The sequence below is a fragment of the Pseudomonas sp. NY15354 genome (assembly GCF_048068075.1).
Lineage (GTDB): Bacteria > Pseudomonadota > Gammaproteobacteria > Pseudomonadales > Pseudomonadaceae > Aquipseudomonas > Aquipseudomonas guariconensis_C.
In genome coordinates this window covers 57,672-113,397 of record NZ_JBLUPV010000012.1, presented here as the reverse complement: position 1 = coordinate 113,397, position 55,726 = coordinate 57,672, and the positions used below count along the sequence as shown (strand labels likewise).

The 55,726-nt window shown below is 63.3% G+C and carries 51 protein-coding genes (2 of these 51 only partly in view); 14 read left to right on the top strand and 37 right to left on the bottom strand.

Annotated elements, in window-relative coordinates; all coding sequences use genetic code 11:
* A protein-coding gene (locus tag ACNFCH_RS14080; protein WP_416742999.1) for an NRDE family protein crosses the window boundary here: on the top strand, positions 1–715 show its 3' portion. It extends 32 nt beyond the left edge of the window; only the last 715 of its 747 coding nucleotides appear in the window; its start codon lies beyond the left edge, outside the window; it ends in the stop codon at positions 713–715.
* Between the two features lie 150 nt (positions 716–865).
* On the opposite strand, the gene ptsP is transcribed toward ACNFCH_RS14080, so the two are convergent.
* The 4 genes from ptsP to ilvA all read right to left on the bottom strand — a co-directional run bounded on the left by ptsP (position 866) and on the right by ilvA (position 5,900).
* Positions 866–3,145, bottom strand: coding sequence for a phosphoenolpyruvate--protein phosphotransferase (gene ptsP / locus ACNFCH_RS14075; RefSeq protein ID WP_196162364.1), 2,280 nt, complete (start codon positions 3,143–3,145; stop codon positions 866–868).
* Positions 3,146–3,167: 22 nt separating this feature from the next.
* Positions 3,168–3,647, bottom strand: coding sequence for an RNA pyrophosphohydrolase (locus ACNFCH_RS14070; RefSeq protein WP_028688498.1), 480 nt, complete (start codon positions 3,645–3,647; stop codon positions 3,168–3,170).
* A gap of 274 nt (positions 3,648–3,921) precedes the next feature.
* A complete protein-coding gene (locus ACNFCH_RS14065; RefSeq protein WP_337156910.1) occupies positions 3,922–4,347 on the bottom strand; it encodes a DUF2269 family protein in 426 nt (141 codons plus the stop codon).
* A gap of 38 nt (positions 4,348–4,385) precedes the next feature.
* Complete coding sequence (gene ilvA, locus ACNFCH_RS14060) at positions 4,386–5,900, bottom strand: threonine ammonia-lyase, biosynthetic (RefSeq protein WP_337156911.1); 1,515 nt, start codon at positions 5,898–5,900, stop codon at positions 4,386–4,388.
* Positions 5,901–6,041: 141 nt separating this feature from the next.
* Between ilvA and rpiA the strand changes: the two genes are divergently transcribed.
* Positions 6,042–6,716 carry a ribose-5-phosphate isomerase RpiA gene (gene rpiA, locus ACNFCH_RS14055; RefSeq protein WP_070092020.1) on the top strand — a complete coding sequence of 225 codons (675 nt, stop codon included), beginning with the start codon at positions 6,042–6,044 and terminating at the stop codon, positions 6,714–6,716.
* 135 nt (positions 6,717–6,851) lie between these two features.
* Here rpiA and ACNFCH_RS14050 read toward each other — a convergent pair whose 3' ends face one another.
* The 4 genes from ACNFCH_RS14050 to ACNFCH_RS14035 form a co-directional block, all read right to left on the bottom strand.
* Positions 6,852–7,757 carry an SdiA-regulated domain-containing protein gene (locus tag ACNFCH_RS14050; RefSeq protein WP_416742998.1) on the bottom strand — a complete coding sequence of 302 codons (906 nt, stop codon included), beginning with the start codon at positions 7,755–7,757 and terminating at the stop codon, positions 6,852–6,854.
* A 65-nt stretch (positions 7,758–7,822) separates the two neighbouring features.
* Entirely contained in the window at positions 7,823–8,746 is a 924-nt protein-coding gene (locus tag ACNFCH_RS14045) for an SdiA-regulated domain-containing protein (protein WP_337156913.1), read from the bottom strand.
* Between the two features lie 147 nt (positions 8,747–8,893).
* Positions 8,894–9,559 carry a fumarylacetoacetate hydrolase family protein gene (locus ACNFCH_RS14040; protein WP_337156914.1) on the bottom strand — a complete coding sequence of 222 codons (666 nt, stop codon included), beginning with the start codon at positions 9,557–9,559 and terminating at the stop codon, positions 8,894–8,896.
* 26 nt (positions 9,560–9,585) lie between these two features.
* The gene (locus ACNFCH_RS14035) at positions 9,586–10,983 is read right to left on the bottom strand and encodes an FAD-binding oxidoreductase (protein ID WP_416742997.1); all 1,398 of its coding nucleotides are present in this window, start codon (positions 10,981–10,983) and stop codon (positions 9,586–9,588) included.
* A gap of 170 nt (positions 10,984–11,153) precedes the next feature.
* Between ACNFCH_RS14035 and serA the strand changes: the two genes are divergently transcribed.
* The gene (gene serA / locus ACNFCH_RS14030) at positions 11,154–12,383 is read left to right on the top strand and encodes a phosphoglycerate dehydrogenase (protein WP_099593937.1); all 1,230 of its coding nucleotides are present in this window, start codon (positions 11,154–11,156) and stop codon (positions 12,381–12,383) included.
* A 147-nt stretch (positions 12,384–12,530) separates the two neighbouring features.
* On the opposite strand, the gene ACNFCH_RS14025 is transcribed toward serA, so the two are convergent.
* Positions 12,531–13,007, bottom strand: coding sequence for a DUF4399 domain-containing protein (locus ACNFCH_RS14025; RefSeq protein WP_416742996.1), 477 nt, complete (start codon positions 13,005–13,007; stop codon positions 12,531–12,533).
* Positions 13,008–13,232: 225 nt separating this feature from the next.
* Here ACNFCH_RS14025 and ACNFCH_RS14020 point away from each other — a divergent pair, with 225 nt between their 5' ends.
* Entirely contained in the window at positions 13,233–13,712 is a 480-nt protein-coding gene (locus ACNFCH_RS14020) for a transporter substrate-binding domain-containing protein (RefSeq protein WP_416742995.1), read from the top strand.
* 119 nt (positions 13,713–13,831) lie between these two features.
* On the opposite strand, the gene ACNFCH_RS14015 is transcribed toward ACNFCH_RS14020, so the two are convergent.
* Entirely contained in the window at positions 13,832–14,338 is a 507-nt protein-coding gene (locus tag ACNFCH_RS14015; RefSeq protein WP_337156917.1) for a DUF523 domain-containing protein, read from the bottom strand.
* Positions 14,325–14,948, bottom strand: a complete 624-nt coding sequence (locus tag ACNFCH_RS14010; RefSeq protein ID WP_416742994.1) for a 2OG-Fe(II) oxygenase — start codon at positions 14,946–14,948, stop codon at positions 14,325–14,327. The genes ACNFCH_RS14015 and ACNFCH_RS14010 overlap by 14 nt, the downstream gene beginning before the upstream one ends.
* A gap of 121 nt (positions 14,949–15,069) precedes the next feature.
* On the opposite strand from ACNFCH_RS14010, the gene ACNFCH_RS14005 reads away from it, so the two are divergent.
* A complete protein-coding gene (locus ACNFCH_RS14005; protein WP_196162352.1) occupies positions 15,070–15,822 on the top strand; it encodes a DUF2059 domain-containing protein in 753 nt (250 codons plus the stop codon).
* Here the strand turns inward: ACNFCH_RS14005 and ACNFCH_RS14000 are convergent, their stop codons facing one another.
* A complete protein-coding gene (locus ACNFCH_RS14000; RefSeq protein ID WP_337156919.1) occupies positions 15,823–16,752 on the bottom strand; it encodes an alpha/beta hydrolase in 930 nt (309 codons plus the stop codon). It lies immediately after the preceding gene.
* Positions 16,753–16,892: 140 nt separating this feature from the next.
* Here ACNFCH_RS14000 and ACNFCH_RS13995 point away from each other — a divergent pair, with 140 nt between their 5' ends.
* The gene (locus tag ACNFCH_RS13995; protein WP_337156920.1) at positions 16,893–17,456 is read left to right on the top strand and encodes a DUF6436 domain-containing protein; all 564 of its coding nucleotides are present in this window, start codon (positions 16,893–16,895) and stop codon (positions 17,454–17,456) included.
* Here ACNFCH_RS13995 and ACNFCH_RS13990 read toward each other — a convergent pair.
* On the bottom strand, positions 17,435–18,001 hold the full coding sequence (locus ACNFCH_RS13990) for a sugar O-acetyltransferase (RefSeq protein WP_416742993.1): 567 nt from the start codon (positions 17,999–18,001) through the stop codon (positions 17,435–17,437). The genes ACNFCH_RS13995 and ACNFCH_RS13990 overlap by 22 nt on opposite strands.
* An 87-nt stretch (positions 18,002–18,088) precedes the next feature.
* On the opposite strand from ACNFCH_RS13990, the gene ACNFCH_RS13985 reads away from it, so the two are divergent.
* Both ACNFCH_RS13985 and ACNFCH_RS13980 read left to right on the top strand, forming a co-directional pair.
* Positions 18,089–20,452: a penicillin acylase family protein gene (locus ACNFCH_RS13985; protein ID WP_416742992.1), complete on the top strand. Its 2,364-nt coding sequence runs from the start codon at positions 18,089–18,091 to the stop codon at positions 20,450–20,452.
* Positions 20,453–20,480: 28 nt separating this feature from the next.
* Entirely contained in the window at positions 20,481–21,299 is an 819-nt protein-coding gene (locus ACNFCH_RS13980; RefSeq protein WP_337156923.1) for an alpha/beta fold hydrolase, read from the top strand.
* Positions 21,300–21,639: 340 nt separating this feature from the next.
* On the opposite strand, the gene ACNFCH_RS13975 is transcribed toward ACNFCH_RS13980, so the two are convergent.
* From ACNFCH_RS13975 to ACNFCH_RS13910, 14 genes are all read right to left on the bottom strand, one after another.
* Positions 21,640–22,425 carry a MetQ/NlpA family ABC transporter substrate-binding protein gene (locus ACNFCH_RS13975; protein WP_337156924.1) on the bottom strand — a complete coding sequence of 262 codons (786 nt, stop codon included), beginning with the start codon at positions 22,423–22,425 and terminating at the stop codon, positions 21,640–21,642.
* A gap of 353 nt (positions 22,426–22,778) precedes the next feature.
* Positions 22,779–23,714: a sigma 54-interacting transcriptional regulator gene (locus tag ACNFCH_RS13970; protein ID WP_416742991.1), complete on the bottom strand. Its 936-nt coding sequence runs from the start codon at positions 23,712–23,714 to the stop codon at positions 22,779–22,781.
* 63 nt (positions 23,715–23,777) lie between these two features.
* Positions 23,778–24,359 carry an alpha/beta hydrolase gene (locus ACNFCH_RS13965; protein ID WP_337156926.1) on the bottom strand — a complete coding sequence of 194 codons (582 nt, stop codon included), beginning with the start codon at positions 24,357–24,359 and terminating at the stop codon, positions 23,778–23,780.
* A 242-nt stretch (positions 24,360–24,601) separates the two neighbouring features.
* The gene (locus ACNFCH_RS13960) at positions 24,602–25,003 is read right to left on the bottom strand and encodes an ExbD/TolR family protein (protein WP_028688526.1); all 402 of its coding nucleotides are present in this window, start codon (positions 25,001–25,003) and stop codon (positions 24,602–24,604) included.
* A gap of 1 nt (position 25,004) precedes the next feature.
* Entirely contained in the window at positions 25,005–25,727 is a 723-nt protein-coding gene (locus tag ACNFCH_RS13955; protein ID WP_196170674.1) for a MotA/TolQ/ExbB proton channel family protein, read from the bottom strand.
* Positions 25,728–25,762: 35 nt separating this feature from the next.
* Positions 25,763–26,560 (bottom strand): energy transducer TonB, encoded by a 798-nt coding sequence (locus tag ACNFCH_RS13950; RefSeq protein WP_416742990.1) that lies wholly within the window; start codon positions 26,558–26,560, stop codon positions 25,763–25,765.
* A 368-nt stretch (positions 26,561–26,928) separates the two neighbouring features.
* A complete protein-coding gene (locus tag ACNFCH_RS13945; RefSeq protein WP_070092044.1) occupies positions 26,929–27,918 on the bottom strand; it encodes a sulfate/molybdate ABC transporter ATP-binding protein in 990 nt (329 codons plus the stop codon).
* A 3-nt stretch (positions 27,919–27,921) separates the two neighbouring features.
* Positions 27,922–28,794, bottom strand: coding sequence for a sulfate ABC transporter permease subunit CysW (gene cysW, locus ACNFCH_RS13940; protein WP_416742989.1), 873 nt, complete (start codon positions 28,792–28,794; stop codon positions 27,922–27,924).
* Positions 28,795–28,807: 13 nt separating this feature from the next.
* The gene (cysT, locus tag ACNFCH_RS13935; RefSeq protein ID WP_070092046.1) at positions 28,808–29,626 is read right to left on the bottom strand and encodes a sulfate ABC transporter permease subunit CysT; all 819 of its coding nucleotides are present in this window, start codon (positions 29,624–29,626) and stop codon (positions 28,808–28,810) included.
* Positions 29,627–29,902: 276 nt separating this feature from the next.
* The gene (locus tag ACNFCH_RS13930) at positions 29,903–30,910 is read right to left on the bottom strand and encodes a sulfate ABC transporter substrate-binding protein (RefSeq protein WP_337156928.1); all 1,008 of its coding nucleotides are present in this window, start codon (positions 30,908–30,910) and stop codon (positions 29,903–29,905) included.
* A gap of 48 nt (positions 30,911–30,958) precedes the next feature.
* Positions 30,959–31,141 (bottom strand): sulfur starvation response protein OscA, encoded by a 183-nt coding sequence (gene oscA / locus ACNFCH_RS13925; RefSeq protein ID WP_043211521.1) that lies wholly within the window; start codon positions 31,139–31,141, stop codon positions 30,959–30,961.
* Between the two features lie 239 nt (positions 31,142–31,380).
* Positions 31,381–34,434, bottom strand: a complete 3,054-nt coding sequence (locus tag ACNFCH_RS13920) for an efflux RND transporter permease subunit (RefSeq protein WP_416742988.1) — start codon at positions 34,432–34,434, stop codon at positions 31,381–31,383.
* The gene (locus ACNFCH_RS13915) at positions 34,431–35,498 is read right to left on the bottom strand and encodes an efflux RND transporter periplasmic adaptor subunit (protein WP_337156930.1); all 1,068 of its coding nucleotides are present in this window, start codon (positions 35,496–35,498) and stop codon (positions 34,431–34,433) included. The genes ACNFCH_RS13920 and ACNFCH_RS13915 overlap by 4 nt, the downstream gene beginning before the upstream one ends.
* The gene (locus ACNFCH_RS13910; protein ID WP_337156931.1) at positions 35,495–36,583 is read right to left on the bottom strand and encodes an efflux RND transporter periplasmic adaptor subunit; all 1,089 of its coding nucleotides are present in this window, start codon (positions 36,581–36,583) and stop codon (positions 35,495–35,497) included. Before ACNFCH_RS13910 ends, ACNFCH_RS13915 begins: the two co-directional genes overlap by 4 nt.
* Before the next feature lie 147 nt (positions 36,584–36,730).
* Between ACNFCH_RS13910 and ACNFCH_RS13905 the strand changes: the two genes are divergently transcribed.
* Positions 36,731–37,891, top strand: a complete 1,161-nt coding sequence (locus ACNFCH_RS13905; protein WP_416742987.1) for an AAA family ATPase — start codon at positions 36,731–36,733, stop codon at positions 37,889–37,891.
* Between the two features lie 117 nt (positions 37,892–38,008).
* Here ACNFCH_RS13905 and ACNFCH_RS13900 read toward each other — a convergent pair whose 3' ends face one another.
* The 7 genes from ACNFCH_RS13900 to ACNFCH_RS13870 form a co-directional block, all read right to left on the bottom strand.
* Entirely contained in the window at positions 38,009–38,905 is an 897-nt protein-coding gene (locus ACNFCH_RS13900; protein WP_337156933.1) for an ABC transporter permease subunit, read from the bottom strand.
* A complete protein-coding gene (locus ACNFCH_RS13895; protein ID WP_196162333.1) occupies positions 38,902–39,822 on the bottom strand; it encodes an ABC transporter permease subunit in 921 nt (306 codons plus the stop codon). Before ACNFCH_RS13895 ends, ACNFCH_RS13900 begins: the two co-directional genes overlap by 4 nt.
* Positions 39,819–40,961, bottom strand: a complete 1,143-nt coding sequence (gene potA, locus ACNFCH_RS13890) for a polyamine ABC transporter ATP-binding protein (RefSeq protein WP_416742986.1) — start codon at positions 40,959–40,961, stop codon at positions 39,819–39,821. The genes ACNFCH_RS13895 and potA overlap by 4 nt, the downstream gene beginning before the upstream one ends.
* A gap of 70 nt (positions 40,962–41,031) precedes the next feature.
* The gene (locus ACNFCH_RS13885) at positions 41,032–42,126 is read right to left on the bottom strand and encodes a polyamine ABC transporter substrate-binding protein (protein WP_196162331.1); all 1,095 of its coding nucleotides are present in this window, start codon (positions 42,124–42,126) and stop codon (positions 41,032–41,034) included.
* A gap of 160 nt (positions 42,127–42,286) precedes the next feature.
* A complete protein-coding gene (locus tag ACNFCH_RS13880) occupies positions 42,287–43,384 on the bottom strand; it encodes a polyamine ABC transporter substrate-binding protein (RefSeq protein ID WP_070093645.1) in 1,098 nt (365 codons plus the stop codon).
* A gap of 169 nt (positions 43,385–43,553) precedes the next feature.
* The gene (locus tag ACNFCH_RS13875) at positions 43,554–44,915 is read right to left on the bottom strand and encodes an aspartate aminotransferase family protein (protein WP_337156935.1); all 1,362 of its coding nucleotides are present in this window, start codon (positions 44,913–44,915) and stop codon (positions 43,554–43,556) included.
* A gap of 48 nt (positions 44,916–44,963) precedes the next feature.
* Positions 44,964–46,322 carry a glutamine synthetase family protein gene (locus tag ACNFCH_RS13870; RefSeq protein WP_043211541.1) on the bottom strand — a complete coding sequence of 453 codons (1,359 nt, stop codon included), beginning with the start codon at positions 46,320–46,322 and terminating at the stop codon, positions 44,964–44,966.
* 667 nt (positions 46,323–46,989) lie between these two features.
* Here ACNFCH_RS13870 and ACNFCH_RS13865 point away from each other — a divergent pair.
* Entirely contained in the window at positions 46,990–48,366 is a 1,377-nt protein-coding gene (locus ACNFCH_RS13865; RefSeq protein ID WP_070093647.1) for a glutamine synthetase family protein, read from the top strand.
* Between the two features lie 151 nt (positions 48,367–48,517).
* Here ACNFCH_RS13865 and argA read toward each other — a convergent pair whose 3' ends face one another.
* Together argA and argE are read right to left on the bottom strand one after the other, a co-directional pair.
* Positions 48,518–49,816 carry an amino-acid N-acetyltransferase gene (gene argA / locus ACNFCH_RS13860; protein WP_337156936.1) on the bottom strand — a complete coding sequence of 433 codons (1,299 nt, stop codon included), beginning with the start codon at positions 49,814–49,816 and terminating at the stop codon, positions 48,518–48,520.
* Between the two features lie 126 nt (positions 49,817–49,942).
* Positions 49,943–51,085, bottom strand: coding sequence for an acetylornithine deacetylase (gene argE, locus ACNFCH_RS13855; protein ID WP_337156937.1), 1,143 nt, complete (start codon positions 51,083–51,085; stop codon positions 49,943–49,945).
* Between the two features lie 122 nt (positions 51,086–51,207).
* Here argE and ACNFCH_RS13850 point away from each other — a divergent pair, with 122 nt between their 5' ends.
* The gene (locus ACNFCH_RS13850; RefSeq protein WP_337156938.1) at positions 51,208–52,575 is read left to right on the top strand and encodes an inorganic triphosphatase; all 1,368 of its coding nucleotides are present in this window, start codon (positions 51,208–51,210) and stop codon (positions 52,573–52,575) included.
* Positions 52,576–52,674: 99 nt separating this feature from the next.
* Here the strand turns inward: ACNFCH_RS13850 and ACNFCH_RS13845 are convergent, their stop codons facing one another.
* Positions 52,675–53,145: an Lrp/AsnC family transcriptional regulator gene (locus ACNFCH_RS13845; RefSeq protein ID WP_196162325.1), complete on the bottom strand. Its 471-nt coding sequence runs from the start codon at positions 53,143–53,145 to the stop codon at positions 52,675–52,677.
* A 126-nt stretch (positions 53,146–53,271) separates the two neighbouring features.
* Here ACNFCH_RS13845 and ACNFCH_RS13840 point away from each other — a divergent pair, with 126 nt between their 5' ends.
* The 3 genes from ACNFCH_RS13840 to ACNFCH_RS13830 form a co-directional block, all read left to right on the top strand.
* A complete protein-coding gene (locus ACNFCH_RS13840; RefSeq protein ID WP_337156939.1) occupies positions 53,272–53,598 on the top strand; it encodes a hypothetical protein in 327 nt (108 codons plus the stop codon).
* A gap of 128 nt (positions 53,599–53,726) precedes the next feature.
* Complete coding sequence (locus ACNFCH_RS13835) at positions 53,727–55,409, top strand: GspE/PulE family protein (protein ID WP_416742985.1); 1,683 nt, start codon at positions 53,727–53,729, stop codon at positions 55,407–55,409.
* Positions 55,410–55,501: 92 nt separating this feature from the next.
* Positions 55,502–55,726, top strand: the 5' portion of a protein-coding gene (locus ACNFCH_RS13830) for a DUF2388 domain-containing protein (protein WP_337156941.1). It continues 90 nt past the right edge of the window; 225 of the gene's 315 nt are visible here — the first part of the coding sequence; its start codon is at positions 55,502–55,504; its stop codon lies off the right edge, out of view.

The following is a 55,726-nucleotide window of genomic DNA, read 5'->3' as shown; positions in this document are numbered from 1 at the left end:
GCACACCCTGCCGTTGATCGTCGCGGCCAACCGTGACGAGTTCTACGCCCGCCCGACCCAGGCCCTGGCCGCCTGGGAGGACGCCCCGGGCGTGCATGCCGGCCGCGACCTGGAGGCTGGCGGTACCTGGCTGGGCATCGGCCCTCAGGGCCGCTTTGCGGCGCTGACCAACATTCGTGATCCGCAGCAGCCACTTGGGCCACGTTCGCGCGGCGAGCTGGTGGCGGCGTACCTGCGCGGGAACCTGGGCGTGGAGGCCTACCTGGACCAGGTCGCCAGTCGCAGCAGCCAGTACTCGGGCTTCAATCTACTGGTAGGCGATGCCGGGCAGTTGGGTTACCTGCATGCACGCCAGGCCTCACCGCGCCTGCTGGAGCCTGGGGTGTACGGGCTGTCCAATGCCGGCCTGGATACGCCATGGCCCAAGCTGGTCAAGGCGCGCACCGGGCTGCAGGGCATGCTCGAGGCGCCAGACCCTCGGCGCTTGCTGGGGTTGCTGGCCGATGGCGAGCCGGCGCTCGAAAGCGATCTGCCCGAAACAGGCGTTGGATTGGCGACCGAGAAGCTGCTGTCGAGCGTATTTATTGCCAGCCAGAACTATGGAACACGGGCGAGTACGGTATTGATGGTCGATGACCAAGGGCGGCGGCGCATCATCGAGCGCAGCTTCGGGCCCTTTGGCGGGCACTTGGGAGAGGTTGAACAGCTGGTCTGACAAATGTATTGGCTTCTTCGCGGGTAAACCCGCTCCCACAAGTTGGACTGCCCCCAAGAAGTTGGACACCAATCCAACCCCCTGGGGGCAGTCCAAGTCCGCCGAGGTTCTTGTGGGAGCGGGTTTACCCGCGAAGAGGTCGATGCGATTTCAGAGGGTCTTGTTCGCCCCAGGCCCGATCATCCGCGCCAGCCCCAGGTTCTTCAGGGCCAACTGCAGCGAGCTGTGGATAACCTGCGGGTTGTCATGGCTCATGGCATCGACCAGCAACTCCTTGGCCTTGCTCATGTTGATCTGGCGAAGCATCCACTTCACCTTGGGCAGGTTGGTAGCGTTCATCGACAGGCTGTCGAAGCCCATGGCCATCAACAGCACGGCGGCAGCCGGGTCGCCGGCCATCTCACCGCAGATGCTCACCGGCTTGCCTTCCTCGTGAGCGACGCTGACCACGGTCTGCAAGGCCTGCAGCACCGCCGGGTGCAGGTAGTCGTAGAGGTCGGCGACGCGCGGGTTGTTGCGATCGACCGCCAATAGATACTGGGTCAGGTCGTTGGAGCCGACCGACAGGAAGTCCACCTGCCGGGCAAGCTCGCGGGTCTGGTACACCGCGGCGGGGATCTCGACCATCACGCCGACCGGCGGCATCGGCACGTCGGTGCCTTCGTCCCGTACCTCGCCCCAGGCGCGGTGGATCAGGTGCAACGCCTCTTCCAGCTCATGGATGCCGGAGATCATCGGCAGCAGGATACGCAGGTTGTTCAGGCCTTCGCTCGCCTTGAGCATGGCGCGGGTCTGCACCAGGAAGATTTCCGGGTGGTCGAGGGTCACGCGGATACCACGCCAGCCAAGGAAGGGGTTTTCTTCCTTGATCGGGAAATACGAAAGCGCCTTGTCGCCGCCGATATCGAGGCTGCGCATGGTCACCGGCAGCGGATGGAACGCCTGCAACTGCTCGCGGTAGATCGTCAGCTGTTCCTTTTCGCTGGGGAAACGCTGGTTGATCATGAAGGGCACTTCGGTGCGGTACAGGCCCACCCCTTCGGCGCCGCGCTGCTGGGCACGGGCGACGTCGGCCAGCAGCCCCGTGTTGACCCACAACGGCATGCGATGGCCATCCGGTGTCACGCACGGCAGCTCGCGCAGGGCATCCAGCCCCTGGGCCAGTTGGCGCTCCTCCTCGACCACGTCGCTGTACTGCTTGCGCAGCACCTCGCCCGGGTTGGTGAACACCTCGCCCTTGTAGCCATCGACGATCAGTTCGATGCCGTCGACCTTCGAGTACGGCAGGTCGACCAGGCCCATGACCGTCGGGATGCCCATGGCCCGGGCCAGGATCGCCACGTGGGAGTTGCCCGAGCCGAGCACCGACACCAGGCCGACCAGCTTGCCCTCGGGGACTTCGCCGAGCATCGCCGGGGTCAGCTCCTCGCTGACCAGGATGGTGTTGTCCGGGTAGACCAGCGTCTGCGAACGCGCCTCCTGGAGATAGGCCAGCAGACGTCGCCCCAGATCCTTGACGTCCGAGGCCCGCTCACGCAGGTAGTCGTCGTCCATCAGCTCGAAGCGGCTGACATGCTCGCCCACCACTTGGCGCAAGGCGCCTTGGGCCCATTGGCCGGTCTTGATGACTTCCGCCACCTCGCCGCCCAGGGCCGCGTCCTCGAGCATCATCAGGTAGACGTCGAACAGCGCGCGCTCTTCCGGGCGCAGTTGGGTGGCAAGCTTGGCCGACAGCTTGCGCATGTCGGCGCGCACGCCCTCCAGGGCGTTGTTGAATAACTTGAGTTCGGTGTCGATGTCTTCGACGGTCTTGTCCGGGACCACTTCCAGGTCGGCCGGCGGCAGCATCACCACGGCCTTGCCGACGGCAGCGCCCGGCGAACCCGGCACACCGACGAAGCGCGCCTCCTGGATGCCCTTGCCCTGGCGGCCCAAGCCACGGATGGAGCCCGTGGCCTCGGCATGGGCGATAACGCCCGCGAGCTGGGCGCTCATGGTGACCAGGAAGGCTTCTTCACCTTCGTCGAACTGACGGCGCTCCTTCTGCTGGATGACCAACACCCCGACCACGCGGCGGTGGTGGATGATCGGCGCACCGAGGAAAGAGGCGAAGCGCTCCTCGCCGGTCTCGGCGAAGTAGCGATAACGGGGGTGGGCGGCGGCGTCTTCGAGGTTCAGCGGCTCTTCCCGGGTACCGACAAGGCCGACCAGGCCTTCGTTGGGGGCCATGCTGACCTTGCCGATGGAGCGCTTGTTCAAACCCTCGGTGGCCATGAGCACGAAGCGGTTGGTATCCGGGTCGAGCAGGTAGACCGAGCAGACCTGGCTGCCCATGGCTTCCTTGACGCGCAAGACAATGATCCCCAACGCCGTCTTGAGATCTTTGGCGGAGTTCACTTCCTGGACGATCTTGCGCAGCGTATTGAGCATGGCTCGGGGTCGGACTCCGTCGTCAGTCGCGCGTCAACAGGCGCGGGGCTAGCTCTTTCAAGGCGCGGCGATAGACCTCGCGCTTGAATGTCACCACCTGGCCCAAGGGATACCAGTAGCTGACCCAACGCCAGCCGTCGAATTCGGGCTTGCCGGTCAGATCCATACGCACCCGCTGCTCATTGCTCACAAGGCGCAGCAGGAACCACTTCTGTTTCTGGCCAATGCACAGGGGCTGGCTGTGGGTGCGCACCAGGCGCTGGGGTAAACGATAACGCAACCAGCCACGGGTGCAGGCAAGAATTTCCACATCCTGGCGTTCCAGGCCTACTTCTTCGTTCAGCTCGCGGTACAGGGCATCTTCCGGCGTCTCGTCAGGGTTGATGCCACCCTGGGGGAACTGCCAGGCATCCTGGTTGATCCGCCGAGCCCATAGCACCTGCCCGGCATCATTCGTGAGAATGATCCCGACATTGGGGCGAAAACCATCCGGGTCGATCACGGCAGCAACCTCGCAAACGCATGTCAACGCATTGTTCCACAAAGCTCACAAGCGCAGCAACGCGCCCGCCAAGCTTATGTGCGGCGAGGTGAAAACTCTGTGTTCTGCGAGGTCTTGCCAGAGCCCGGCTCATGAACACTGCCTAGGGCCTGGTAACGATATACAGGGGTTTCGTGAAGGGTTGGTGACGGGGCATCGGGGGCTGCTGCACAGCCCATCGCAGGCCTCCACAGCTGGCGAGGCCTGCAATGGGCCGTGAAACGCCCCCTGAGGGTCAGATCGGCTTGGCGCCCATCAGCCCGGCGATGGAGAGGAAGCAAACACCGCTGATCAACGCCAACGCCAGGGTAAAGCGCAGCCCCGTGGGCTCGGCCTTGCGCAGCCGGTTCAGGCGTACCAGCAACCACCAGGCACTGAACGCGCCCACGGTGTAGATGACGCTGGAGGCCAGCACCCAGGTCTGCCCCAGGGGCCAACCGATCAGGTGCACCAACCACCAACCGGTGAACGGCATGCTCACCAGGCACACCCCCATCAACAACCAGACGAACACCAAAGGCCGACGCAGCAACTTGCCGTAAGCCTCGGCATCGCCACGACGGCGGGCAACGATGGTCCAGATCGCCAGGCCCAGCGCGCCCAGCAACAACAACACGGTGGCGCCGATGTGCAGGGCCTTGAGGATGGTCAGGTATTCCATGTCTTCACGTCCTTGAGCGATAGGCCAAGCGTAGTCGCTTAGCCCAGGAACAGCTTGTATGCCGGATTGTCGGTCTCGTCCCAATACGGGTAGCCGATCTTGGCCAGCGCCGCCGGCACCAGGTGGCGCTCATCGTCGGGTACCTGCAGGCCTGCGACCACTCGGCCATCGGCTGCGCCATGGTTGCGGTAGTGGAACATGGAGATGTTCCAGCGACCACCCAGCTTGTTGAGGAAATTGAACAGCGCCCCCGGACGTTCGGGGAACTCGAAGCGCAGTACCATTTCGTCACTGGCGCCCGCCGAGTGGCCACCGACCATGTGGCGGATATGCAGCTTGGCCAGTTCGTTGTCGGTCAGGTCGGTGACCGGGAAGCCTTGCTCAGTCAACTGCTGCACCAGCACCGCCCGCGGGTCGGTTTCGGGGTGGGTCTGCACGCCCACGAAGATGTGCGCTTCCTTGTCGGCGTGGTAACGGTAGTTGAACTCAGTGATCTGGCGCTTGCCGATGGCCTCGCAGAACGCCTTGAAGCTGCCCGGACGCTCCGGAATGGTCACGGCGATGATCGCCTCGCGCTTCTCGCCCAGCTCGGCGCGCTCGGCCACGTGGCGCAAGCGGTCGAAGTTGACGTTGGCGCCCGAGTCGATAGCCACCAGGGTCTGGCCGGTCACGCCATACAGCTCGACGTACTTCTTGATGCCCGCCACACCCAATGCACCGGCAGGCTCGGTGATCGAGCGGGTATCGTCGTAGATATCCTTGATTGCCGCGCAGATCTCGTCGGTGCTGACCGTCACCACCTCGTCCACATGATGGCGGCAGATATCGAACGTGTGCTGACCGATCTGCGCCACCGCCACGCCGTCGGCGAACAGGCCTACCTGCGGCAACACCACGCGCTCGCCCGCGGCCATGGCGGCCTGCAGGCAGTTGGAGTCGTCCGGCTCGACACCGATCACCTTGATCTCGGGACGCAGGTACTTCACGTAGGCCGCGATGCCGGCGATCAGGCCACCGCCGCCGACGGGCACGAAGATCGCGTCCAGGCGCCCCGGGTGCTGGCGCAGGATCTCCATGGCCACGGTGCCTTGACCGGCAATGGTGTGGGGGTCGTCATAGGGGTGGATGTAGACGAAGCCCTTCTCGTCGACCAGCTTGAGCGAATAGGCCAGCGCCTCGGGGAAGGAGTCGCCATGCAGTACCACCTTGCCGCCGCGCGAGCGCACGCCTTCGACCTTGATCTCCGGGGTGGTCTTGGGCATCACGATGGTTGCCTTGATGCCCAGCTCGCGCGCCGCCAGGGCCACACCCTGGGCATGGTTGCCGGCCGAAGCGGTGACCACGCCACGGGCCAGCTCTTGCGGGCTCAATTGCGCCAGCTTGTTGTACGCCCCGCGGATCTTGAAGGAGAACACCGGCTGCAGGTCCTCACGCTTGAGCAGGACCTGGTTGCCCAGCCGCTTGCTCAACTGGCCAGCGCTCTGCAGCGGGGTTTCGACCGCGACGTCGTAGACGCGCGAGGTGAGGATCTTCTTGACGTACTGTTCGAGCATCGGGAAAGCATCACTGGCCGCGGGACAAGGCCTGGGAGTCTACCGCAGCGCTACGTCGGGCGACCACAGCGAAACCGAGGTTTTGCCGGCGCTTGCGTCTATAATACCTGGCTTTGAAATCCCGCCCCTCTCGGAGCCCGCATGACCCAGGACCAACTCAAACAGGCCGTCGCCCAGGCCGCTGTCGACTTCATTCTGCCCAAGCTGGATGAGAAAAGCGTCGTCGGCGTCGGCACCGGTTCGACCGCCAACTTCTTCATCGATGCCCTGGCCAAGCACAAGACCGCCTTCGACGGCGCCGTCGCCAGCTCCGAAGCCACTGCCGAACGCCTGCGCTCCCACGGCATCCCGGTGTACGAACTCAACAGCGTCAGCGAGCTGGAGTTTTACGTGGACGGCGCCGACGAGAGCGACGCGCACCTGAACCTGATCAAGGGCGGTGGCGCGGCCCTGACCCGCGAGAAGATCGTCGCGGCGGTCGCCAAGACCTTCATCTGCATCGCCGATGCCAGCAAGCTGGTACCGGTGCTGGGCGCCTTCCCGCTGCCGGTCGAAGTGATCCCCATGGCCCGCAGCCACGTGGCACGCCAGTTGGTCAAGCTCGGTGGCGACCCGGTGTACCGCGAAGGTGTGGTGACCGACAACGGCAACGTCATTCTCGATGTGCACAACCTGCAGATCACCGACCCAGTCGGCCTGGAAAGCCAGATCAACGCCATCGTCGGTGTGGTCACCAACGGCCTGTTCGCGGCGCGCCCGGCGGACCTGCTGCTGCTCGGCACCGCCGAAGGCGTCAAGACGCTCAAGGCCGAGTAATCCTTCTGGGGCTGCTTTGCAGCCCCTCGCAGGCTGCGCGAACGGTACAGACTCCCTGCGTGGGAGCCACCGAAAGGCCGCGAAAAGGGGCGCAACGCGCCCCATCGCAGGCTTCGGGCTACTCGCGACCGGCCTTCAATCCGTTGCTTGCTTGAAGACGTAGAACAGGTTCGGCTCACTGACCAGGTAGATGGTCCCCTCCTCGTCCATGGCCAGGCCCTCGGCCTGCGGCACACTGCGTTTGAGCCCCTGGAAGCCTTTGTTCAACGACAACGTGCTCAGCGGCCGACCCTCCACATCCAGCTCCACCACCAATCTGGACTCATCCGACAACGCCAGCAGATGCCCCGTACGCTCATCGAACTGCAGGCTCGACAAATCGCGCACGAACAGCCGCGAATCACGCTTGCGGTCCTGCACCACATGCACCGCGTAGGGCTTTCCTGGCTTGTCGTGGGGGAAGCCATGGATCTCGTAGATCATCATCGGGTCACGCTCCTTGGCCACGAACAGGCGCTTGCCTGCCGAGTCGTAGGCCAGGCCTTCGAAGCCTTTGTTGCCATTGCGGCCGATGGCCAAGGTGAGCTGCTCGGCATCGTTGGCATCGAGAAACAGCGTGTCGTCGTCCAGGTGCACGCGGATCAGCCGCTGCTCACGCTCGTCGGTGATCACATAACTGTTAGTGCCCACGTATTCGACCGCCTCGGGATCTCCGAAGCCAGTCAGGGGAATACGGCGCAGGATGCGCCCCTCGAGCGAGAGTTCGATGAGCTCGGAGCGTTTGTTGGTGACCGTGAAGAGGGTCTTGCGGTCAGGGTCGAACGTCAGCGCCGAAATATCGTCATCCAACCCTTCGATAAGCTGGGCTTCGAGCGTCACGCGGTAGCGATCCAGCGCTATCCCTTGTTCGGCAGGCTGCCACCAGGCCTTAAGGTTGAACCAGCCACGCTCGAACAGGCGAAACTCATGTGCCGCCAATCCACCCACCAACAGCGCAAGGCACAGCACCAGGAAAAGAAACAGGCGTGAACGACGACGCATGAGGATAGACCCGAGCAGAAAGACACGAATCTAATCATGGTCGACTGAAATAAAGCTTAATGCCCTCAGTTCTTTCTGAATCGATAGAAAAGATCTGGCTCACTCACCATGTACAGGTTGCCCTGATCATCCGTCGCCACGCCTTCGGCACGCGGAATGGTGTGCTTCAAGCCATTGAAACCGCCGAGCAGAGTCATGAAGCTGACCTGCTCGCCCTTTTCGTTCAGCTCCAGCAGTAGGTTGGAGTCGGCCGACAAGACCAGCAAGTGACCGGTGCGGGGGTCGACCCACAAGGCTGAAAGGTTGCGCACGTCGAGCTGGTCGCTGGGCACGACCTGCTTTTCGCCCTTGAGCGGGCCTTTGCCATCGGTATTCCAGGCATACAACTTGGGCGGGCGCTCCTCGCCCAACAGCAGGCGCTGGCGCAACGGGTCCCAGGCGATCGCCTCGAAGCCCTTGTTGCTGTTCGCTGACTTGCCCAGGTCGTGGTGCGGATGATCGGCGTAGGTCAGGCTGGTGGTATTGGCATCCAAGGTCACCACGGTCATGTCATGCTTGCGCTCGTCGACGATCGCAATCTGGCCGTTGGCCAACACCGCAACACCTTCGGGGTTGTCCCAGCCCTCCAATGGGATCTTGCGCAACACATCGCCCTCGAGGTTCAGCTCGACCAGGAACGGGTTGTTGCCCATGACCGCGAACAAGGTGCGGGTAAACGGATTGAACGCCAGGTCCGACGGCTCGTCGTCCGACATGCCCGGCAATACCTTGGCATCGATGTCCGCCACGTAATCGGGCAGCCAGACGCTTTCACCACGCTCGGCCTTGCTCTCGAAGCGCTCCTTGACCCACAGCACGGCCCGATCATCCCAGTGCATGATCACCGCCAGGATATAACCCAACACCGCGACCAATCCTACCCATACCTGCCAGCGCCGGAAGACACCGCGCTTGCGAGGAGGGACGGGCGCACTGGTGGTAAATGCCATGAAGGGGCTTCCTGGGGTAATTGCCGAGTTCTCCATCACATCGGCGAATGAGGGTTATCCGGGGCATTATCCGGATGGTTTGTGAAAAAAACGGCAAATAATGGGGTGGATACGATGACAGCCAGGGGGGCTGTCATCGTCGACCGATCAAAGCACGCGGCTTTCGAAACGGCTTGCGCCGGAAAGTTCCAGTACCAGCTCATCGCCCACATTCAGCGGGCCGACGCCAGCGGGCGTGCCGGTGAGAATCACATCGCCCGGCAGCAGGGAGAAGTGGGCTGCGATGTGCTGGATGATCGGCACGATGGGGTTGAGCATCATGGCGCTGTTGCCGTCCTGGCGCACTTCGCCATTGATCGACAGGCGAATGCCGATATCGGTCAGATCCTCGATGCTGTCGGCGACCACGAATGGCGGCAGCACGCAGGCGCCGTCGAAGCTCTTGGCCAGCTCCCATGGCAGGCCCTTCTCCTTGAGCTTGGCCTGCACGTCGCGCAAGGTCAGATCCAAGGCCGGCGCAAAGCCGGAAATGGCATCGCGCACTTCTTCTGCGCTGGGGTGGGTCGACAGTGGCTTGCCCACCAGCACGGCGATCTCCGCTTCATAATGCACCGCACCACGCTCGGTCGGGATCTTGAAACCACCCTCCAGGGGCACCACGCAACTGCCCGGCTTGATGAACAGCAAGGGTTCGCTGGGGATCGGGTTGTCCAATTCCTTGGCATGTTCGGCGTAGTTACGGCCTATGCAGACCACCTTGCCCAGGGGGAAGTGGATGCGCGTGCCGTCTAGGTACTGGTGCTGGTAACTCATGGCCGACTCCTCTGGATACTGCGTGCTTATTCAGGAGCGAAGATCTTACCCGGATTCATGATGCCGTTCGGGTCGAACACTGCCTTTATCGCCTTCATGCAGGCGATTTCCTCTGGCGAGCGGCTGTAGCCCAGGTAGTCGCGCTTGGTCATGCCTACGCCATGCTCGGCGGAAATCGAGCCGTTGTAGCGCTGGACGATCTCGAACACCCATTTATTGACCTTGGCGCAGGTCGCGAAGAATGCGTCCTTGGCCATGTCGTCGGGCTTGAGGATGTTCAGGTGCAGGTTGCCATCGCCGATATGCCCGTACCAGACCACTTCGAAGTCCGGGTAGTGCTGGCCGACGATGGCGTCGATGTCACGCAGGAACGCCGGCACCTTGGAAACGGTGACGGAGATGTCGTTCTTGTAGGGCGTCCAGTGGGAAATGGTCTCGGAGATGTACTCGCGCAGCTTCCACAGGTTCTTGAGCTGGGTCTCGCTCTGGCTCATCACCCCGTCGAGCACCCAGCCTTGCTCGACACAGTGCTCGAAGGTGGCCAGCGCATCGTTGGCCACGTCCTCGGTGCTGGCCTCGAACTCCAGTAGGGCATAGAACGGGCAATCGGTCTCGAACGGTGGGGGCACGTCGCCACGGCCCATGACCTTGGCCAGGGCCTTGTCGGAGAAGAACTCGAACGCCGTGAGATCGAGCCGCCCCTGGAAGGCGTGCAGCACCGGCATGATCGAGTCGAAGTCCGGGGTGCCCAGCACCATGGCGGTCAGGTTGCGCGGTGTGCGATCCAGGCGCATCGTGGCCTCGACCACGAAGCCCAGGGTGCCTTCGGCGCCGATGAACAACTGGCGCAAGTCATAGCCGGTGGCGTTCTTGATCAGGTCCTTGTTCAGCTCGAGCAGCTCGCCCTTGCCAGTCACCACCTTGAGGCCCGCCACCCAGTTGCGGGTCATGCCGTAACGAATGACCTTGATACCGCCGGCATTGGTGCCGATGTTGCCACCGATCTGACTGGAGCCAGAGGAGGCGAAGTCCACCGGGTAATAAAGGCCGTTGTCCTCGGCGAACTGCTGCAACTGGCGAGTGACCACGCCCGGCTGACACACCACGGTGCGGTCGAAGGCGTTGAAGTCGAGGATCCGGTTCATGTAGTCGAAGGCCACCACCACCTCGCCATTGGCGGCCACCGCGGCGCCGGACAAACCGGTACGCCCGCCCGAAGGCACCAGCGCGACCTTGTGGCGATTGGCCCAGGCGACGATGGCCTGCACCTGCTCGATGGAGCGGGGGAAGACGATTGCCGAGGGCGCCGGTGGATAGTGCTTGGTCCAGTCCTTGCCGTAGGCCTCCAGCGAAGCCGGGTCGGTGAGGACCTTGCTCGGGTCAACCAGGGTCATCAGCTCATCAAGAACCGCTGTGTTGGTCATCGGCTGAACTCTCGAACTATTCATAGTCACCCTGAGCACTCTTCACCTGTCGGGATAAGCTCAGATTCTGTCGCGTATGCTAGCATAGCGCTCCCGCCGTTCGTGCTAAGGCCGACGCCGCGCCGCTTTACCCCCCTGCCATTTTTTCTCCGGGATACAGGTTTACGCAGATGAGCAAGACTTCTCTCGACAAGAGCAAGATCAAGTTCCTTCTTCTTGAAGGTGTGCACCAGAATGCGGTCGATACCCTCAAGGCTGCCGGGTACACCAATATCGAGTACCTCACTGGTTCCTTGCCGGAAGCCGAGCTGAAGGAAAAGATCGCTGATGCCCACTTCATCGGCATTCGCTCCCGCACCCAGCTGACCGAAGAGATCTTCGACTGCGCGAAGAAACTGGTCGCTGTCGGCTGCTTCTGCATCGGCACCAACCAGGTCGACCTGGGCGCGGCCCGCGAGCGCGGTATCGCCGTGTTCAACGCGCCGTTCTCCAACACCCGCTCGGTTGCCGAGCTGGTGCTGGCCGAAGCCATCCTGCTGCTGCGCGGCATTCCCGAGAAGAACGCCTCCTGCCACCGTGGCGGCTGGATCAAGAGCGCGGCCAACTCCTTCGAGATCCGTGGCAAGAAACTGGGCATCGTCGGCTACGGCTCGATCGGCACCCAACTGTCGGTCCTGGCCGAAAGCCTGGGGATGCAGGTCTACTTCTACGATCCGCTGACCAAGCTGCCGCTGGGCAACGCCACCCAGGTGACCAGCCTGCACGAGTTGCTGGGCCTGGCCGACATCGTCTCGCTGCACGTGCCTGAGCTGCCGTCCACCCAGTGGATGATCGGCGAGAAGGAAATCCGCGCGATGAAGAAGGGCTCGATCCTGATCAACGCCGCCCGTGGCACCGTGGTCGAGCTGGACCACCTGGCCGCCGCAATCAAGGACCAGCACCTGATCGGCGCCGCCATCGACGTATTCCCGGTCGAGCCGCGCTCCAACGACGAGCAGTTCGAAAGCCCGCTGCGCGGCCTGGACAACGTGATCCTGACCCCGCACATCGGTGGTTCCACTGCCGAGGCCCAGGCCAACATCGGCCTGGAAGTGGCCGAGAAGCTGGTCAAGTACAGCGACAACGGTACATCCGTGTCGTCGGTGAACTTCCCGGAAGTTGCCCTGCCGGCGCACCCGGGCAAACACCGCCTGCTGCACATCCACGAAAACATCCCTGGCGTACTCAGCGAGATCAACAAAGTCTTCGCCGAAAACGGGATCAACATCTCCGGTCAGTTCCTGCAGACCGACGAGAAAGTGGGTTACGTGGTTATCGACGTGGATGCCGAGTACTCGGACCTGGCGCAGGAGAAACTCCAGCAGGTCAAGGGCACTATCCGCTCTCGCGTGCTGTTCTAAGTTTCTGCGCTGCAGAAAAGGAGGCCCGGGTGGCCTCCTTTTTTTTGCCTGTGTATCGGCGGTGTCTGTTTCGCGGGTAAACCCCACAGGTCATGTGTCGCCCTCAAGCATCTCGCTGAGCCTGAGGGCCCGCGAACAAGTCGAGATTTACTTCACGTTCACCGTGATCTTCTGCGACTCGACGCTCGGCTTGAACGGCACATGGAACCGATCACCCAAGATCAGTTGCAAGGTGTGCTTGCCTGGCGTCAGGGTGATGGTAGCCTCGGTCTGCGCCTTGCCGAAATGCAGCACTTGCGGGCCGGCCGGCAGTGGCGCGTTGTTTTCCGGCATCAGGCTGGTCGGCAGCGGCAGATCAGTCGCAGGTTCCTTGTCGACATCGACCAGCAGGTGATGGTGGCCCGTGTGCGGGGTCGCATCGCCCGCTGGCTTGAGCCCCATGCCCTCGATACCGAACTTGACGGTGAAGGTCTTGTCGACGGTGGCACCGTCAGCGGGGGAAACGATGAAGACCTTGGCGCCCTGGGGCGGCTCCTGGCTCTTCAGTGCGTCCGCGGCACCCGCGAACACCGACACCCCCATCAACAAGCCGGCAACGGCAGCACGCGAAAATAGGCTGTTCATTCACATCTCCTGTGTTTCACTTTCATTGACTACTGTCCATTAACGAACCGCAGCGATAAATCAACATAGTTCAATTGCGCGCCAAGGTCTTGTCGGGCGAGGCCAGAAAAAATTTATCGTCGCTCAAAACATTGCAGCGCAGGTAAGGTCATAGCCTGCATTCGACCGTAACAAGTCAGAAAGTCGCGGCGAACCATATTCAACTGCCAAAAAATGGGGACATTCATGCGTTTGAGCACTGGCGTACTGCTGGCACTTTTGATCAGTCCATTGGCCCAGGCCGAGTTGATAGACGACGTCAACGACCGGGGCGAACTGCGCATTGCCGTGCAATCCGATACGCCCCCATACGCCTACAAGGAAAACGACCACCTGACCGGCTTTGAAATCGAGCTCGGCCAGGCCATCGCCAAGGAACTGGACGTGCGCGCGCAGTTCGTCGAAGCCCCCGCGGACCAGTTGCTGTCTGGCGTTCAGAGCGGCAAATTCGACATCGCCCTCGACCAGCTCGATGCCAAGCAAACACTCGAGGGGCAATTGGATGTCAGCCAGCCCTATGGCCCTGACGCACGGGTGATCCCGTTCCAGAAGGACAATCCAGCGTTCGAAAGTGCCGTGAACAATGCCCTGCAACGCATCAAGGACGATGGCCGACTGGCGGCGCTGGAAAAGAAGTGGCTCAAGGAGCAGGCTGCGAGCCAGTGATGCCATGGACGCTGCTGCGCAAGCTGTACTGCCTGTCCGGGCCCTTTCGCGGGTTTAGCCGCGCATAGGCCGGCGCAGGCAACACAAAACAGTTGCCCCACAGGCTTTGCGTCGCGTCTTCATTCAGGGCTCACGCCTTCCAATGCCCGTTGTGCGTCTTCGAGCTCCAGCTCGCTGAACACCTGCACGCCTTCGCGCCGCAACAGCGCTGTGGTCACCCCTTCCCCTGGGACCTTCACGCCGCTGAAGGTCCCGTCGTAGGTCAAACGGTTGCCGCATGAAGGGCTGCCGGCCTTGAGCACCGCCACCCGGATGCCATGTTGGCGCACCAGCGCCAAGGCCTGCCGGGCGCCAGCGAGAAAGGCCTCGCTGACATCCATCCCCGTCACCGTCACCACCTGGGCTTGCCCATCCAGCACCGCCGCACCTTGCCCGCCCGGAATTTCCGCCGGTGGGCGGGGTGTCGGCAGGCCGCCCGCCACCTCGGGGCACAGCGGTACCACGCGGCCTTCGGCCTGCCAGCGCTGCAGCACGTCCGGGTAACCGCTGTCGCGTCCGTCGTAGCGCACCCGCTGCCCCAGCAGACAGGCGCTGACCAGGACCTTGGGCACGTCAGAACGGTTCATTGCCACGACGGCGGAACCAGCCGGTCAGCGACAGACGATCGCGCCTGGCCGGCAAGACTTCATGAGGAATATCGCCGGACAGGAACACCACCAAGCTACCCGCCTCCGGCTGCACATCCAGCTCAGTGTCCTCGGCGAGGAACATGCGCAACTGGCCACCGTCCTGCGCTTGCCAGTTCTCATTGAGGTAGAGGATCGCCGAAACCGCGCGCCGGTCGTCGTCGCGGAAGCGGTCCACGTGGCGGCGATAGAAAGCCCCTGGCGGATACAGGGCGAAATGGCATTCGAAGTCTTCAAGCCCCAGGTACAAACCCTGGTTCAGCGCCTGGCGCAGGCTGTCCATGGCTGCCAGATAATGGTCACAAGCCTCTGACTCGCCCGGTTCCAGCCACTGGATGCGGTCGCCACGGATGGCTTCGCGCACCTCCTGTCCGGTACCACGCCCCACGCCGGCCGGGCTCAATTCGCCCTCGGCGGCACGTTGTCGGCACTCGGCCGCCAAGGTGCTGATCAATGTGTCGGGCAGGAAAAAAGGCTGGCGGGTCCAACCACGGTTGGCCAGGTCGTCGACGATGGTAGAAAGCATCGGATGTTCAGGAGAGATGGGCATGGCGCATAGTATCGACTCGCCGTGAAAACCGACAGCGCCACTTGGCCGCCAACCGTCATCGGCGTCTCGACAAAGCCACGCCGCGCCAAGGACAATAGCGGCCTGCCGACAGGAGTCCTGAATGCGCCGTTTGTTTTCCCTGCTGCTGATGATGATCTGCACCATGCCTGTCTGGGCAGACAGTCTCGATCAGCTGTACAAGGTCGCCGGCTGGCCCGACCAGCGCGCCCATTTCACCGATGCCGTAAGTGCTGCCCAACAGCGCTACAAGAACAGCCTGCCGCCTGCGGTCTACCAGGCGCTGGTCAACAACAGCAACCAGCGTTTCCAGGCCCAGGCCATGGACCGCCGGGCCCAGGCGCAGCTGCGCGCCAACCTGCCCAACCCTTCGCCTGCGCTGGCGTTCTTCCAGTCGCCGCTGGGGCGCAAGGTCGTGGCCGCTGAATTGCTGGCCACGCGCAAGGACCAACTGGCCAAGAACGCCAAGGGCCTGCCGAAGATCCAGGCCAGTGACAACCGCGTGCTGATCATCGGCCACCTGGCCCAGGCCCTGCCCGCCCGAGAGGCCGGTGCCGAGGTAAGCCTGGCGATCGCCGGCGTGGCCGCCGACAGCCTGAGCTCCATGATCCCCGGCCTGTTCGGCGCAGGTCAGGCCAGCGGCCTGCTCGATGGCCAGCGCCAGCGCCTGATGCAACAGATCGGCGAGGACTTGAACAACACCCTGCTGTATGTCTACCGCGACCTGTCCGATGCCGAGTTGGAAGAGTTCGCCACCTTCGCGGAATCAACAGACGGCCAGGCCTATTACAAGGCCGCGCTGCAGGCCGTGCGGGCGGGCCTGGCGGTAGGCCAGAGTGCCGCCGACCTGCAGTGATCAGCCAAGGCGCTGGTCGATGAAAGCGAAGTAGCGCTGGCGAATGTCCGGCAGTTCGTTGGCCAGGTGATGACGGGCCTCGGGCAGCATGAGGATCTGCGGTTCGGCGAACTTGGCCTTGAGTACCTTGAGGTTGTAAGGCCAATCCACCGTGGCGTCCGCCTCTCCCTGCACGATCACCGGCCTGCGCATGCTGCGCGGCGCCGCCTCGATACGCTTGACCCAGGCCACCAGAGCACCGACCCAGGCGGTCGGCAGCCGGCGCGGTTGCAGCGGGTCGGCCTCGAGAAACGGCAGGAACGCCGGGTCGTTGCTGTTCTCGCTGAAGCGCCGCTCGATGCCGTTGACGAAGTGGCGCAGCACGCAATAGCTGAATTTCGACCAATACCACGCGCGTGGCCGCACCAAAGGCGCCAGCAGGATCACCTGGCCATCGGCCGGGCTTCGCGCCCCGTGGTGCAGCACGTGATCCACCACGATCGCCCCGCCGGTGCTCTGCCCACAGAGGTGCCAGGGGCGAGGCAGGTCAAGCAGGCGGGCCTGCTCGAACAAGGCGTCGAGCACCTGCTGGTAGGCACCGAAGTCAGCGATGCTGGCCCGCTCGCCACTCGACAGTCCGTGCCCCGGCAGGTCACAGCTGATGACCGCAAAGCCCTGGCTCAACGCCCATTCGATCACATGGCAGTACAGCCCCATGTGGTCGTAGTAGCCGTGCAGCAGAAACAGCGTCGCCGTCGGCCGCTCCGGCAGCCACACCTGCCCCACCAGCTCGAAGCCCGCCGCGCTGAAGCCGCCCAGCCAGCTTTGGCGCACCGGCAGGTTCAGGCCATAGAACCGCTGGTAGTCCTGGCCCTGGGCCGACAGGGGTTGGCGGGCCGCCAAGGGTGGGAGGCTGGCGCGCAAGAGGTCAGGGTGAAAGGAAGCGGGCATCGGGCAGATCCACAGCGAAGCGAGTATTGACCTGTGATATTCAGCTCTCGGCGCCATCGTGGCAAGCTAGGCCCCTTTGCCACGCACAGCACGGCCCGCTTCCACAGGGTTATCGCTACGCCAGGTTCCGCGGACACACCATGCCCAGCCGAAAATCCCTGCTCACCGCCCTCGCACTGCTGCTCTGCGCCGCCGCCCTCTGGTGGGCTTACGCCAGTTTTCAGGCGCGTTATCTGCGCGCGTTCGACGACCAGACCACGTTGTTCGAGGGCAGCCAGTTGCAACTGCCCGCCGAACTGGCAGGCCCGGGGCCTATCCGTGTGGTGCATTTCTGGGACCCGACCTGCCCTTGCAACGTCGGCAACCAGCAGCACCTGGGTGAGCTGATCGAACATTTCGCGCCCCAAGGCGTGCGCTTTCATGTGGTGCAAAAGCCTGGCAGCCACGGCCAGTTGCCGGCCAACCTGGCAGCTCTGGAGGCCCTGGACACACTACCGGGCAGCGAGCACCTGCCAGCTTCTCCCGCCGTGGCCATCTGGGACCGTGAAGGCCACTTGGCCTACTTCGGCCCCTACAGCGAAGGCGCGGTGTGCAATGCCAGCAACAGCTTCATCGAACCGGTGCTCAAGGCGCTCGTCGAGGGTCGCAAGGTCAACGCCTCCAACACCCTGGCCCGGGGCTGCTACTGCCCTTGGGCCGGCTGACGCACCCGTGCCGGGTTGCCCACCACGATCGCTCCGGCCGGCACGTCGCGCGTGACCACACTGCCGGCGCCCACCACGGCGTTGTCACCGATGCTCACGCCCGGCAGGATGATCGCCCCGCCACCGATCCACACATTGTTGCCGATGCGCACCGGCCTGCCGCTCTCCAGCCCGCTGCGGCGGACCTCGGGGTCGAGTGGATGATCGGCGGTGTAGATCTGCACCGCAGGGCCGATCTGGCAGTCCTCGCCGATATGCACCGGCGCCACGTCGAGGATCACACAGTTGAAGTTCATGAACGTGTTGGCACCAATGCTGATGTTGTAGCCGTAGTCGCAATAGAACGGTGGGCGGATGACCGCACCGTCGCCGGCATGGCCGAAATGCTCGACCAACAGCGCATGGCGCGCCTCGTTGAGCAGCTCGACGCTGCTGTTGTAGCGGTGCATCCAGTGCTTGTTGGCGATCTGCTCGGCCTGCAGCTCAGGGCAGCCGGCGTGGTAGAGCTGGCCGGTCAGCATTTTCTGTTTTTCGCTGAGGGACATGGAGACTCCTTCCAGGGGACTATGCTCAGTTCGCGAATCCGTCGATGATCGGACCACATTTTTCGCTCTAATGCACAAGGAGTCTCGATGAAGCGCAGCCTGACCCTGCTGGCGGTGGTGATTGCCGCTGCCGTGGGCGCCGGTTACTGGTACGTGGAGGGCAAGCAACCCCAGCGAGCGGGCGATCTGCCTCTTGCCGGGCTGCAAGCGCCGGTCAGCGTGCGCTACGACGCGCGCGGCGTCCCTCATCTGCAAGCACAGAACGAGCCTGACCTGTACCGCGCCCTGGGCTACGTACATGCCCAGGATCGGCTGTTCCAGATGGAGATCCTGCGGCGCCTTGCCCGGGGCGAGCTGGCCGAAGTGCTGGGCGCTGATCTGCTGCCCACCGACACCTTGTTCCGCCACCTGCGCATCCGCGAGCAGGCCGCACGCATGGCCCAGCGCCAGGACAAGCAATCCCCGGCCTGGCAGGCATTGCAAGCCTACCTGGACGGCGTCAACCAGTGGCAGGCCAGCCACCCCAAGCCCATCGAGTTCGACCTGCTGGGCATCCCCCCACGGCCCTTCACCGCCGAGGACACGCTCAGCATCGCCGGCTACCTGGCCTACAGCTTCGCCGCCGCCTTTCGCACCGAGCCTGCGCTGACCTATATCCGCGATCAGCTCGGCCCCCAGTACCTGAAGATCTTCGACCTCGACTGGCAACCGGACGGCGCCCTGGCCGCGCCCCTGGCCGCCGCTGACTGGCGCAGCCTGGAACAACTGGCACGCTTGAGCCATGAGGCCCTGGGCGAGGCCGGTATTCCCCAGTTCGAAGGCAGCAACGCCTGGGCCGTGGCCGGCAGCCGCACGCGCAGCGGTCGTCCGTTGCTGGCCGGCGACCCGCACATCGGCTTCGCCGTCCCCTCGGTGTGGTACGAGGCCGAGCTGTCGGCTCCGGGGTTCAACCTGTACGGCTACTTCCAGGCGCTCAACCCCTTCGCCCTGCTCGGCCACAACCTTGACTTCGGCTGGAGCCTGACCATGTTCCAGAACGACGACGTGGACCTGATCGCCGAACAGGTCAACCCGAATGACGCCGAACAGGTCATGGTCGACGGCACGTGGCAGCCGCTGGAAAAGCAAGAGGCGCAAATTGCCGTCAAAGGCCAGGCGCAGTCCACCATCACCTTGCGCCGCTCACCCCATGGCCCGATCGTCAACGATGTGCTGGGCGCCACCGCCGGGCCTCGGCCGATTGCCATGTGGTGGGCATTCCTTGAGACCGACAATCCCCTGCTCGATGGCTTCTATCAGGTAAACCGCGCCGACACCCTGGGCAAGATGCGCGAAGCGGCCGCGAAGATCCACGCCCCCGGCCTGAACCTGGTGTGGGCCAATGCCCGTGGCGACATCGGCTGGTGGGCCGCGGCGCAATTGCCGATCCGCCCGGATGGCGTCAATCCGTCGTTCATTCTCGATGGCAGCACGTCCCAGGCCGACAAACCCGGCTTCTACCCGTTCAGCGTGAACCCGCAGCAGGAGAACCCCGCCAGCGGCTACATCGTTTCGGCCAACTTCCAGCCGCCGGCCGTCGTGCCGGTCCCTGGCTACTACAACCTGGCCGACCGTGGCCGCCAGCTCGACCGGCACCTGGCTGCCCCAGGCATCCAGTGGGACACCCAGAACAGCCAGGCGCTGCAGCTCGACACCGCCACCGACTACGGCCCGCGCACCTTGGCGCCTCTGCTGGGGGCGCTGCGCACCATTGCCCAAGGTGATGAAGAAAAGGAGTTGGTGGAGCAACTGGCCGCCTGGCGGGGCGACTACCCTCTGGATTCGACCAGTGCGACCCTGTTCAACCAGTTCCTGTATGAGCTGGCCTTCGCGGCCCTGCACGACGAACTGGGCGACACCTGGTTCCCGGTCTTGATCAGCACCCGTGTCATCGACGCAGCCCTGCCGCGCCTGGCAGCCGACCCCAGCTCCGTGTGGTGGAACCTGCGCGGCGCCAGCGAACGCACCGACCGCACGGCCATCGTGAAGCTGGCCTGGCAACGCAGCCTGGCGCACCTGCGCGAAACCTTCGGTAAGGACCCGGCCCGCTGGCAATGGGGCAAGGCGCACACACTGACCCACAACCATCCGCTGGGGGCGAAGAAACCGCTGAACCTGCTGTTCAACGTAGGCCCCTTCGCCGCGCCCGGCACCCATGAAGTACCCAACAACCTCTCGGCAAAGATCGGCCCGGCCCCCTGGGCGGTCAACTACGGCCCCTCCACACGGCGCCTGATCGACTTCGCCGACCCGGCTGCGGCGCTGACAATCAACCCTGTGGGCCAGAGCGGCGTGCTGTTCGACCGCCACTATGGCGATCAGGCCGAGGACTACATCAATGGGCGTTACCAGAAGGCGCAGATGGGGGTGATTCCCGCCCAGAGCACCTTGCGTCTGCTGCCTGTACAGTGACCCGACAACCCCCTTCCAGAGGATCCCGATGCACAAGCACTTCGTTGAAATCGACGGCGCCCGCATGAGCTATGTCGACCAAGGCCAGGGGTTCCCTGTGCTGCTGGGCCACAGCTACCTGTGGACAGCGGCCATGTGGCAACCGCAGATCGACGCGCTGTCGAAACACTACCGGGTCATCGTGCCCGAGCTCTGGGGCCACGGCGATTCCGAGGCGCCCCCGTCCACCACCACCGACATGAGTGCACTGGCGCGCCAGCATCTGGCATTGCTCGATGCCCTGGATATCCCCAAGTGTCACCTGATCGGCCTTTCGGTCGGCGGCATGTGGGGCGCGCAGTTGGCTATCGAGCATCCCCAGCGCATTGACCGCTTGGTGTTGATGGACACCTACCTGGGTGCCGAGCCGGATGCCACGCGCCTTAAGTACTTCGCCCTGCTCGATGCGGCCAGCGCCGCAGGTAGCTTCAGCGATGCCTTGCTCGATATCGTCGTGCCGATCTTCTTCCATGCCGGCGGCCAGACGGTGCCTGAGATCCGTGAACAGTTCCGCGCCCAGCTCAAGGCCAGCAGCGCCCAGACGATCCGGGAAAGCCTCGACCCGATGGGCCGAGTGATCTTCGGCCGACCGGACCTGATGGCACGGCTGGGCGAACTGCCAGGGGAGCGCACCATCGTGCTGTGTGGCGACCAGGACATTCCACGACCACCGCAAGAGTCCAATGAGATGGCCCGGTCGATTGGCTGTGTGGCGGCGCAGATTCCCTTCGCGGGGCACATCTCGAGCCTGGAGAACCCGCAAGTGGTGAATGAGTTCCTGTTGAACTGGTTGCCGCGCGACAGCTGAAATTGCCGGGGCTGCTCTGCAGCCCTTCGCGGGTGAACCCGCTCCCACAGGTACCGCGACACGCTGTCCCCTTGGGGGGAAGCTTGCGAGAGGCTGCAACGCGGCCTCTTCGGCGGCTGACTCAAAAATTTCGTCCTGACCTGGGATCTTTCCTGTGGATGCCCTCTCAAAGAGCATTCAGACAGCCTTCAGGACACCCCCAATGAACAGCGCCTGCCCACCTCTTTCGAACGAGCAACTCCAATGGCTCCTGGCCTTGCGTCGGGCGCTGGCCAAATCTGCGGCATAAACGCAAACGCCGACGCAAATGCGTCGGCGTTTTGTCTTTCAAGCGTAGCGATCAGAACGCCGGCAGTACCGCACCGCTGTATTTCTTGGCGATGAATGCCTTCACCTCTGGGCTGGTCAGAGCCTTGGCCAGTTTCTGGATGGCTTCGCTGTCCTTGTTGTCCGGGCGGGCAACCAGGAAGTTCACGTAAGGCGAGTCGCTGCCTTCGATCACCAGGGCGTCCTTGGCAGGGTTCAGACCGGCTTCCAGGGCGTAGTTGGTGTTGATCATGTCCAGGTCGACCTGATCGAGCACGCGCGGCAGCATGGCCGATTCCAGCTCGCGGAACTTCAGGTGTTTAGGGTTCTCGGCAATGTCCTTGGGCGTGGCCAGGGCATTCTTCGGGTCTTTCAGCGTGATCAGGCCAGCCTTCTGCAACAGAAGCAGCGCACGGCCACTGTTGCTGCCTTCGTTGGGGATGGCGACGGTGGCGCCGTCCTTGAGTTCAGCCAGGTTCTTGACCTTCTTGGAGTAGCCACCGAACGGCTCGACGTGCACACCGATCACGGTTTCCAGGTGAGTGCCCTTGCCTTCGTTGAAGTTCTTCAGATACGGCAGGGTCTGGAAGTAGTTGGCATCCAGACGCTTCTGGTCGACCTGCACGTTAGGCTGGACGTAGTCGGTGAAGACTTTGATCTGCAGGTCCACGCCTTCCTTGGCCAGGGTTGGCTTGATCAGTTCGAGGATCTCGGCGTGGGGCACGGGGGTGGCGGCCACGACCAGCTTCTCGGCGGCGTTGGCGAAACCGGCCAGCGACAGGGCAGCGGCCAGGGCAGTGGTCAGCAGAGTTTTTTTCATGGTGATCCTTGTTATCAAGCTGGAGCCATCGAGGATGGCGAAGTCGGTGCCCCACCCATCTATCGGGGGCGTGAAGCGGACGATACCGGGAATTTTTATTCCGTAACAATATCTTTTACTTAGCCGGTTATAACTAAAACAAATTGCCATTACCGCGTTTGCTTCTGACCCAAAAGGCCCCGCTCTAGGGTCTGTATGAAAAGTCTTGAGACGAAGGTCAGGCAAGGCGAAAACAGCCGAGGAACGGTCGGAGTCGCGCTCGACTTTACGGGTTGTAAATGAGCATTCCGAGGCTGTTTTCAACGCAGCATCACCGAGTATCAAGGCTTTTCGTACAGAGCCTAGCGCAAGGTTCAGCCCAGGCCGGCCAAGGTCGACGCCAGCAATTGGCGCAGTGCCGCCTGGGTGTGCGGCTCCCGGCTCTGGCCCAGTTGCGCCAGTTGGCGCGCCAGGCTGGCCAGGGGCGTGACGTCGGGCAGGTCCAGATGTTGCGGGAGGATTTCTCCCGCGTCACTCACCAACAGGGCAAAGTGGATGACGTTTTCCAGCTCGCGGGTATTGCCGGGCCAGGCATGGGCCTCCAAGGCCTGTTGGGCGGCGTCGCTGATCAGCGGCACGGCGCGGCCCAGACGCCCGCTGTAGATCCCGACGAAGTACTCGGCCAGCGGCAGGATGTCCCCGACCCGCTCGCGCAACGCGGGCAGCTCCAGCTGGCCTTCGCGCAGGTAGAGGTAGAGTCGCTCGTTGAAACGCCCGGCGCGCACGGCCTGGGCCAGATCGATGCTGGACGCCGCCACCAGGCGCACATCCACCGCTTGCGGCCGCTGGGCGCCGACCCGGGTGACCTCGCGGTTCTCCAGCGCCGCCAGCAATTTGCCCTGGATCGCCAGTGGCAAGTCGGCGATCTCGTCCAGGTACAGCGTGCCGCCATTGGCCGAACCAAACCACCCCGCTCGACCGCTGGCGGTTCCCCCTAGGGTACCGGCGCTGTAGCCGAACAGCTCGGCATCGGCATAGGTCGGACTGATCGCCGCGCAACTGACCGAAACGAACAGCCCACCGCGGTCACTGGCACGGTGGACCTGGCGGGCCAGCAGCTCCTTGCCGGTGCCGGTCTCGCCGCGAATCAGCACCGGCACCGGTTGCGGCGCCAGGCGCTCCAAGGCATCGCGCAGCTGTTGCGAACGGGGGTCGATGAACACCAGCGCCTTGGCGCGGATGCTCAATGGGCTTTTGTCTTGCTCGGGAAAGGTCAGCAAAGGCTGACCGAAGGTGTTGTGGATGGTCATGACGCGCTCCCGCCCGAGGCCGTTGCCGGCCGGGCGTCTAGGTGTACGTGAACGGTTCGCGGATCAGGCGCGGCGCAGGGCCCGCTGCTCGATCCGGCCTTGCAGACGATAGAGGTAGGCGAAGCCTTGCTCCCAACGCTCATGGCCGGACTTGACGTTGATGTGCCCGGCGTTGGCCAGCAGCCCCGCCTCGGCGCCCCAGGCCCGTGCCAAGTGCAGGGCGCGCGGCACGCTAACGGCCGGGTCGTTGTCCGAGCTGACCACCTGGCTGGGGAATGGCAACGGCTGCAACGGAATCGGCGCGAAGTTGCGCAGCGCATCCGAGCAGGTGGGCCGCTCGACATCCGCCGGTGCCACCAGCAACGCCCCACGCACCTGGCGCAGCAAGGCCGGACGGGCCTGGGCAGCCCAATGGGCGACGGTGATGCAACCCAGACTGTGGGCGATCAGGATCACCGGCGAGCGTTCGGCGGCGACCGCCTGCTCCAGTGCCTGGACCCAGTCGCGCCGCTGCGGTGTGAGCCAGTCGCGCTGCTCGACCCGGACGCTGTTGGGCAGGCTGCGCTGCCAGTGACTTTGCCAATGATTGTCTGGCGATCCTTGCCAGCCCGGCACAATCAGGTAACGGATCGACTCATTGCGCATGGGGACGCCTCCAGAAAGTTTGCGTGCTTGAGCTGAAGTATCCCGGAGGCATTTATATGCGTAAAGGAATAAGAAGCTATTTATTTATAACTTATTAATCATTTCCGGAGCTCGGGGCCGGTGCACGGCCCTTCGCTAGACAAGCCCGCTTCGACAAGGGAAGGTGACAGGCAAAAAAAAAAAAGGGCCATCCCCTGCCAAGGAAAATGGCCCTGAAGCACTTGCCTGAAGAGGGTTACCGGTCAGCGTGCGGTGATCACCGCCAGCTTGCTGATCCCGGCGCGTTCGATGGCAGCCATGGCCCGGGCCACTTCGCCGTAGTTGACGCCATCGTCGGCCTGCAGTTGCACGCGCAGCTCGGCGTCCTTGTCCTTGGCGGCCTTGAGGTTGGTCTCCAGCAGATCGGGCTGGATTTCATCCTTGTTGATGAACAGCTTGCCGCTGCCATCGATGCTCACCACCAGCGGGTCCTTCTGCTCCACCGGGGCCACGGCCTCGGTCTTGGGCAGGTTGATGGGAATGGCGTTGGTCAGCAGCGGCGCGGTGACGATGAACACCACCAGCAGCACCAGCATGACGTCCACCAAGGGCGTGACGTTGATTTCACTGAGGACTTCGTCGCTGTCCTGGGTCGAAAAGGCCATTTCAGGACGCCTCCTTCACCGGCTGAGTGAACCCGGCCTGGGCCTTGTGCACCGCAGGATGCACCAGCACGCGGAAGGCACTCTTCTGCGCCAGGCTGTAGAAGTCATGGGCAAAGTCGTCGAGGTCGGCAGCGGTCAGCTTGAGACGGCGCAGGAAGTAGTTGTAGACCAGCACTGCCGGCACGGCGACGGCGATACCGACACCGGTGGCCACCAGCGCTGCACCGATCGGCCCGGCCACGGTTTCAAGGCTTGCCGAACCTGCCGCGCTGATGCCCTTGAGCGCTTCCATGATGCCCCATACCGTGCCGAACAGGCCGATGAAGGGCGAGGTACTGCCGATACTGGCCACCACTGCCAGGCCCGTTTCCAGTGAACGACGTTCGCGGACGATCTGCTGACGCAGGGCACGTTCCAGGCGGTCCTGGTGATTGATGGCATGGCTCAGGTCATTGGCTTGGCCAGGCTCGCCGACGGCGATGGCAGCATAGCCCGCCTGGGCCACTCGGGCAGCAGGGCCGGGCAGGTCGTGGCTAGGCTGCGCTGCCGCATCGAGGCTCGAGGCCGCCCAGAACTGCTCATGGAAGCGCCGGTCCTGGTGCTTGAGGCGCACGAACTGCACGACCTTGACCAAGGCCAGTGCCCAGGTGGCCACGGAAAAACCAACCAGCAGCCAGATGACGGCGCTTTCAACGGATTCGAGTGGGGATGCCAATAGGCTCATGATGAAGTCTTCCTTTGTACGTCGATGGGCGCGAATTAACGAAGCTTGAAGTCGATCGGCACGCTGACCCAGCCAACCTGGGCCACTTCGCCCTGCTTGGCCGGCACGAAGCTCCAGCGCTTCACCGCGGCAAGGGCTGCGTCATCCAGCACTTGGCGACCACTGCTCTTCTGGATCTGGATCTGCCCAGGTTTGCCGCTGGCCAGCACCTCGACACGCAGCAGCACCGAACCCTCCCATCCCCGGCGGTGGGCCATCTGCGGATACTCCGGCGCCGGGTTCTTCAGGTATGCGGCGTTGGCCGATGCCGGGGTTACCGGGGCCGGCGCGGGTGGCGCGGGCGCAGGGGGGGCCGGAGCGGCTACAGGGGCCGGCGGCGGTGCATCGACCGGCTTGGGCTGGGGTTTGGGCTGTTGTTTGACCACCGGCTTGGGCACGGGTTTGGGCTTGGCTTTGGGCTTGGCGGCCAGTTCGTCGACCACAGGCGGCGGTGGCGGCTGAACCACAGGCGGCGCCGGGGCGGGCGGTGGGGGTTCGACCACAGGCGGTGCCGGCGCGGCGAACTCGATAGTCATGGGGGGGACCTGCGGCGGCACCACTGGCAACTCAGGGGTCGGCGCCTGACTGACCCAGTACGCGGCCGCGCCATGCAAGGCCAGCACCAGCAAACCCAGCGTCAGCTTGTCGCGGCGCTTGAGCCCGCTGACAGGTGTGCGTTGCAGGCGCAGCTGGCCCAATGGCAGACGAAGCGTGCGTCCAAGCTCGACCAGGTCGCCCGATGCCGGGCGCCGTGGCTGGTCGTAGGCCCTGACGGCCGTCTGGACATTACCCATCGATAAAACTCCCTGGGGCGTGATTCATGGCTGAATCATCGGCCTCGAAGGCTTATCCCAGAAAGTAATATTTAAAATTAAAAATAGAACATTTTTGAATATAAAGGATTGACGGTTGCACCCAGGCCGCGTCATTCAAGGGCTGCAGCGGTGAGCCAAAATACCGATGCCTGCACGGCATGTGAAATATAGCGACAAGGCATAGACCTGACGCGCAGATCCGGGCTGCACAATCCCTGTGAGAGCGGGTTCACCCGTGAATACGCCCGCCTATTCACCACGCATCCGCGGGCAAAACCCGCCCCCACAGATTCCTACAGCCCAAAAAAAACCCGGGACGATGCCCGGGTTGTTTGTGCGCGCGATGCTCAGATATCCGCCACCTTCTGCCAGACCTTCGGCCGGAAGAACAACGTCTCTCCGCGCGCCAGCCCCGACAGGCTGTCATGGTCCTTGACCACCTCCGCCTCGATCAGCTCGCTCTGCCCCGGCACCTTCAGGGTGACGCGCGTGGTCGCCCCCAATGGCCGGATATCACGCACCTCGGCCGCCTGGTGGCCTTCGGTCTCATGGCGCGACAGCGACACTTCGTGCGGGCGGAACAGCACATGCTGCCCCTCGCTCAGGCTCAGGCGGTTGGAGTCGCCCAGGAAGTGGTAGACGAAGTCGTTGGCAGGGTTTTCATACACTTCGCCCGGCGAGCCGATCTGCTCGATCACGCCCTTGTTCATCACCACGATGCGATCGGCCACTTCCATGGCCTCTTCCTGGTCGTGGGTTACGAACACCGAGGTCAGGTTGATGTCCTCGTGCAGGCGGGCCAGCCAGCGACGCAGCTCCTTGCGCACCTTGGCGTCCAGTGCACCGAAGGGCTCGTCGAGCAACAACACCTTGGGCTCCACCGCCAGGGCACGGGCCAGAGCGATACGCTGGCGCTGGCCACCGGACAATTGCTCGGGGTAGCGGTCGGACAGCCAGTCGAGCTGCACCATGTTCAACAGCTCATGCACTTTTTCGGCGATCTTGCTCTCGCTCGGACGCTCTCCCTTAGGCTTCATGCGCAGGCCGAAGGCGACGTTGTCGAACACGCTCATGTGGCGGAACAGCGCATAGTGCTGGAACACGAAACCGACGTTGCGATCACGCACGTCGTGGCCAGACACGTCCTCGCCATGGAACACGATATTGCCCTGATCGGGGGTTTCCAGGCCGGCGATGATGCGCAGCAGGGTGGTCTTGCCGCAGCCGGACGGGCCCAACAGGGCCACCAGCTCGCCGCTGTTGATATCCAGGTTGATGTTGTCCAGGGCCTGGAAGGCGTTGAAACGCTTGCTGACGTTACGAACTTCGATCGACATGAATCATTCCTCCGCGGCGCTGTGGCGCAGGCGGTTAATACGGTTCTCGCTCCACTGCTTGAGCAGCAGGATGAAGAGCGCCAGGATCAGCAGCAGGCTGGCTACGCTGAAGGCCGCGACATGGTTGTACTCGTTGTAGAGGATCTCCACGTGCAGCGGCAAGGTGTTGGTGACGCCGCGGATATGCCCGGACACCACCGACACGGCGCCGAACTCACCCATGGCCCGCGCGGTGCACAGCACCACGCCGTAGATCAGGCCCCATTTGATGTTGGGCAGGGTCACGTGCCAGAACATCTGCCAGCCGTTGGCGCCAAGCAGGCGGGCGGCCTCCTCCTCCTGGGTACCCTGCTCCTGCATCAGCGGGATCAGCTCACGGGCCACGAAGGGCACGGTGACGAAGATGGTCGCCAGCACGATGCCCGGCAGGGCGAACACGATCTGGATGTCATGGTCCTGCAGCCAGGGGCCGAACAGGCCCTGGGCACCGAACATCAACACATAGACCAGGCCCGCGATCACCGGCGAGACCGAGAACGGCAGATCGATCAGGGTCACCAGCAGGCTCTTGCCGCGGAAGGTGTACTTGCTCACACACCAGGCGGCGCTGACGCCGAACACCAGGTTCAGCGGCACCGAGATGACCACGGCAAGCAGGGTGAGCTCAAGGGCCGACAAGGCGTCAGGCTCGAAGATGGCCTCGAAGAAAGTGCCGAAGCCGTTCTTCAGGGCCTGGGACACCACGATGAACAGCGGCAGCAACAGGAACAGTGCGAACACCAGCCAGGCCAGGCCGATCAGCACACGTCGCGAAGTGGCGCTGCCACGGCGGGCGGCGTTGGCGGCAGCCGCTGCGCCAAGGGATGACGAAGACATTACCGGGCCTCCTTCAAGGGGTTTCGATGCGCCGCTGCAACAGGTTGATCAGCAGCAGCAGGATGAAGGAAACCACCAGCATCAGCACGCCAATGGCGGTGGCCCCGGTGTAGTCGTATTGGTCGAGCTTGACCATGATCAGCAGCGGCAGGATCTCGGTCTTCATCGGCATGTTGCCGGCGATGAAGATCACCGAGCCGTACTCGCCCACGCCCCGGGCGAACGCCAGGGCGAAGCCGGTCAGCCAGGCCGGCAGCAACGCCGGCGCCAGCACGTGGCGGAACACCTGCAGCGGCTTGGCGCCCAGGCAGGCAGCGGCCTCTTCGACTTCACGCGGGATGTCGGCCAGCACCGGCTGCACCGTGCGCACCACGAACGGCAGGGTGACGAAAGTCAGCGCCAGGGTGATGCCCAGCGGGGTGTAGGCGATCTTCAGGCCCAGGTCGGTGGCGAACTGACCGACCCAGCCGGCCGGGGCGTACAGTGCAGTCAGGGCGATACCGGCCACGGCGGTGGGCAGTGCGAACGGCAGGTCGATCATCGCGTCGATGATCTTGCGCCCGGGGAAGCTATAGCGCACCAGCACCCAGGCCAGCAGGGTGCCGATCACACCATTGATGAGGGCGGCGAACAGGGCAGTGCCGAAACTCAGCTTGAGCGCGGCCAGAACGCGCGGCGCACTGACGATGCTCCAGAACTGCTCCCAGGTGAGCTGCGCGGCATGCACGAACATGGCGGCCAGCGGTATGAGCACAATCAAACTGAGGTACACCAAGGTGTAGCCCAGTGTCAGCCCGAAGCCGGGTATGACGGGGGAAATACGACGTGACATAAAGGTCCCTGGTTGAACGCACGAAGCCCGAGAGCGCTCTCGGGCTAGTGCAGGCTTCTGAATCCTGGGGCTGCTGGGCAGCCCTTCGCGGCACAAGGCCGCTCCTACAATGACCGCGCAGTCCCTGTAGGAGCGGGGTTGTGCTGGTGTGTTCAGGGTGGGGGGGGTGGGCCGCCCTGGGGGCCCCAGGGCGGCCCCTACACGCCCGGCGCGGGCCAGGTGGGTGGGGCCTTGTGCCGCGAAGGGCCGCACAGCGGCCCCGCTTCTCCCTACCGGTTACTGTGCCTGATAGATCTGGTCGAAGACACCGCCGTCGTTGAAGAACTTGGGCTGTGCAGTCTTCCAGCCACCGAAGTCCTTGTCGATGGTCACCAGCTCCAGTTTCGGGAATTGCTTGCCGAACTCGGCCGCGACTTTCTCGTCACGCGGGCGGTAGAAGTTTTCGGCGGCGATCTTCTGGCCCGCCGGGCTGTACAGGTGCTTCAAGTACTCGGTAGCGATGTCGGTGTTGCCCTTCTTCTCGGCGTTTTTGTCGACCACGGCCACAGGGGGCTCGGCGAGAATCGACAGCGACGGCACGACGATCTCGAACTTGTCGCTGCCACCGTCTTCCTTCAGAGCCAGGAACGCTTCGTTCTCCCAGGCCAGCAACACATCGCCCTGGCCGTTGTTGACGAAGGTGATGGTCGAACCACGGGCGCCGGTATCGAGCACCGGCACGTGCTTGAACAGCTCCTGCACGTAGGCCTTGGCCTTGTCCTCGCTACCACCGGTCTTCAGACCGTAGGCCCATGCGGCCAGGAAGTTCCAGCGGGCGCCGCCGGAGGTCTTGGGGTTGGGGGTGATGACCGAGACGTCCTTCTTGATCAGGTCGCCCCAGTCCTTGATGCCCTTGGGATTGCCCTTGCGTACCAGGAACACGATGGTGGAGGTGTAGGGCGTGCTGGCCTCGGGCAGGCGTTTTTGCCAGTCCTGCGGCAGGCTCTTGCCGAGTTTGGCCACTTCGTCGATGTCACCGGCCAGGGCCAGGGTCACGACATCGGCGCGCAGGCCGTCGATCACCGCACGGGCCTGCTTGCCCGAGCCGCCATGAGATTGCTGGATCTTCACCTGGTCCCCCGGGTGGGCGGCCTGCCAATGCTTGATGAACTCGGCGTTGTACTGCTGGTACAGCTCGCGGGTCGGGTCGTAGGACACGTTCAGCAGTTCGTAGTCCTTGGCGATCGCGGAACCGGCAAAAACGGCACTGGCCAGAGCGGCAAGCGCATAACGGCGGATGGACATGGTGAAGCTCCCGATTGGCATTTTTTCTAATTTGTTGGGGGGGCGATGTCAGCCGGACTTGTTGCCCGGCTGCTGGAGGCGGAACTTCTCTTTGCGCTCGATCTGGACGACCTGGGCGTTGTGCACGGTGATCTCCACCGCACCGAAGCGCAAGTCGCGCAACGCGCTCTGGATCTCACGCAAAATGGTGGTTTCGTCCTGACCGTCGATGCTACGCACAGATGCACTCATGCTCGTTCTCCTTGGGTATGAAGTGCCGGGCAGAGGAAGGTGATTGCGCCTGGCTTGAGGGCAATCTTAGAGAGCAGTATTTATTCTGAAAAATACTGTTTAAGAATTTTTATATAACTAAAATTCAGCGCCGATTTCGAAGATTGCAAAGGGCCCTCTGGGAACGGGTTGACCCGCGAATGCGAGGGTGGAATCACCGACGCATTCGCGGGTAAACCCGCACAAGGCCGTTGCGTGTCCTAACGTTGTTCCTGCGGCTCGCGGATCTTGTACCAAGCCACGTACAGCGCCGGCAGGAACAACAGCGTCAGCAGCGTTGCACTGATGATGCCGCCGATCATGGCGTAGGCCATTGGCCCCCAGAACACTTCCCGGGCGATCGGAATCATGCCAAGGCTCGCAGCCGCGGCAGTCAGCAGGATCGGCCGGCGACGATGGTTGGTCGCCTCTACGACGGCATCCCAGGGCGAGTACCCTTGCGCCTCGAACTCGTCGATCTGGGTCACCAGAATCACCGAGTTGCGGATGATGATGCCAGCCAGCGCCAGGATGCCGAGAATGGCCACGAAGCCCATGGGCGTGCCGGTGGGCACCAGCGCCAACACCACGCCGATCAGCCCCAGCGGCGCCACGCTGACCACCAGGAACAGCTTCTGCACGCTGTGCAGCTGGATCATCAGGAAGGTCGCCATGAGAAACAGCATCAACGGAATGACCTTGCGGATCGGCCCCTGGGCCTTGGCGCTCTCCTCCACCGTACCGCCGGTGGCCACTTCGTAGCCCACCGGCAGCTTGTCGATGAACTGGTCGATCTCAGGCTTGAGCTGGGCCACCAGATCGGTGGGCTGGATGTCGCCGTTGACCGAGGCCTTGATGGTGATGGTCGGCTTGCGATCGCGCCGCCATACCAGGGGCTGCTCCAGCTCGTAGCGCACGGTTGCGAATGCCAGCAGCGGGATCGAGGTGCCGTTGGGGGTGAGGATCTGCAGGTTCTGCAGGGTATCGGGCGAGCCCCGTTCGCTGTCCTCGGCGCGGGCGACCACGTTGACCAGGTAGATGTTGTCGTTGACCTGGGTGATCGGCGTGCCGCTGACGATGCTGTTCATCACATTGGCCACGTCCTCGGAGGACAGCCCCAACTGGCGCGCCTTGTCTTGGGCGATCTCCACGCGCAGCACCTTACCGGGCTCGTTCCAGTCGTAGATCATCTCGCCGATGTGCTCGTTGGCGTCGAGCAGGGTGGCGAGATCGATCGCATGCTTGCGCACCTGGTCGATGTCCTTGCCGCTGACCCGGTACTGGATCGGACGCCCCACCGGCGGGCCCATTTCCAGCGACTGGACGTTGGTACCGATGCCCACGAACTCCTCGCGCAGGATCTTTTCCAGGCGCTTCATCATGCCCTGGCGCTCTTCGAAGCCCTTGCTGACGATCACCAACTGCGCGTAGTAGGCGTTCTGCAATTGCGCGTCCAACGGCAGGTAGAAGCGAATCGCGCCCTGGCCGATGTAGGTGCTCCAGCGCACCAGGTCCGGGTCATCCTTGATCCTGGCCTCGAACCGGTCGACGACCTTGCGGGTCTCCTCGATCGAGGCGTTCTGCGGCAGGTTCAGGTCCACCAGGATCTCGGGGCGATCGGACGAGGGGAAGAACTGGTTCTGCACGAAGCGCTCGCACACCAAGGCCAGGACGAACAACACCACGGTGCCGATGATGGTCATCCAGCGATGGCGCATGCACCACAACAGGCTGTGCTCGAAGGCTCGCCCCACGCGACCGGGCTCGGCCTCATGGGCCTTGAGCTTGCTGCTGCTCAGGATATGCACGCCCAGCACCGGCGCGAAGAACACCGCCACCACCCATGAAACCAGCAGCGCCACCGCGATCACGGCGAACAAGGTGTAGGTGTACTCACCCGCGGAACTGGCATTGAGCCCGATCGGCACGAAGCCGGCCACGGTCACCAGAGTGCCGGTGAGCATGGGGAAAGCCGTGGAGGTGTAGGCGAATGTCGCCGCCTGCTCCTTGCTTTCGCCCATCTCGAGCCGCGTGACCATCACCTCCACCGTGATCATCGCATCGTCCACCAACAGGCCCAGGGCAATGATCAGCGCCCCGAGGGAAATCCGCTGCATGGTGATGCCGCTGTACTCCATGAACACGAACACCATGGCCAGCACCAGCGGGATCGAGCAGGCCACCACCAGACCTGCGCGCACGCCCAGGCTGACGAAGCTCACCCCCAGCACGATCACCACCGCCTCGAACAGCGCGCTGGTGAAGCCACCCACGGCCTGCTTGACCACCACGGCTTGGTCGGACACGGTGTGCACGCCCACGCCCACCGGCAAGTCGGTGACGACACTGTCCATCTTCTTCTTGAGCGCGGCACCGAACACCTGGATGTTGCCGCCGGCCTTCATGCCGATCGCCAGGCCGATCGCGGTCTGGCCGTTGTAGCGGAACATCGGCGAAGGCGGGTCGACGTAGCCACGTTCGATATCGGCGATATCCGCCAGGCGGAAGAAGCGGTCGTTGATCCGCAGGTTGACGGTCTGCAGGTCTTTTTCCGAGGCGAACTGCCCGGTCGTGCGCACCGAGATGCGCTCGGGGCCCGCTTCGATCACGCCCGCCGGGGTGACTGCGTTCTGCGATTGCAGCGCCTGCATCACCTGACGCTGGTCGATGCCCAGGGCCGCCAGTTTGCGGGTGGAGAAGTTCAGGTAGAGCACTTCGTCCTGGGTGCCGATCAATTCGATCTTGCCGATGTTGGGCACATCGCGCACTTCGGCCCGCGCCACTTCCACGTAGTCGCGCAGCTGGCGCAAGGTCAGGCCATCAGCGGTGAAGGCATAGATGGAACCGAACACATCGCCGAACTCGTCGTTGAAGGCCGGCCCCTGGATGCCGGAGGGAAACTGGCCGCGGATGTCCTGGATCTTCTTGCGCACCTGGTACCAGATTTCCGGGATGTCCTTGGCCTTGGTGGTGTCGCGCAGGTAGACATAGACCGTGGACTCACCGGGGCGGGTATAGCTCTTGGTGTAGTCGAGCGAGTCGAGCTCCTCGAGCTTCTTTTCGATGCGGTCGGTGACCTGGTACAGCGTCTCGTCCTGGGTCGCGCCGGGCCAGCGGGTCTGGATCACCATGGTCTTGATGGTGAAGGACGGGTCTTCCTCACGGCCCAGATTGAAGTACGAGAAAATCCCCATCAGCAGCCCGACGAACATCAGGTACCAGACGAACGATTGATGCCTGAGCGCCCACTCGGACAGGTTGAAGCTTCCTTTCATTGCGCATCCTCGTCGAAGGTGACCTTCTGGCCAGGCTTGAGGCTGTTGACGCCGGCAGTGACCACCCGCTCGCCAGGCTGCACGCCCGAGGTCAGGACAATGCTGTCCTCGGTGCGCTCGATGAGCGCGACATCACGGAGGGCCACGGTCTTCTGTTTCGTGTCGATCACCCACACCTGGGTCTTGCCATCGCGTTCGAGCAAGGCGCTCAGCGGCAACTGGCTGCGCGGCGAAACCGCGGAGGTCAGGGTCACGCTGATGGCGGTGCCCAGGTGAAAGGCGTCCGGCGTACTGGCCAGGGTCAGCCGGGCACGACGGGTACGGGTCGTGGCATCGGCCTGGGGTTCCAGCTCGCGCAGGGCCGCGGTGGTGTTGATGGTGGGGTCCAGTTGCGAGGCGACGGTGAACGTCAGGCCTTTGTTCAGTTGCTCGGCCAGACCGATCGGCAGGTCGATCACCGCTTCCTTGACGTCGGGGCGAGCCAAGGTGACCACGGCCTGCCCGGCCGTGACGGTCTGCCCGGCTTCGGCCTGCCAGGCGGTGATGACCGCCGCGTGGTCGGTGCGCAAGGTGCTGTAGTCGAGTTGGTCGCGGGCCTGGCTCAGCGCCGAACGGGCTTGTTCGAGCGCCGCGCCGGTGGTCTTGAGGTTGGTTTGGGCGATATCCAGTTGCGCCTGGGCGCCGACGCCGCGATCGAACAGTTGCTGTTGCCGCCGTGCATCGGCCTGGGCGTTGATCCACTGCGCCTGAACCTTGGCCAGGTCGCCTTCGGCGGCGCGCAGCTGGTTCTGCTGGTCGGTCGGGTCGAGGGTGGCCAATGTATCGCCAGGCTTGACCTGGGCGCCGACGTCCAGCCAACGCCGGGCGATACGCCCGGACACACGAAATCCCAGCGTGCTTTCGAAGCGGGCCTGGATGCTGCCCGCAAAGCGCCCCAGCTGCGACTGCACCTGGGGCTCGACCGTCATCGACAGCACCGGGCGGATCGGCTCGGGCGCTTGCTCCTCGCTGGAGCAGGCGGCCAGCAGCAGGCTGGCCGGCAGTAAAAGCAGCACGCGCTTCATGGCGCCCCTCCCCCGTCCTTGGCGTCGATTCTTTGCACCTGCATGTTCGGGTGCAGCAACTGCCCACCACTGACCACGACGGTTTCACCACTCTTCAGGCCGCTGGCGACCACGATCTTGCCGGTCAGATAACGCGTGACCTCGACCTTGCGCAACTCGACCTTGTCCCCTTCGCCCACCACCCAGACCGCCGGTTCGTGCAGTGCCTTGGTCAGGGCCGCCCAGGGCAGTTCGATGCTCGGCCGGCCCTGGGCATTGGTGGTGGCGGTCACCGGCGCTCCCAGCTGCATGCCCGGCGGTACGTTGCGCAGGCCCACCTTGACCTGCACCGTGCCACTTTGCGCGGAGACGGTCGGGGTGATTTCCCGGACGAACCCTTGCGCCTGGATCTTGGGATCGTCCAGCAGGCTGACGATGACGCCCGCATCGCTCGGCGGCGCCACCAGCAGGGATTCATAGACGTTGAACACCGCATCGCGATCGCCATCGCGGGCCAGGCTGAAGATCGGCATGGTCGCCTGCACCACCTGGCCGACCTCGGCCTGACGTTCGGTGATCACCCCGTCGGCCTCGGACACCAGTGCGGTATAGCTCAACTGCTCCTGAGCATCGGCCAACTGCGCCTGGGCCGCCTTGAGCGCACTCTGGTCGCTGCGCAGCGACGCCTGGGCGGAGTCGTATTCGCTTTGGCTGGTGTAGCCCTTGGGCAACAGTTTTTGCTGGCGTACGAAGGCCGCGCTGGTCTGGGTGACTCGCGCCTGGGCGGCGAACACTTCAGCCTTGGCCGAATCGACGTTGTTCTGCAGGTCTTTGGGGTCCAGGCGCGCCAGCACCTGGTTGGCCTTGACGTGGTCGCCCACATCCACGCTGCGGGAAATGATCTTGCCCCCGACCCGGAACGACAGGTCGGTCTGCACCCGCGCCTGGACATCGCCGGTCAGGGTCACCCTGGCGGCGAAATCGGTGGGTTTGACCTGGATTACACCGACCCTGGGGAGTTCGACTTTGGACTCTTCCTTGCTACAGCCCGACAGCATGGACAGCAGCCCCAGGCAAACGACCATCAGCGGACGCGCTACCGTCATGCAGGCTCCTTGCTTGTGCCAAATGGATTGAGGGACGCGAGTGAAAGCGTAGATCAGGCGCGGGCAACTGGCACTGACTCAGGTCCATCAAAATATCAGCACGTAGAATCAGGGATACTGCCTCCTCACAGGACAAGGAAAAGGCCCATGCTCAGCACCCTGGCCATCGCCAACTACCGCTCCATCAACCAGTTGGTCATCCCGCTGGGCCGGTTGAACGTGATCACCGGCGCCAACGGCAGCGGCAAGTCCAATCTCTACAAGGCTCTGAGGCTGCTGGCCGAGACGGCCCGCGGCGGCGTGGTCAATGCCCTGGCCGCCGAGGGCGGCCTGGAGTCGACGTTCTGGGCCGGGCCGGAGGTAATCAGCCGGCGCATGCGCCAAGGCGATGTGCCCGTGCAGGGCGGCCCGCGCCAACACGTCAAACGCCTGCGCCTGGGCTTTGCCGACGAGGATTTCGGCTACGCCATCAGCCTTGGGTTGCCCGAGCCGAGCCGGTCGAAGTTCGCCCTCGACCCGCAGATCAAGCACGAGGCGATCTGGGCCGGCCCCGTGTGCCGCCCGGCTAGCCTGCTGGTGGAGCGCAGCGCGGCCATGGTCAAGGCTCGCCAGGCGCGCCAGTGGCACATTCGCAGCCAACACATGACCGAGTTCGACAGCCTGTTCGACCAAGTCGGCAGCCTGCAGGATTCGCCGGAAGTCCTGCACCTGCGAGAGCGCATCCGCAGCTGGCGCTTCTACGATCACTTTCGCACCGACGTCGAAGCGCCAGCACGCCAATCACGCCTGGGCACCCGCACGCCCGTGCTGCACCACGATGGCCGCGACCTGGCCGCTGCCTTGCAGACCATCGACGAGATCGGTGATTTCGACGCTTTGCAGCAGGCCATCGGGGATGCCTTCCCGGGCGCTCACCTGAAGGTCGACGCACAACCTGGGGGCTTGTTCAGCCTGCGCTTTCACCAAGCCGGATTGCTGCGCCCGCTGAGCGCCGCGGAGCTGTCCGATGGCACCTTGCGCTATCTGCTGCTGGTGGCCGCCCTGCTGACACCCAGACCGCCAAGCATGATGGTGCTCAACGAGCCGGAAACCAGCCTGCACCCGGACCTGCTGCCGGCCCTGGCGCGCTTGATCCGCCATGCTGCGCAGCATTGCCAGGTGTGGGTGGTCTCCCATGCCCCGCGCCTGGTGGCGGCGCTGGAAGAAGACGAAGCCTGTCACTCGATCCGCCTGGAAAAAGACCTGGGGCAGACGTTGATGGCTGGACAGGGAATGCTCGATGAACCGGCCTGGAACTGGCCGGATTGAGCCTGGGGCTGCTTCGCGGCCCTTTCGCGGCCCTTGGCCGCTCCTACAGCTATCGCACGCAATACCTGTAGGGGCTGGCGAAGCCTGCGAAGGGCCGCAAGGCGGCCCCCGGGTGGATCAGGCCGACGCGGTGGCCTGCTGGGTCGGACGCTTGACCTGCGGCTGCGAAACGTTCGCCGCAGCGCCCTCTTCGATGGCCTGCTGGATGGCCTTGCGACGACGCTCTTCGGCCTGGCGGCTGAAGTACCAGACCATGAAGGTCACCAACGACACCGACAGCAGGATCAAGCTGGCCACGGCGTTGATCTCCGGCTTCACGCCAAGGCGCACGGCGGAGAACACTTCCATCGGCAAGGTGGTCGAGCCTGGGCCGGACACGAAACTGGCCAGGACCAGGTCGTCCAGCGACAGGGCGAAGGACATCATGCCACCCGCCGCCAGCGACGGCGCGATCATCGGGATGGTGATCAGGAAGAACACCTTCCACGGCTTGGCGCCCAGGTCCATGGCGGCCTCCTCGATGGACAGGTCCAGTTCACGCAGGCGCGCCGACACCACTACCGCCACATAGGCTGCGCAGAAGGTGGTGTGGGCGATCCAGATGGTGACGATGCCACGCTCCTGCGGCCAGCCGATCATCTGCGCCATGGCCACGAACAGCAGCAACAGCGAGAGACCGGTGATCACCTCTGGCATGACCAGGGGCGCGGTGACCAGGCCACCGAACAGCGTACGGCCCTTGAAGCGGGTCACCCGGGTCAGCACGAAGGCGGCCAGGGTACCCAGCGCCACCGCGGCGATCGCGGTGTAGCAGGCGATCTCCAGCGAGCGCATCACCGAGCCCATCAGTTGGCTGTTGTCGAGCAGGCCGACGTACCACTTCACCGACCAGCCGCCCCAGACCGTCACCAGCTTGGAGGCGTTGAACGAGTAGATCACCAGGATCAGCATCGGCAGATAGATGAACAGCAAGCCGAGCACCAGCATCAGCTTGGAGAAACCGAAGCGCTTCATGCTCTGCCCTCCATTTCTTTGGCCTGGCTGCGGTTGAACAGCAGGATGGGCACGATCAGGATCGCCAGCATCACCACCGCCAGGGCGGATGCCACCGGCCAGTCACGGTTGTTGAAGAATTCCTGCCACAGCACCTTGCCGATCATCAGGGTTTCCGGGCCGCCGAGCAGTTCAGGGATCACGAACTCGCCCACCACCGGGATGAACACCAGCATGCAGCCGGCGATGATGCCGTTCTTCGACAGCGGCACGGTGATCTTCCAGAAGCTGTTGAAGGTGCTCGAACCCAGGTCGCTTGCGGCCTCGAGCAGGCTCGGGTCGTGCTTGACCAGGTTCGCGTACAGCGGAAGGATCATGAACGGCAGGTACGAATAGACCACGCCGATGTACACCGCCAGGTTGGTGTTGAGGATCTGCAGCGGCTGATCGATCAACCCGATCCACAGTAGGAAGCTGTTGAGCAGGCCGTTGTTGCTGAGAATGCCCATCCACGCATAGACGCGGATCAGGATCGCGGTCCAGGTCGGCATCATGATCAGCAGCAGCAGGACCGTCTGGGTTTCCTTGCGTGCGTTGGCAATGGCGTAGGCCATCGGGTAGCCGATCAGCAGGCACAGCAGGGTACTGAAGAAGGCCATCTTCAGCGAGCCCAGGTAGGCCGAGATGTACAGTTCATCCTCGGTCAACAGGCCGTAGTTGGCCAAGTTGAGCACCAGCTGGATCTTGTCCTCGACGTAGCTGTAGATCTCCGTGTAGGGCGGGATCGCCACGTCGGCTTCAGCGAAGCTGATCTTCAGGACGATGAAGAACGGCAGCATGAAGAACAGGAACAGCCAGATGAACGGCACGCCGATCACCAGATGGCGGCCCTCCGGGGTCACTTTGTTGAGTGCTCGCTTGAGCTTGCGAAGGTTCATGAGCGCAGTACCACGCCGCTGTCGTCTTCCCACCACACATACACTTCGTCACCCCAAGTCGGACGGGTGCCCTGGCGCTCGGCGTTGGCGACGAAGGACTGGACCACTTTGCCGCTCGGCAGCTCCACGTAGAACACCGAGTGACCGCCCAGGTAGGCGATGTCGTGGACCTTGCCGCGCGACCAGTTGTACTGGCAGCTCGGCTGCTCGGAGGTCACCAGGAGTTTTTCCGGACGCAGGGCGTAGGTGATGTGCTTGTCTTCGACCGAGGTGGTGACCCCGTGGCCTACGTAGATGTTGCGCTCAAGCTCAGGGCTTGCGATCAGCGCATGGCCTTCGGCGTCCTCGACCACTTCACCGTCGAACAGGTTGACGTTGCCGATGAACTCGCAGACCAGGCGGCTGGTCGGGGTCTCGTAGACGTCCACAGGGCTGCCTATCTGGGCGATCCAGCCCAGGTGCATGATGGCGATGCGCTGGGCCATGGTCATGGCCTCTTCCTGGTCGTGGGTCACCATCACGCAGGTCACGCCGACCCGCTCGATGATTTCCACCAGCTCCAGCTGCATCTGCGAACGCAGTTTCTTGTCCAGGGCACCCATGGGTTCGTCCAGCAGCAGCAGCTTCGGACGCTTGGCCAGGGAGCGGGCCAGGGCCACACGCTGACGCTGGCCACCGGAGAGCTGGTGCGGCTTGCGCTTGGCGTACTGGGTCATGTGCACCAGCTTGAGCATCTCGGCCACGCGGGCGTCGATCTCAGCCTTGGGCATCTTGTCCTGCTGCAGGCCGAAGGCGATGTTCTGCGCCACGGTCATGTGCGGGAACAGCGCGTAGGACTGGAACATCATGTTGATCGGCCGCTCGTAGGGCGGCATGTCGGTGATGTCGACACCATCGAGGAAGATCCGCCCTTCGGTCGGACGCTCGAAGCCGGCAAGCATCCGCAGCAAGGTGGACTTACCGGAGCCGGAGCCACCGAGCAGGGCGAAAATCTCACCCTTGCGGATTTCCAGGGACACATCGTCCACGGCTACCGTTTCGTCGAACTTTTTTGTGACCCGGTCGATTTTGACCAGCACCTGCTTGGGTTGCTGGCCACCCTCGAGGGCTTTTTTATAGGCACCGGAGGCAACTGCCATGAGTGAAACTCCCAACAAGATTTTTATGCCCACACGACCTGTTTTGGCAGGGCGTCGCGGGTCTGGATGATTACTTGCCCGACTTGACCTTGGTCCAGCTACGGGTCATCAGACGTTGCACCTTCGGTGGCAACTCAGCATTGACGAACATCTTGTCCAGCACTTCCTGCGGTGGGTAGACCGCAGCGTCAGTCCTCACGGCCTGATCCATCAGGTCGCCAGCCTTGGGGTTCGGGTTGGCGTAACCGACATAATCGCTGACCTGAGCAATGACCTCAGGTTTCAGCAGATAGTTGATGAAGGCGTGGGCCTCTTTGACGTTGCTGGCATCCTTGGGAATCGCCAGCACATCGAACCAGAGGTTGCCGCCTTCCTTTGGAATGGCGTAGGCCAGTTTCACGCCCTTGCCGGCTTCTTCGGCACGGGCCTTGGCCTGGAACACATCACCGGAGAAACCGGCCGCGACGCAGATGTCGCCATTGGCCAGGTCAGTGATGTATTTCGAGGAATGGAAGTAGGTCACGTAGGGACGCACGGCCAGGAGTTTCTGTTCGGCCGCCTGGTAGTCCTTGGGGTTGCTGCTGTTGGGGTCCAGCCCCATGTAGTTGAGCACGGCCGGCAGCATTTCGTCTGCCGAGTCCAGGAAGGCCACGCCGCACTTGGAGAGCTTCTTCATGTTCTCGGGCTCGAAGAGCACAGCCCAGGAGTCGATCTTGTCGGTACCCAGCACCGCCTTGACCTTCTCGACGTTGTAACCGATGCCGTTGGTGCCCCACAGGTAAGGCACGGCGTACTGGTTGCCCGGGTCATTGCGCTCGAGGCGCTTCATCAGTGCCGGGTCCAGGTTGGAATAGTTTGGCAGCAGGCTGCGGTCGAGCTTCTGGAAGGCGCCCGCCTTGATCTGCTTGCCCAGGAAATGGTTGGACGGCACGACCACGTCATAGCCGGTGCGACCGGCCAGCAGCTTGCCTTCCAGGGTTTCGTTGGAGTCGAAGACGTCGTACTTGGCCTCGATGCCGGTCGCCTTCTGGAAATCGGCGAGCGTCGTTGGGCCAATATAGTCCGACCAGTTGTAGATATGCACCGTGGGCGCTGCTTGGACGCCGAATGCCAGCGTCAGACCCGCTCCAGCCATCATGGCCTTGCGAAATACGGAAATAGACAAGTGGATGGTCCTCACAATCAGTGCCTCTGGGTGACGGCGACGCTGCCGTACACGCAAAACCGGCGCGCAACTTACCTTCGCTGCATCGATGCCGCAAACAAAATTGCCTTACACACCTTCCGGGCCGGGAAACCCCGGCCCAGAGGGCTTCGAGACGGGCTTACTTGCCCGACTTGATCTTGGTCCAGCTGCGAGTGATCTCACGCTGGGCCTTGGCACCTGGGTCGGCGATCGCGTACAGCTTTTTCTTCACGTCAGCCGGCGGGTAGATGCTCGGGTCGCTGGTGATGTCCTTGTCGACCAGTGGAGTAGCCGCCTTGTTGCCGTTCGGGAAACGCACGGCGTTGGTGATGCCGGCCATGACTTCCGGTTGCATCAGGAAGTCCATGAACTTGTAGGCCGCTTCGACGTTTTCGGCATCCTTAGGAATGGCGACCATGTCGTAGAAGGTACCGGCGCCTTCCTTCGGAATGACGTAGCTCAGCTTGACCTTGTCGCCTGCCTCGTGGGCACGGGCCTTGGACTGCTCCAGGTCGCCCGAGTAGCCGACGGCCACGCAGATGTTGCCGTTGGCCAGGTCAGAGATGTACTTGGAGGAGTGGAAGTAGGTGATCGAAGGACGAATGCTCAGGAACAGCTCTTCGGCAGCCTTCAGGTCTTTCTTGTCGGTGCTGTTGGATGGCTTGCCCAGGTAGTGCAGTGCCGCCGGGATCATTTCGGTCGGCGCGTCCAGGAAGCTCACGCCGCAGCTCTTGAGCTTGGCGATGTTCTCAGGCTTGAACACGGCGTCCCAGGAATCGATCTTGTCCACGCCCAGCGCAGCCTTGACCTTCTCCGGGTTGTAGCCGATGCCGATCGAGCCCCACATGTACGGGAAGGCATGCTTGTTGCCCGGGTCGCTGGCATCGCCCACGGCCTTGAGCAGGTCTTCGTCCAGGTTCTTCCAGTTCGGCAGCTTGGAGCGGTCCAGTTCCTGGTAGACGCCAGCCTTGATCTGCTTGGCCAGGAAGTTGTTCGACGGCACGACCACGTCGTAGCCGGACTTGCCGGCCAGCAGCTTGGCTTCCAAGGTCTCGTTGCTGTCGAAGACGTCGTAGACGACCTTGATGCCGGTCTGCTTCTCGAAGTTGGCGATGGTGTCCGGTGCGATGTAGTCGGACCAGTTGTAGACGTGCAGCGTTTTGTCGTCAGCCTGAACAGCGGTAGCCATGGCACCCATCAGAGCCGCGGCCAGCAACGTCTTGCCCATTTTCTTCATGCGTAATGCTCCAGAATTTATTATCAAGCCATCTGTTCAGCAGCCAAGATCCCACGGTACAGCGCTGGGCGACTGAAACAGCCGCTAGTCTGGCAAGTTACAAGGCGCTGTTTCAAGAAAAGCAGGGCCCTGTAACCGCTTAATGTCGCTTTGCCAGCCTAGCAGACCGTCACTTGATCGCTTCGTACGTCAAATCCAGGCATTTGCGTGCCTTTTCAACCAACTCGTCGATCTCCGCGTGACTGATCACCAGGGGCGGCGCGATGATCATGGTGTCGCCCACCGCGCGCATCACCAGGCCGTTCTCGAAGCAGTGCGTACGGCAGATCATGCCGACGCCCTTGCCCTCGTGACGGGTGCGGTTCGCCTTGTCCTTGACCAGCTCGATCGCGCCGAGCAGGCCCAGGCCGCGGACCTCGCCCACCAGCGGGTGGTCTTGCAGTTCACGCAAACGCTTTTGCAAATAAGGTGCCGTTTCGGTCCTGGCTCGCTCGACGATCTTCTCGTCGCGCAGGATGCGCAGGTTTTCCAGGCCCACGGCGGCGGCCACCGGGTGGCCGGAATAGGTGAAGCCGTGGTTGAAGTCGCCGCCTTCGCTGAGTACCTGGGCCACGGTGTCACGCACGATCACACCGCCCATGGGGATGTAACCGGAGGTCAGGCCCTTGGCGATGGTCATCAGGTCGGGTTCCAGGCCGTAGTAGTCCGAGCCGAACCACTCGCCGGTACGGCCAAAGCCACAGATCACCTCGTCGGCGACGAACAGAATGTCGTACTTGGCGAGGATCTCCTTGATCTTCGGCCAGTAGGTGTCCGGCGGGATGATCACTCCGCCGGCGCCCTGGATCGGCTCGGCGATGAACGCCGCGACATTGTCTTCGCCGACTTCCAGGATTTTCTTTTCCAGCTGTTCAGCGGCCCATACACCGAATTCATCCGGGGTCATGTCGCCGCCTTCACCGAACCAGTACGGCTGCGGGATGTGCACGATGCCCGGGATCGGCAGGCCGCCCTGCTCGTGCATGCCACTCATGCCGCCCAGGCTGGCGCCAGCGACGGTGGAGCCGTGGTAGCCGTTGATGCGGCCGATGATGGTCTGCTTGTTAGGCTTGCCCTTGAGCGCCCAGTAGTGGCGGACCATGCGCAGCACGGTGTCGTTGCCTTCGGAGCCGGAGCCGGTGAAGAACACATGGGTCATGCCCTTGGGCGCCACATCGGTGATCGCCTTGGCCAGCTCCAGGGCTGGCGGGTGAGCGGTCTGGAAGAACAGGTTGTAGTACGGCAGCTCACGCATTTGTTTTTCCGCCGCCTGCACCAGTTCTTCACGGCCATAGCCGACGGCCACGCACCACAGGCCCGCCATGCCGTCGAGGATCTTGTGACCCTCGCTGTCCCACAAATGCACGCCCTGGGCCTTGGTGATGATGCGCGGCCCTTTTTCCTTCAGCTGCTTGTAGTCGCTGAAAGGTGCCAGGTGGTGCTCACCGCTCAGGGTTTGCCATTCACGGGTTTGCGGGTTGTTGACGCTCATGTGCTTCTCCGTTATCCGACAGCCGCGCTCCAGCGGCCCCAAGTTTGATCAGACGGCAAACAGCAGGAACTCGCGTTCCCAGGAGCTGATTACCCGTTTGAAGTTCTCGTGCTCGGCTCGTTTGGTGGCCACGTAGCCGCTGATGAATTTCTTGCCCAGGTACTGCTCCAGCGCGCGGCAGTTCTCCATGCGCTCCAAGGCATCCTCGATGGTCAGCGGCAGGCGCAGGTTGCGCCGCTCGTAGCCACGGCCCTGGACCGGCGCGCTGGCGCCGATGCCCTCGACCATGCCGATGTAGCCGCACAGCAGACTCGCGGCGATGGCCAGGTAAGGGTTGGCGTCGGCACCGGGCAGACGGTTTTCCACGCGGCGATTCTGCGGGCCGGCATCGGGCACGCGCAGGCCGACAGTACGGTTCTCCTCGCCCCATTCGACGTTCACCGGTGCCGAGGTGTCCGGCAGGAAGCGGCGGAACGAGTTGACGTTGGGAGCGAACAGCGGCAGCGCTTCAGGGATGAACTTCTGCAGGCCGCCGATGTGGTTGAGGAACAGCTCGCTCATGCTGCCGTCCTCGTTGGAGAAGATGTTCTTGCCGGTGGCCACATCGACCACGCTCTGGTGCAGGTGCATGGCGCTGCCCGGCTCACCGGTCATGGGCTTGGCCATGAAGGTCGCCGCCACGTTGTGCTTGAGCGCCGCCTCACGCATGGTGCGCTTGAACACCAAAATCTGGTCGGCCAGGTGCAGGGCGTTGCCGTGACGGAAGTTGATTTCCATCTGCGCCGTGCCGTCTTCGTGGATGAGTGTGTCGAGGTCCAGCTGTTGCAGTTCGCACCAGTCGTAGACGTCCTCGAACAAAGGGTCGAACTCGTTGGCGGCCTCGATGGAGAACGACTGGCGACCGGTCTCCGGACGGCCGGAGCGGCCCACCGGCGGCTGCAGCGGGAAGTCGGGGTCTTCGCTGCGCTTGGTCAGGTAGAACTCCATTTCAGGTGCCACGATCGGCTGCCAGCCTTTGTCGGCGTACAGCTTGAGGACCTTCTTGAGCACGTTGCGCGGCGACAGCTCGACCGGGTTGCCCTTCTTGTCGTAGGTGTCGTGGATGACCTGGGCGGTCGGCTCGATGGCCCACGGCACCAGGAACACAGCGCTCTCGTCGGGACGGCAGATCATGTCGATGTCGGCCGGGTCCAGCAGCTGGTAATAGATGTCGTCGTCGACGTAATCGCCGGTCACGGTCTGCAGCAGGACGCTCTCGGGCAGGCGCATGCCCTTTTCCGCGATGAATTTGTTGGTCGGCGAAATCTTGCCGCGGGTGATGCCGGTCAGGTCGCTGATCAGGCATTCCACTTCGGTGATCTTGTGCTCTTTCAACCAATCGGTGAGCTGGTCGAGGTTGGTACTCATAAATACCTCAGGAGGTAATGTGGCCCGGCTGACGATAGTCGGGCGCCGCTGACGCCTGGCGTCGATCAAGGCGGACGCTGCCTGGCCGTAAATGCCATGGCAGACCCGCGCCTTGATTCTGGATGCAGTGCTTGGCTAAAGCAAAAACCCACGCGCAAGACGACAGCAGATACACTCGATACAAGCGTGTCCGCGATACAAACAAAGGGCAGAGAAGCGAAAAGACGTGCAGGAAACTGCTACGAACGGAGGATGGACCTGACCAGCCGTCAATTATTGCGAGCAGAGCGCGCGCGCAGGACTCAATGCGTGCGAAGCCGTCGCGGCGAATGCTGGGAATACCTGTGTGCGCGGCGCAGGCAGCGCTTCCAGGTCTCGGCAGGCGGACCATGTGACCCTCGTATTATTGTGTTCTGGGTTGAGTCCGAGCTTAGCCTTGTTCATTTTTTTACACAACCACTCCGTAAAAAATAAACCACGCTTAGCCCGCGATAGCCCTTTGGGGCCAAAATAGCGGATAATGAGTTGCCCCCAGATGCAGCATTTCTGCCGTTGCTGTGCCATTTAGGGGCATCATGGGGTTGGCTTGACTTCGCCAGGTCTTTCGGATTGACTGGGCTTGCAAGCCCCCCTTGATTGATATTTTTAACAACAAAGGTGTTGCATCATGTCGGTACCCCCGCGTGCCGTTCAGCTTAACGAAGCGAACGCGTTCCTTAAGGAACATCCTGAGGTTCTCTACGTTGACCTTCTGATTGCAGATATGAATGGTGTGGTGCGCGGCAAGCGCATCGAACGCACCAGCCTCCACAAGGTTTACGAGAAAGGCATCAACCTGCCCGCCTCCCTCTTCGCCCTGGATATCAACGGTTCCACCGTCGAAAGCACCGGCCTTGGCCTGGACATCGGCGATGCCGACCGCATCTGCTACCCGATCCCTGACACACTCTCCAACGAACCTTGGCAGAAGCGCCCCACCGCCCAGCTGCTGATGACCATGCACGAACTGGAAGGCGAGCCGTTCTTCGCCGACCCGCGCGAGGTCCTGCGCCAGGTGGTGAACAAGTTCACCGAGATGGGCCTGACGATCTGCGCAGCCTTCGAGCTTGAGTTCTATCTGATCGACCAGGAGAACGTGAACGGCCGTCCGCAGCCGCCACGCTCGCCGATCTCCGGCAAGCGTCCACAGTCGACCCAGGTGTACCTGATCGACGACCTGGACGAATACGCCGATTGCCTGCAGGACATCCTCGAAGGCGCCAAGGAGCAAGGCATTCCCGCCGACGCCATCGTCAAGGAAAGCGCCCCGGCCCAGTTCGAAGTCAACCTGCACCACGTCGCCGACCCGCTCAAGGCCTGTGACTACGCCGTACTGCTCAAGCGCCTGATCAAGAACATCGCCTACGACCATGAGATGGACACCACCTTCATGGCCAAGCCCTATCCGGGCCAGGCGGGCAATGGCCTGCATGTACACATCTCCGTGCTGGACAAAGATGGCAACAACATCTTCACCAGCGAGGATCCCGAGCAGAACGCCGCGCTACGTCACGCTGTCGGCGGTGTGCTCGAGACCCTGCCCGCGTCCATGGCGTTCCTGTGCCCGAACGTCAACTCGTACCGTCGCTTCGGCGCACAGTTCTATGTGCCGAATGCGCCGAGCTGGGGCCTGGACAACCGTACCGTGGCCCTGCGCGTGCCGACCGGCTCGCCGGACGCCGTGCGCATCGAACACCGCGTAGCCGGTGCCGACGCCAACCCGTACCTGATGATGGCTGCCGTGCTGGCCGGTGTGCACCACGGCCTGACCAACAAGGTCGAGCCGGGCGAGCCGATCGAAGGCAACTCGTACGAGCAGCTGGAGCAGAGCCTGCCGAACAACCTGCGCGATGCCCTGCGCGAGCTGGACGACAGTGAAATCCTGAACAAGTACATCGATCCGAAGTACATCGACATTTTCGTCGCGTGCAAGGAGAGCGAGCTGGAGGAGTTCGAGCACTCGATCTCCGACCTCGAGTACAACTGGTATCTGCATACCGTGTGAACGAAAACGCCGCCCCCAGGGGCGGCGTTTTTGTTCGAGATCGGTGTCGTCTGCTTCGCGGGTAAACCCGCTCCCACAGGGACCGCGCCGGCCTCAGGTCCGGTGAAGATTCTGCGGGAGCGGGTTCACCCACGAAGAGGCCAGTACAGGTTTACAAGGGCTTCTCGAAGATTTTCGAATTGCGCTGGTAGTTGTACAGCGATGCCCGCGCCGCCGGCAGCCGCTCCACGCCACTGGGTGCGAAGCCGCGCTCGCGGAACCAGTGCGCGGTACGGGTGGTGAGCACGAACAGGGTGCTCAGCCCCTGCTGCCGCGCCCGGCTCTCGATTCGCTCAAGCAGCTCATCGCCGCGCCCGCCATGGCGATATTCAGGGTTCACCGCCAGGCACGCCAGCTCCCCAGCCTCGGAGTCGGCAATCGGATACAGCGCCGCGCAGGCGATGATCATGCCCTCTCGTTCGACGACGCTGAACTGCTCGATCTCACGCTCAAGCACCTCGCGCGAACGCCGCACGAGGATGCCCTGCTCTTCCAGCGGGCTGATCAGTTCCAGCAAACCACCTACATCGTCAATAGTCGCCTCACGCACCACTTCGAACTGCTCTTGGGACACCAGCGTGCCGCCACCACCGCGGGTGAAGAGTTCGGTCAGCAGCGCGCCGTCTTCGGCATAGCTGACGATGTGGCTGCGCGCCACGCCACCCTTGCAAGCCTCGGCGGCGGCATCCAGCAGTTCGCCCTGATAGTCGCTGCCCAGGCGCTGCAGATGCGCGGGCACCTGTTGCGGTCGCAGTTCACGCACCAACTTGCCATGCTCGTCCAGCAAGCCGGGTTCGGCACCGAACAGCAGCAGCTTGTCGGCGCCAAGCTCGATGGCGGCGCGGGTGGCCACGTCTTCGCATGCCAGGTTGAAGATCTCTCCAGTGGGCGAGTAGCCCAGGGGCGACAGCAACACGATGGAGCGCTCATCGAGCAGGCGGTTGATGCCCTTGCGGTCGATCCGCCGCACCTCGCCGGTGTGGTGATAGTCGACCCCTTCGAGTACCCCGATCGGCCGGGCAGTGACCAGGTTGCCCGAAGCCACCCGCAGGCGCGAGCCCTGCATCGGCGAGGCGGCGATATCCATCGAAAGGCGCGCCTCGATGGCCAGGCGCAGGGCGCCGACGGCATCGATCACGCAGTCCAGGGTCGCCGCATCGGTGACGCGCATGCCGCGATGATAGTGAGGGGTCAGGCCGCGCTCGGCCAGGCGGCTTTCGATCTGCGGGCGCGAGCCATGGACCAGCACCAGCCGCACGCCGAGGCTGTGCAGCAGCACCAGGTCATGGACGATGTTGCCGAAGTTGGGGTGATCCACGCCATCGCCGGGAAGCATGACCACGAAGGTGCAATCGCGATGAGCGTTGATGTAGGGAGAAGCATGGCGCAGCCAGTTGACGTAATCGGGCATGACAGGGCCTGTGGATAAGTGAACGGAGAACGGCGAACAAACGACAGCGTTCAAAATCATCGTCGGAACAGGCTTACGGTCACGCGCGGTCTCCTCTAGGCAGGGACGAATCAGGTCAATGGACGTTTAGCTCAAGCAATAGTGCCGGATCAATTCACGCAATAGACGCACGGTAGGCGCGATACGTGACATTTCAAGGTATTCGCCCGGCTGGTGGGCGCAGGCAATGTCGCCAGGGCCCAAGACGATGGTCTGGCAGCCCAACTGCTGAAGATAAGGCGCTTCGGTGCCAAAGGCCACTGCCTCGGCGCGATGGCCGGTCAGACGTTCGGCCAATTGCACCAGCTCGGCGTCGGCGGCCTGCTCGAACGGCGGCACTTCCGGGAACAGCGGCGCATAGTCGATACGCACTTCATGGCGCTCGGCCACCGGCAGCAGTTTTTCCCGGATCGCCGCACGCAGTTGCTCGACATCCATGCCTGGCAGCGGGCGCAGGTCGAACTCCAGGGCACATTGGCCGCAGATACGGTTGGGGTTGTCCCCTCCGTGAATACAGCCAAAGTTCATCGTGGGGGTTGGCACGCTGAACTGCGGGTTGCGGTAGGCCTGTTGCCATTGCTGGCGCAGCCCCATCAGCTCGCCCATCACCGCATGCATCGCCTCCAGGGCGCTGTGCCCAAGGCTTGGGTCCGACGAGTGACCGCTACGGCCGAGGATATCGATGCGGTCCATCAGAATACCCTTGTGCATGCGGATCGGCCGCAGGCCCGTGGGCTCGCCGATCACCGCCGCGCGGCCCAGGGGCTGACCGGCCTCGGCCAAAGCGCGGGCGCCGGACATGGAGCTTTCCTCGTCGCAGGTCGCGAGAATCAGCAGTGGCTGCTTGAAGTCGTGCTCCAGCAATGGCAGTACGGCCTCGATGATCAGGGCGAAGAAGCCTTTCATGTCGCAACTACCCAGACCAACCCAGCGGCCATCGACTTCGGTCAGCTTCAGCGGATCGCTCGTCCACAGTTGCGGGTCGTAGGGCACGGTATCGCTGTGCCCGGCCAGAACCAGCCCGCCGGGGCCCGTGCCACGACTGGCCAGCAGGTTGAACTTGCCGGGCGTGACCTGGCGGATCTCGCAGGCGAAACCCAGGTCGCCCAGCCAGCCGGCCAGCAGCTCGATGACCTGTCGGTTGGACTGATCCAATGCAGGCTGGGTGCAACTGACCGACGGTGCGGCGATCAGGGCGGCGAACTGGTCTTTCAGCGACGGCAAGGGCATAGGCGCTCTCCTCGGGCTCGAGGCCCATCATAGCAATGCATCCCACCCCTGGAACAACCCAACAGCCGGGAGCCGACTGCTGTAGACTGCACGGCAACGATGCCCCCTCCTTCGAGCCTGCGATGCACAAAGAAACCGAACTCAAGCTCCGCGCCAGCCGCGAGACCCTTGCCGCCCTGCGCGAGCACCCCCTGCTGAAAAAGCGCAACAAGTCCGGCTGGCAGACTCGCGAGCTGCTCAACCAGTACTTCGACACCCCGGATCGCGACCTCGCGGCCGCCCGCGTCGCCCTGCGCCTGCGTCGTGACGGCGAGGTCATCATCCAGACCCTCAAGTGTCGCGGCCAGAGCGTGGCCGGCCTGTCCGAGCGCAACGAGCACGAGTGGCACCTGGACAAGGTCAAGCTGGACCTCAAGAAGCTCGACGACACCTGCTGGCCGGAGCAACTGGCGGGGCTGGACAAAAAGACCATCAAGCCGCTGTTCACCACCGATTTCACCCGCGAGTTCGCGGAGATCGCCTGGGGCCGTGGCAAGGCCAAGGTGGTGATCGAAGCCGCCCTGGACCAGGGCTTCGTCATCGCCGGCAAGCGCAAGGAAGAAATCTGCGAGCTGGAGCTCGAACTGCGCGAAGGCGCCCCTGAAGCGCTGCTGGAGCTCGCCGCCGAACTGGCCGCCAGCCTGCCGCTGATGCCCTGCGACATCAGCAAGGCCGAACGCGGCTACCGCCTGCTCGAGCCCGACAGCTACGAGCTGAGCCTGCCTAGCACTGAGCTTGAAGCCGAAACCTCGGTGGACGACGCCTTCACGGCGCTGGCCTGGCAACTGCTGGGCAGCAGCCAGCGCCTGGCCGAGCAATACCGTCACAGTGGCCACTGGCGCCTGCTGCAGGACTGGGTGCAGTGCCTGGCTGAGCTGCGCGCCTTGGTCAGCACCCTGGGGCAGGCCGCACCGCGTGCCACCACCCGTGACCTGCGCATGCGCCTGGACGCACTGCTGGAAGACTGGCGTCCGCTGGTACAGGCCGGCAATGACGACGAGGACATCCGCCGCGCTGCCCCCGAGCAGTTCGGCGATGAGCTCGAAGACACCCGCTGGGGCCAGTTCTCCCTGGAAACCTCGCGCTGGCTGCTGGCCCGCACCTGGACCGTCGATCGCGCCGGCCGGGGCGAGCGCCAGGGCAAGGCGCACCTGGCCAGCTGGCTGGTGCACCTGCTGGGCGAAGAAGGCCGTTCGCTGAAGCTGCCGCTGTATGCCCAGCGCCCGGAAGACCTTGCCGAGCAACTGCCACGCATCGAGCAATTGCTGGCCTGGCTGCACCATGCCCGCCAGGTGCTCGAGGCGCCACAGATGGACCGCCTGTATGGCGACCTGAAGAAACTGCATGAGCTGGCCGAACTGCCGATCAGCGATGAAGTGCTGGAAGCGCGGATCGAGCAGGCTCGTGCCATCGATCAGAGCCGGGGCTGGAAGCATCTGCTCAAAGTCTGATAGCGCATCGTCTGCTTCGCGGGTGAACTCGCTCCCACAGGAACGGCCGCAAAGCCTGAGGCCTGCGCCGTACCTGGAGCGGGCTCACCCGCGAACGCTTCACCCGGATAACGGCAAGCTGGTCGTGGACTTGATTTCGGACAAGGCCACGATCGAGTTGACCTCCTGAATCCCCGGCACGTTGGACAGCTTTTCGAAGAAAAACCGCTCGTAGGCTTCGATGTCCGGCGTGACGATGCGCAGCAAAAAATCCACCGAACCCATCAGCACATAGCATTCCAGCACCTGCGGAAAACCGCGGATCGCCTCGGTGAACTCGGTGAAGTTCGAACGCCCATGGGCGTTGAGCTTTACCTCGGCGAAGATCTGCGTGTTAAGGCCAACCTTCTTGCGGTCGAGCAAGGTCACCTGGCCACGAATGATTCCCTCTTCCTTCAACCGCTGTATGCGCCGCCAGCACGGCGATTGCGACAGGCCAATACGCTCGGCGATCTGCGCGCTGGACAGCGAAGCATCTTCCTGCAACAGCTCCAGGATGCGGCGGTCGTAGGCGTCGAGCTCGCACTGCATTAATAATTCTCCATTGTTTGAATTTTCGAATAGATCTATCTGACTTGCCGGCAATTCACTGGAATCATAGCGAAAAAATGCCCATGCCGACGTGCCAGAATTTCTTCCTCGATGATGGAGACCGGCATGAACGCACTTGAACGCCCTGATACCCCGCAACGCACCGACACCTGGGCCGCCCATGCCGCTCATTGCACCGCACGCTATCGCCTGCAGGCCGAGGCTGAGCCAGACAGCCTGTGCCGGGTGCTCAACCTCTTCGCGTTGCAGTTCCTCACACCGCACCGTGTTCATGTGGAACAGAGAGACGATCTGCTGAACATCGAAGTGAACGTCGGTGGATTGAGCTGGCACCGAGCCGAAGTCATTGCGCAAAAGCTGCGCAACCTCGTGTGTATCGATCAAGTGAGCCTGGAAAACCTGCCACAGATGGCCGAAGTGGCCGCCAGCTGAGAGCCGCAAGAGGGGGGTGCCGCGCTCGACGCTTGCTGAGCAAGATCCAGATACTTTTTACCCCGCCTGCTTCCTCCGATGCCGGCTAGCCTTCCCCGGGACCGATCCACCCTGGCAAGGAAGCCATCATGTACACCGACGATACCCAAGCCCTCGAGTTGAGCCGGCTGCTCGACGCCCTGCTCGTCGAGCAGCACCTGGACGCCAGCGACACCTTGCGCGTCCTCGAACAGGCCCATCGCCATCCAGGCCAGCACCCATTGGAGACCATCGCCGGCCTGGGCCTCCAAGACCGGCGCCATCCCGACCGACACCTGGATCTGGATACCCTGTGCCAATGGCTGGCTACCCGGGCCGGCCAGCCGTTCATGCGTATTGACCCACTGCAAGTCGACCTGCAGCAGGTCAGCGGCCTGATGTCGCCAGCCTTCGCCCAGCGCCACGGCATCCTCGCCGTGGCCGTGGATGACAGCGGCATCACGGTGGCCAGCGCCCAGCCCTTCCAGTGCGAGTGGGAAGCCGACCTGGCCCGCAGCCTGGGCAAGCCGATCCGCCGCGTGCTGGCCAGCCCGGTGCAGATTCGCCAGTTGGCCCAGACCTTCGTTCGCCTGGCCCACTCGGTCAACGGCGCACAACGCCAGCAGACCACGGGCCTGGGCGAGCTGGAGCATTTGCTGGAACTTGGCCAGCGCCAGACCGAAGCCAGCGCCGATGACGCCCACATCGTGCACATCGTCGACTGGCTGCTGCAGTACGCCATCGAACAACGCGCCAGCGATATCCACCTCGAGCCGCGCCGCGAGCAGGGCCAGTTGCGCTACCGCATCGATGGTTTGCTGCACACCGTCTACGCGTTTCCCGCCGGCGTCATCCTGGCGTTGGTCAGCCGCCTCAAGCACCTGGGGCGTATGGATGTCGCGGAAAAACGCCGCCCCCAGGACGGCCGCCTGAAAAGTCGTCTGCCGGGAGGAGGCGAGGTGGAGCTGCGGCTGTCCACCTTGCCCACGCCCTTTGGTGAAAAGCTGGTGCTACGGCTGTTCGACTCCCAGCAGTCACACCAGGACTTTCGTCAGCTGGGCCTGGAGGGCGACTTGCTACACCAGTGGCAAGGGTTGCTGAACCATCGCCAAGGCATTGTCCTGGTCACAGGCCCCACGGGCTCGGGCAAGACCAGCACGCTTTACGCCAGCCTTCGGCAGCTGGCCACACCCCAGGTCAACCTGTGCACCATCGAAGACCCTATCGAGCGCCTGGAGCCTGCGTTCAACCAGCTACAGGTCCAACCGAGCCTCGACCTGGGTTTTGCCAATGGCGTGCGTGCCCTGCTGCGCCAGGACCCGGACATCATCATGATCGGCGAGATACGCGACCGCGAAACCGCCCAAGTCGCGGTCCAGGCGGCGCTGACGGGGCACTTGGTGCTTTCTACCCTGCACACCGACGACACCTGCAGCGCGATCACCCGCCTGCAGGAGCTGGGGGTGGCGGACTACCTGCTCAAGGCCACGCTGCTCGGCGTAATGGCCCAGCGCCTGGTACGTACCTTTTGCGGCGAGTGCCGGGGCACGGCGGCCCTCGACGATCTGGCCTGTCGTGCCTGTCGAGGGACGGGGTTTCTTGGCCGCACGGGGCTGTTCGAGCTGCTGGTCCCAAGCGAAGGCCTGCGCGCCAGCATCGGCCCCAACAGTGATCTGGCCGCCCTGCGCCGGATGGCCCTGGCGGAAGGTTTGCAGGATCTACGTCATTGCGGAGAGGTGAAAATCAGCGCGGGGCAGACCTGTCTGGCGGAGGTGCTCAGGGTCTGCTCGTGAGCAAAAATCCCTTGTATTCAGGGAACTTGCGTCACCCAGACACGATCCAAACGGCCACTCCCACAACCCTCACCATTCGAGGTGAATGCACCATGCGTCTCAAAACCGCCATCGCAGCCGCCGCCCTGCTTTCGCTGCCTGTTGGCTCCGCCATGGCCGATACTTTCTGGCGTAACGTCATGACTTCCGGCGCGACCACTGCGTCGAGCTACCTGACCTCTCGTGACCACAAGATGGTCGTGGCAGCCCAGGACGACGCCGGTAGCTTCGTCGCCAGCGAAGGCGCCATTCGCGGGCCGTACCTGGAAGCGGCGATC

What these genes read in the sequence shown, in the direction of transcription:
- ACNFCH_RS14020 (WP_416742995.1), top strand. Translation starts at nt 13,233, where the DNA reads ATGCGTTTGAGCACTGGCGTACTGCTGGCACTTTTGATCAGTCCATTG.
- ACNFCH_RS14050 (WP_416742998.1), bottom strand. Translation starts at nt 7,757, where the DNA reads ATGCGTCGTCGTTCACGCCTGTTTCTTTTCCTGGTGCTGTGCCTTGCG.
- ACNFCH_RS14010 (WP_416742994.1), bottom strand. Translation starts at nt 14,948, where the DNA reads ATGCCCATCTCTCCTGAACATCCGATGCTTTCTACCATCGTCGACGAC.
- ACNFCH_RS13950 (WP_416742990.1), bottom strand. Translation starts at nt 26,560, where the DNA reads ATGGGTAATGTCCAGACGGCCGTCAGGGCCTACGACCAGCCACGGCGC.
- ilvA (WP_337156911.1), bottom strand. Translation starts at nt 5,900, where the DNA reads ATGCTCGAACAGTACGTCAAGAAGATCCTCACCTCGCGCGTCTACGAC.
- ACNFCH_RS13845 (WP_196162325.1), bottom strand. Translation starts at nt 53,145, where the DNA reads ATGCAGTGCGAGCTCGACGCCTACGACCGCCGCATCCTGGAGCTGTTG.
- ACNFCH_RS14065 (WP_337156910.1), bottom strand. Translation starts at nt 4,347, where the DNA reads ATGGAATACCTGACCATCCTCAAGGCCCTGCACATCGGCGCCACCGTG.
- ACNFCH_RS13875 (WP_337156935.1), bottom strand. Translation starts at nt 44,915, where the DNA reads ATGAGCGTCAACAACCCGCAAACCCGTGAATGGCAAACCCTGAGCGGT.
- ACNFCH_RS13835 (WP_416742985.1), top strand. Translation starts at nt 53,727, where the DNA reads ATGTACACCGACGATACCCAAGCCCTCGAGTTGAGCCGGCTGCTCGAC.
- ACNFCH_RS13955 (WP_196170674.1), bottom strand. Translation starts at nt 25,727, where the DNA reads ATGAGCCTATTGGCATCCCCACTCGAATCCGTTGAAAGCGCCGTCATC.
- ACNFCH_RS13900 (WP_337156933.1), bottom strand. Translation starts at nt 38,905, where the DNA reads ATGAAGCGCTTCGGTTTCTCCAAGCTGATGCTGGTGCTCGGCTTGCTG.
- ACNFCH_RS13930 (WP_337156928.1), bottom strand. Translation starts at nt 30,910, where the DNA reads ATGTCCATCCGCCGTTATGCGCTTGCCGCTCTGGCCAGTGCCGTTTTT.
- ACNFCH_RS13995 (WP_337156920.1), top strand. Translation starts at nt 16,893, where the DNA reads ATGCCCAGCCGAAAATCCCTGCTCACCGCCCTCGCACTGCTGCTCTGC.
- ACNFCH_RS14040 (WP_337156914.1), bottom strand. Translation starts at nt 9,559, where the DNA reads ATGAGTTACCAGCACCAGTACCTAGACGGCACGCGCATCCACTTCCCC.
- ACNFCH_RS13895 (WP_196162333.1), bottom strand. Translation starts at nt 39,822, where the DNA reads ATGAACCTTCGCAAGCTCAAGCGAGCACTCAACAAAGTGACCCCGGAG.
- argA (WP_337156936.1), bottom strand. Translation starts at nt 49,816, where the DNA reads ATGCCCGATTACGTCAACTGGCTGCGCCATGCTTCTCCCTACATCAAC.
- ACNFCH_RS14045 (WP_337156913.1), bottom strand. Translation starts at nt 8,746, where the DNA reads ATGGCATTTACCACCAGTGCGCCCGTCCCTCCTCGCAAGCGCGGTGTC.
- ACNFCH_RS13965 (WP_337156926.1), bottom strand. Translation starts at nt 24,359, where the DNA reads ATGCGCAATGAGTCGATCCGTTACCTGATTGTGCCGGGCTGGCAAGGA.
- ACNFCH_RS13870 (WP_043211541.1), bottom strand. Translation starts at nt 46,322, where the DNA reads ATGAGTACCAACCTCGACCAGCTCACCGATTGGTTGAAAGAGCACAAG.
- ACNFCH_RS13880 (WP_070093645.1), bottom strand. Translation starts at nt 43,384, where the DNA reads ATGAAGAAAATGGGCAAGACGTTGCTGGCCGCGGCTCTGATGGGTGCC.
- ACNFCH_RS13850 (WP_337156938.1), top strand. Translation starts at nt 51,208, where the DNA reads ATGCACAAAGAAACCGAACTCAAGCTCCGCGCCAGCCGCGAGACCCTT.
- ptsP (WP_196162364.1), bottom strand. Translation starts at nt 3,145, where the DNA reads ATGCTCAATACGCTGCGCAAGATCGTCCAGGAAGTGAACTCCGCCAAA.
- ACNFCH_RS13915 (WP_337156930.1), bottom strand. Translation starts at nt 35,498, where the DNA reads ATGAAGCGCGTGCTGCTTTTACTGCCGGCCAGCCTGCTGCTGGCCGCC.
- argE (WP_337156937.1), bottom strand. Translation starts at nt 51,085, where the DNA reads ATGCCCTTGCCGTCGCTGAAAGACCAGTTCGCCGCCCTGATCGCCGCA.
- ACNFCH_RS14025 (WP_416742996.1), bottom strand. Translation starts at nt 13,007, where the DNA reads ATGAACAGCCTATTTTCGCGTGCTGCCGTTGCCGGCTTGTTGATGGGG.
- cysW (WP_416742989.1), bottom strand. Translation starts at nt 28,794, where the DNA reads ATGTCTTCGTCATCCCTTGGCGCAGCGGCTGCCGCCAACGCCGCCCGC.
- ACNFCH_RS13945 (WP_070092044.1), bottom strand. Translation starts at nt 27,918, where the DNA reads ATGTCGATCGAAGTTCGTAACGTCAGCAAGCGTTTCAACGCCTTCCAG.
- ACNFCH_RS14005 (WP_196162352.1), top strand. Translation starts at nt 15,070, where the DNA reads ATGCGCCGTTTGTTTTCCCTGCTGCTGATGATGATCTGCACCATGCCT.
- rpiA (WP_070092020.1), top strand. Translation starts at nt 6,042, where the DNA reads ATGACCCAGGACCAACTCAAACAGGCCGTCGCCCAGGCCGCTGTCGAC.
- ACNFCH_RS13980 (WP_337156923.1), top strand. Translation starts at nt 20,481, where the DNA reads ATGCACAAGCACTTCGTTGAAATCGACGGCGCCCGCATGAGCTATGTC.
- ACNFCH_RS14035 (WP_416742997.1), bottom strand. Translation starts at nt 10,983, where the DNA reads ATGACCAACACAGCGGTTCTTGATGAGCTGATGACCCTGGTTGACCCG.
- ACNFCH_RS13905 (WP_416742987.1), top strand. Translation starts at nt 36,731, where the DNA reads ATGCTCAGCACCCTGGCCATCGCCAACTACCGCTCCATCAACCAGTTG.
- ACNFCH_RS14000 (WP_337156919.1), bottom strand. Translation starts at nt 16,752, where the DNA reads ATGCCCGCTTCCTTTCACCCTGACCTCTTGCGCGCCAGCCTCCCACCC.
- ACNFCH_RS13985 (WP_416742992.1), top strand. Translation starts at nt 18,089, where the DNA reads ATGAAGCGCAGCCTGACCCTGCTGGCGGTGGTGATTGCCGCTGCCGTG.
- ACNFCH_RS13970 (WP_416742991.1), bottom strand. Translation starts at nt 23,714, where the DNA reads ATGACCATCCACAACACCTTCGGTCAGCCTTTGCTGACCTTTCCCGAG.
- serA (WP_099593937.1), top strand. Translation starts at nt 11,154, where the DNA reads ATGAGCAAGACTTCTCTCGACAAGAGCAAGATCAAGTTCCTTCTTCTT.
- ACNFCH_RS13910 (WP_337156931.1), bottom strand. Translation starts at nt 36,583, where the DNA reads ATGACGGTAGCGCGTCCGCTGATGGTCGTTTGCCTGGGGCTGCTGTCC.
- oscA (WP_043211521.1), bottom strand. Translation starts at nt 31,141, where the DNA reads ATGAGTGCATCTGTGCGTAGCATCGACGGTCAGGACGAAACCACCATT.
- ACNFCH_RS13865 (WP_070093647.1), top strand. Translation starts at nt 46,990, where the DNA reads ATGTCGGTACCCCCGCGTGCCGTTCAGCTTAACGAAGCGAACGCGTTC.
- cysT (WP_070092046.1), bottom strand. Translation starts at nt 29,626, where the DNA reads ATGTCACGTCGTATTTCCCCCGTCATACCCGGCTTCGGGCTGACACTG.
- ACNFCH_RS13840 (WP_337156939.1), top strand. Translation starts at nt 53,272, where the DNA reads ATGAACGCACTTGAACGCCCTGATACCCCGCAACGCACCGACACCTGG.
- ACNFCH_RS13990 (WP_416742993.1), bottom strand. Translation starts at nt 18,001, where the DNA reads ATGTCCCTCAGCGAAAAACAGAAAATGCTGACCGGCCAGCTCTACCAC.
- ACNFCH_RS13975 (WP_337156924.1), bottom strand. Translation starts at nt 22,425, where the DNA reads ATGAAAAAAACTCTGCTGACCACTGCCCTGGCCGCTGCCCTGTCGCTG.
- ACNFCH_RS14015 (WP_337156917.1), bottom strand. Translation starts at nt 14,338, where the DNA reads ATGAACCGTTCTGACGTGCCCAAGGTCCTGGTCAGCGCCTGTCTGCTG.
- potA (WP_416742986.1), bottom strand. Translation starts at nt 40,961, where the DNA reads ATGGCAGTTGCCTCCGGTGCCTATAAAAAAGCCCTCGAGGGTGGCCAG.
- ACNFCH_RS13960 (WP_028688526.1), bottom strand. Translation starts at nt 25,003, where the DNA reads ATGGCCTTTTCGACCCAGGACAGCGACGAAGTCCTCAGTGAAATCAAC.
- ACNFCH_RS13920 (WP_416742988.1), bottom strand. Translation starts at nt 34,434, where the DNA reads ATGAAAGGAAGCTTCAACCTGTCCGAGTGGGCGCTCAGGCATCAATCG.